The 57,671-nt window shown below is 67.0% G+C and carries 45 protein-coding genes (1 of these 45 running past the window's edge); 23 read left to right on the forward strand and 22 right to left on the reverse strand.

Annotated elements, in window-relative coordinates; translation table 11 throughout:
- Positions 1 to 275: 275 nt before the first annotated feature.
- Both DB30_RS20725 and DB30_RS20730 read right to left on the reverse strand, forming a co-directional pair.
- Complete coding sequence (locus tag DB30_RS20725; RefSeq protein ID WP_146659855.1) at positions 276 to 2,456, reverse strand: WD40 repeat domain-containing protein; 2,181 nt, start codon at positions 2,454 to 2,456, stop codon at positions 276 to 278.
- A gap of 253 nt (positions 2,457 to 2,709) precedes the next feature.
- The gene (locus DB30_RS20730; RefSeq protein WP_052551649.1) at positions 2,710 to 4,719 is read right to left on the reverse strand and encodes a c-type cytochrome; all 2,010 of its coding nucleotides are present in this window, start codon (positions 4,717 to 4,719) and stop codon (positions 2,710 to 2,712) included.
- Positions 4,720 to 4,995: 276 nt separating this feature from the next.
- On the opposite strand from DB30_RS20730, the gene DB30_RS20735 reads away from it, so the two are divergent.
- A complete protein-coding gene (locus tag DB30_RS20735) occupies positions 4,996 to 5,220 on the forward strand; it encodes a hypothetical protein (protein ID WP_146659859.1) in 225 nt (74 codons plus the stop codon).
- Here the strand turns inward: DB30_RS20735 and DB30_RS20740 are convergent.
- The 5 genes from DB30_RS20740 to DB30_RS20760 all read right to left on the reverse strand — a co-directional run bounded on the left by DB30_RS20740 (position 5,217) and on the right by DB30_RS20760 (position 11,321).
- Positions 5,217 to 6,137, reverse strand: coding sequence for a hypothetical protein (locus DB30_RS20740; protein ID WP_052551653.1), 921 nt, complete (start codon positions 6,135 to 6,137; stop codon positions 5,217 to 5,219). The two genes, DB30_RS20735 and DB30_RS20740, sit on opposite strands and share 4 nt — an antisense overlap.
- A complete protein-coding gene (locus DB30_RS20745; protein WP_052551655.1) occupies positions 6,134 to 7,156 on the reverse strand; it encodes a hypothetical protein in 1,023 nt (340 codons plus the stop codon). Before DB30_RS20745 ends, DB30_RS20740 begins: the two co-directional genes overlap by 4 nt.
- A gap of 122 nt (positions 7,157 to 7,278) precedes the next feature.
- Entirely contained in the window at positions 7,279 to 8,157 is an 879-nt protein-coding gene (locus tag DB30_RS20750; RefSeq protein ID WP_146659864.1) for a PAS domain-containing protein, read from the reverse strand.
- Positions 8,158 to 8,254: 97 nt separating this feature from the next.
- Positions 8,255 to 9,781 carry an AmpG family muropeptide MFS transporter gene (locus DB30_RS20755; protein WP_165703862.1) on the reverse strand — a complete coding sequence of 509 codons (1,527 nt, stop codon included), beginning with the start codon at positions 9,779 to 9,781 and terminating at the stop codon, positions 8,255 to 8,257.
- A 13-nt stretch (positions 9,782 to 9,794) separates the two neighbouring features.
- Complete coding sequence (locus DB30_RS20760) at positions 9,795 to 11,321, reverse strand: hypothetical protein (RefSeq protein WP_052551660.1); 1,527 nt, start codon at positions 11,319 to 11,321, stop codon at positions 9,795 to 9,797.
- Positions 11,322 to 11,687: 366 nt separating this feature from the next.
- On the opposite strand from DB30_RS20760, the gene DB30_RS20765 reads away from it, so the two are divergent.
- The 5 genes from DB30_RS20765 (at position 11,688) to DB30_RS20785 (ending at position 18,089) form a co-directional block, all read left to right on the forward strand.
- Positions 11,688 to 13,247, forward strand: coding sequence for an SLC13 family permease (locus DB30_RS20765; protein WP_052551662.1), 1,560 nt, complete (start codon positions 11,688 to 11,690; stop codon positions 13,245 to 13,247).
- Between the two features lie 221 nt (positions 13,248 to 13,468).
- The gene (locus tag DB30_RS20770; protein ID WP_146659868.1) at positions 13,469 to 15,205 is read left to right on the forward strand and encodes a thiamine pyrophosphate-binding protein; all 1,737 of its coding nucleotides are present in this window, start codon (positions 13,469 to 13,471) and stop codon (positions 15,203 to 15,205) included.
- Positions 15,206 to 15,257: 52 nt separating this feature from the next.
- The gene (locus DB30_RS20775; RefSeq protein ID WP_146659870.1) at positions 15,258 to 16,292 is read left to right on the forward strand and encodes a hypothetical protein; all 1,035 of its coding nucleotides are present in this window, start codon (positions 15,258 to 15,260) and stop codon (positions 16,290 to 16,292) included.
- On the forward strand, positions 16,289 to 17,065 hold the full coding sequence (locus tag DB30_RS20780) for a citrate/2-methylcitrate synthase (RefSeq protein WP_052551667.1): 777 nt from the start codon (positions 16,289 to 16,291) through the stop codon (positions 17,063 to 17,065). The genes DB30_RS20775 and DB30_RS20780 overlap by 4 nt, the downstream gene beginning before the upstream one ends.
- A gap of 205 nt (positions 17,066 to 17,270) precedes the next feature.
- Entirely contained in the window at positions 17,271 to 18,089 is an 819-nt protein-coding gene (locus DB30_RS20785; RefSeq protein ID WP_052551669.1) for an SDR family NAD(P)-dependent oxidoreductase, read from the forward strand.
- Between the two features lie 6 nt (positions 18,090 to 18,095).
- On the opposite strand, the gene DB30_RS20790 is transcribed toward DB30_RS20785, so the two are convergent.
- The 4 genes from DB30_RS20790 to DB30_RS20805 all read right to left on the reverse strand — a co-directional run bounded on the left by DB30_RS20790 (position 18,096) and on the right by DB30_RS20805 (position 25,926).
- The gene (locus tag DB30_RS20790) at positions 18,096 to 22,589 is read right to left on the reverse strand and encodes an ATP-binding protein (RefSeq protein WP_052551671.1); all 4,494 of its coding nucleotides are present in this window, start codon (positions 22,587 to 22,589) and stop codon (positions 18,096 to 18,098) included.
- A 30-nt stretch (positions 22,590 to 22,619) separates the two neighbouring features.
- Positions 22,620 to 23,453, reverse strand: a complete 834-nt coding sequence (locus DB30_RS20795; RefSeq protein WP_052551673.1) for a sensor histidine kinase — start codon at positions 23,451 to 23,453, stop codon at positions 22,620 to 22,622.
- Positions 23,454 to 23,662: 209 nt separating this feature from the next.
- Complete coding sequence (locus DB30_RS20800) at positions 23,663 to 24,772, reverse strand: NAD-dependent epimerase/dehydratase family protein (protein WP_052551675.1); 1,110 nt, start codon at positions 24,770 to 24,772, stop codon at positions 23,663 to 23,665.
- Positions 24,769 to 25,926, reverse strand: a complete 1,158-nt coding sequence (locus tag DB30_RS20805; protein ID WP_052551676.1) for a GNAT family N-acetyltransferase — start codon at positions 25,924 to 25,926, stop codon at positions 24,769 to 24,771. The genes DB30_RS20800 and DB30_RS20805 overlap by 4 nt, the downstream gene beginning before the upstream one ends.
- A gap of 452 nt (positions 25,927 to 26,378) precedes the next feature.
- Between DB30_RS20805 and DB30_RS20810 the strand changes: the two genes are divergently transcribed.
- The 11 genes from DB30_RS20810 to DB30_RS20860 all read left to right on the forward strand — a co-directional run bounded on the left by DB30_RS20810 (position 26,379) and on the right by DB30_RS20860 (position 38,202).
- Positions 26,379 to 27,959, forward strand: a complete 1,581-nt coding sequence (locus DB30_RS20810; RefSeq protein ID WP_052551678.1) for an aminotransferase class I/II-fold pyridoxal phosphate-dependent enzyme — start codon at positions 26,379 to 26,381, stop codon at positions 27,957 to 27,959.
- Entirely contained in the window at positions 27,956 to 28,999 is a 1,044-nt protein-coding gene (locus DB30_RS20815) for an ACP S-malonyltransferase (RefSeq protein WP_146659873.1), read from the forward strand. The genes DB30_RS20810 and DB30_RS20815 overlap by 4 nt, the downstream gene beginning before the upstream one ends.
- Complete coding sequence (locus tag DB30_RS20820; protein WP_052551680.1) at positions 28,984 to 29,532, forward strand: 3-hydroxyacyl-ACP dehydratase FabZ family protein; 549 nt, start codon at positions 28,984 to 28,986, stop codon at positions 29,530 to 29,532. The genes DB30_RS20815 and DB30_RS20820 overlap by 16 nt, the downstream gene beginning before the upstream one ends.
- A gap of 33 nt (positions 29,533 to 29,565) precedes the next feature.
- On the forward strand, positions 29,566 to 30,870 hold the full coding sequence (locus DB30_RS20825; RefSeq protein WP_240480289.1) for a beta-ketoacyl-[acyl-carrier-protein] synthase family protein: 1,305 nt from the start codon (positions 29,566 to 29,568) through the stop codon (positions 30,868 to 30,870).
- 8 nt (positions 30,871 to 30,878) lie between these two features.
- The gene (locus DB30_RS20830; RefSeq protein ID WP_052551684.1) at positions 30,879 to 31,640 is read left to right on the forward strand and encodes an SDR family oxidoreductase; all 762 of its coding nucleotides are present in this window, start codon (positions 30,879 to 30,881) and stop codon (positions 31,638 to 31,640) included.
- 216 nt (positions 31,641 to 31,856) lie between these two features.
- Positions 31,857 to 33,119: a hydroxymethylglutaryl-CoA synthase family protein gene (locus DB30_RS20835; RefSeq protein WP_146659875.1), complete on the forward strand. Its 1,263-nt coding sequence runs from the start codon at positions 31,857 to 31,859 to the stop codon at positions 33,117 to 33,119.
- Positions 33,119 to 33,943, forward strand: a complete 825-nt coding sequence (locus tag DB30_RS20840) for an enoyl-CoA hydratase/isomerase family protein (RefSeq protein WP_052551688.1) — start codon at positions 33,119 to 33,121, stop codon at positions 33,941 to 33,943. Before DB30_RS20835 ends, DB30_RS20840 begins: the two co-directional genes overlap by 1 nt.
- Positions 33,936 to 34,742: a polyketide synthase gene (locus DB30_RS20845; RefSeq protein WP_052551690.1), complete on the forward strand. Its 807-nt coding sequence runs from the start codon at positions 33,936 to 33,938 to the stop codon at positions 34,740 to 34,742. Before DB30_RS20840 ends, DB30_RS20845 begins: the two co-directional genes overlap by 8 nt.
- A gap of 14 nt (positions 34,743 to 34,756) precedes the next feature.
- A complete protein-coding gene (locus tag DB30_RS20850) occupies positions 34,757 to 36,475 on the forward strand; it encodes an SDR family NAD(P)-dependent oxidoreductase (protein ID WP_146659877.1) in 1,719 nt (572 codons plus the stop codon).
- Positions 36,476 to 36,684: 209 nt separating this feature from the next.
- Complete coding sequence (locus DB30_RS20855) at positions 36,685 to 36,948, forward strand: phosphopantetheine-binding protein (protein ID WP_052551694.1); 264 nt, start codon at positions 36,685 to 36,687, stop codon at positions 36,946 to 36,948.
- 108 nt (positions 36,949 to 37,056) lie between these two features.
- Positions 37,057 to 38,202, forward strand: coding sequence for a glycosyltransferase family 4 protein (locus DB30_RS20860; RefSeq protein WP_146659879.1), 1,146 nt, complete (start codon positions 37,057 to 37,059; stop codon positions 38,200 to 38,202).
- Between the two features lie 789 nt (positions 38,203 to 38,991).
- Here DB30_RS20860 and DB30_RS20865 read toward each other — a convergent pair.
- Together DB30_RS20865 and DB30_RS20870 are read right to left on the reverse strand one after the other, a co-directional pair.
- Positions 38,992 to 39,582, reverse strand: coding sequence for a hypothetical protein (locus DB30_RS20865; RefSeq protein WP_153258377.1), 591 nt, complete (start codon positions 39,580 to 39,582; stop codon positions 38,992 to 38,994).
- 154 nt (positions 39,583 to 39,736) lie between these two features.
- A complete protein-coding gene (locus DB30_RS20870) occupies positions 39,737 to 41,140 on the reverse strand; it encodes a tetratricopeptide repeat protein (RefSeq protein ID WP_052551697.1) in 1,404 nt (467 codons plus the stop codon).
- 171 nt (positions 41,141 to 41,311) lie between these two features.
- Here DB30_RS20870 and DB30_RS20875 point away from each other — a divergent pair, with 171 nt between their 5' ends.
- Positions 41,312 to 41,548, forward strand: coding sequence for a hypothetical protein (locus DB30_RS20875; RefSeq protein WP_052551699.1), 237 nt, complete (start codon positions 41,312 to 41,314; stop codon positions 41,546 to 41,548).
- Between the two features lie 9 nt (positions 41,549 to 41,557).
- Here DB30_RS20875 and DB30_RS20880 read toward each other — a convergent pair whose 3' ends face one another.
- Positions 41,558 to 42,307, reverse strand: a complete 750-nt coding sequence (locus tag DB30_RS20880) for a hypothetical protein (RefSeq protein ID WP_052551701.1) — start codon at positions 42,305 to 42,307, stop codon at positions 41,558 to 41,560.
- A gap of 168 nt (positions 42,308 to 42,475) precedes the next feature.
- Between DB30_RS20880 and DB30_RS20885 the strand changes: the two genes are divergently transcribed.
- Positions 42,476 to 44,755, forward strand: a complete 2,280-nt coding sequence (locus tag DB30_RS20885; RefSeq protein ID WP_052551703.1) for an RCC1 domain-containing protein — start codon at positions 42,476 to 42,478, stop codon at positions 44,753 to 44,755.
- The gene (locus tag DB30_RS20890; RefSeq protein ID WP_052551705.1) at positions 44,752 to 45,294 is read left to right on the forward strand and encodes a hypothetical protein; all 543 of its coding nucleotides are present in this window, start codon (positions 44,752 to 44,754) and stop codon (positions 45,292 to 45,294) included. Before DB30_RS20885 ends, DB30_RS20890 begins: the two co-directional genes overlap by 4 nt.
- 36 nt (positions 45,295 to 45,330) lie before the next feature.
- Here DB30_RS20890 and DB30_RS20895 read toward each other — a convergent pair whose 3' ends face one another.
- Complete coding sequence (locus tag DB30_RS20895) at positions 45,331 to 45,870, reverse strand: universal stress protein (protein ID WP_052551707.1); 540 nt, start codon at positions 45,868 to 45,870, stop codon at positions 45,331 to 45,333.
- A 290-nt stretch (positions 45,871 to 46,160) separates the two neighbouring features.
- Here DB30_RS20895 and DB30_RS20900 point away from each other — a divergent pair, with 290 nt between their 5' ends.
- Complete coding sequence (locus DB30_RS20900; RefSeq protein WP_052551709.1) at positions 46,161 to 47,288, forward strand: SGNH/GDSL hydrolase family protein; 1,128 nt, start codon at positions 46,161 to 46,163, stop codon at positions 47,286 to 47,288.
- Between the two features lie 122 nt (positions 47,289 to 47,410).
- Here the strand turns inward: DB30_RS20900 and DB30_RS20905 are convergent, their stop codons facing one another.
- Positions 47,411 to 47,953, reverse strand: coding sequence for a hypothetical protein (locus tag DB30_RS20905; protein WP_052551711.1), 543 nt, complete (start codon positions 47,951 to 47,953; stop codon positions 47,411 to 47,413).
- Positions 47,954 to 48,168: 215 nt separating this feature from the next.
- Between DB30_RS20905 and DB30_RS20910 the strand changes: the two genes are divergently transcribed.
- Positions 48,169 to 49,419 carry a rhomboid family intramembrane serine protease gene (locus tag DB30_RS20910; RefSeq protein ID WP_052551714.1) on the forward strand — a complete coding sequence of 417 codons (1,251 nt, stop codon included), beginning with the start codon at positions 48,169 to 48,171 and terminating at the stop codon, positions 49,417 to 49,419.
- Between the two features lie 593 nt (positions 49,420 to 50,012).
- Here the strand turns inward: DB30_RS20910 and DB30_RS20915 are convergent.
- From DB30_RS20915 to DB30_RS20940, 6 genes are all read right to left on the reverse strand, one after another.
- Positions 50,013 to 50,300 (reverse strand): oxidative damage protection protein, encoded by a 288-nt coding sequence (locus tag DB30_RS20915; protein ID WP_052551716.1) that lies wholly within the window; start codon positions 50,298 to 50,300, stop codon positions 50,013 to 50,015.
- Positions 50,301 to 50,412: 112 nt separating this feature from the next.
- Entirely contained in the window at positions 50,413 to 52,011 is a 1,599-nt protein-coding gene (locus DB30_RS20920; protein ID WP_240480290.1) for a glycine--tRNA ligase, read from the reverse strand.
- Between the two features lie 220 nt (positions 52,012 to 52,231).
- Complete coding sequence (locus DB30_RS20925) at positions 52,232 to 52,933, reverse strand: SecDF P1 head subdomain-containing protein (protein ID WP_146659883.1); 702 nt, start codon at positions 52,931 to 52,933, stop codon at positions 52,232 to 52,234.
- A gap of 31 nt (positions 52,934 to 52,964) precedes the next feature.
- A complete protein-coding gene (locus DB30_RS20930; RefSeq protein WP_146659885.1) occupies positions 52,965 to 54,176 on the reverse strand; it encodes an LNS2 domain-containing protein in 1,212 nt (403 codons plus the stop codon).
- Between the two features lie 267 nt (positions 54,177 to 54,443).
- Entirely contained in the window at positions 54,444 to 55,904 is a 1,461-nt protein-coding gene (locus tag DB30_RS20935) for an oxidoreductase (protein WP_052551722.1), read from the reverse strand.
- Positions 55,905 to 56,542: 638 nt separating this feature from the next.
- Positions 56,543 to 57,265, reverse strand: coding sequence for a DUF4178 domain-containing protein (locus DB30_RS20940; protein ID WP_052551725.1), 723 nt, complete (start codon positions 57,263 to 57,265; stop codon positions 56,543 to 56,545).
- A gap of 208 nt (positions 57,266 to 57,473) precedes the next feature.
- Between DB30_RS20940 and DB30_RS20945 the strand changes: the two genes are divergently transcribed.
- A protein-coding gene (locus DB30_RS20945) for a thiamine pyrophosphate-dependent enzyme (protein WP_052551727.1) crosses the window boundary here: on the forward strand, positions 57,474 to 57,671 show its 5' end (the start). 741 nt of this gene lie beyond the right edge of the window; 198 of the gene's 939 nt are visible here — the first part of the coding sequence; the start codon lies at positions 57,474 to 57,476; its stop codon lies beyond the right edge, outside the window.

Genomic DNA, 57,671 nt, shown 5'->3' on the forward strand with positions numbered 1-57,671 from the left:
CCAAGACGCCCCTCGATCCCGAGCGTGTAGCCGCCGTCTCGAACGACGAGAAGCGCACAGAAGACCCGTGAGGGTCGCTCCGGGCACAATAAGAGGGCGTTGCGAGTGCCCCACCGAAGCCACAGCCCAACCTCGCCGACAGCGATCCATGACAACGCAAATTAGCGTCTTGAGCCCTCCGTGCCCGGAGGGACCCTCACGGGTCGTGCGCGCTGCCCGATCAGCACATCGACCCCCGCAGACCCAAAGGACGCTAGTGCTCACCCGTGACCGGACTAGGGGATCTCGCAGACGCTGAGCTGGTTGGAGAAGCCCTGCACCACGGGCGGCGTGCGCCGGACCTCGAAGCCCAGTCCGCAGCGGGCGGTCTGGGCGGTGCCATCTTCGGCGTTCAGCACGACTCCACCACCGAGCATGGCGGGGATCGCCAGGGCCTCGCTGGCGTCGGACCACGACATGCCGTTGACCGCGGGGATCGGCTGGGCCCACGCCGGTTGCAGGCTGCGCGTGTCATAGACCGTGACCACCTGACCGGGGTCGCGCTGCTGCACGATCGCAATCCGCCGACCCTCGCGGCTGGGGACGATCATGCTCACGAACCCGGCCGGCAGCTGCAGCTCGTCGCTGGCGTCGCCCCGCTCGAGGTGCAGGGTGGGGCGTGCCCCGGTCGTACGCACCCAGTAGATGGTCTTGTCGGCACCAACCGCGAATTGCTCGGGCGTGCCAAAGCTCAGGGTCTCGCCGGTCGCCAGGGCGGCCTCGGTGTCGAGCCCGGGCCGGAGCTGCGCCAGCGTGAAATTGCGGAGCTTGCCGGCGCCGTCGATCGTCCACGCGCCCCAGCTGGCGAGCGCGGCGTCGCGGGGCGCGAGCAGCCCAGCGAGGTTGGCGCTCGCGTGGGTGAGGTAGCGGCCGTCAAACCGGCCGTCGCTGACCTCCACGACGCTCGGGTTTTGCCAGAGGTTGGTGCGGACGAACAGCACGCCGTCACCTGTGCCGTTGCGCCCGAAGTCCGCGGTCTGGATGTTGTTGCCGAGATCCGCGGCGCTGGTGACCGTGCCATCGCGCCAGCGCACGAGCTGAGCTCCGCCCGCCCAGTCCAGCATCAAGAGTCGCTCTTCGTCGAGGAACTCGACGAAGCGCTGGCCGTGGCCGCGGGTCCCGGGGACCTCGACCACCACCCGATCGCCATCGCTGGCCCGCTCAACGGCGACGCGATCGCTCAGCGCCCACGCGACGGTCTGGGCCGAGGGCGACAGCCCGGCATCGGTCACGCTGATCTGCTCGTAGCCAAGGTAGGTGAGATCGTCGCTGTCGAGGTCGTGGACCGCGAGCCAGTTGCTCGCAGGCGCGACCCGCAGACCGGCGACGAAGGTCGCGGCCAGGTGATTGATCGTGGGGCTGCTGCGCAGGCCGGTCAGCTCGACGTCGCGGTCTTGCAGATCCACCACGTGGCCGAGCCCGGTGCCGTCGTCGACTAGCACCCGACCGCGAGGCAACAGCCCGAAGCGCGGCTGGACACCGTTGGGGATCTGGCTGTTGACCGAGACTTGCCGGCCGTCTTCGAGCTGCATGGCGATGACCATCCAGGTCGCGCCGCCAAGCCGCTGGCGCTGGATGAACACGGCCGACCGGCCATCGGGGGACACGCTGGGGTTGTCGACCGTGGGTGGGGAGTCCAGGTGCACGGTCTGGCGCTGGCCCGCGAGCGCGAGCTTGGCGTCGGTGATCGACAGCGGGAGCAGCTCGACGGCGAATCGGCCCTCGCCCCGATCAAACTCGCCAGCGGTGAGCGCCACGACCTGCGGGCCGCCTTCGGCCTGCGGCGCCACGCGCAGCGAGGCCGCTCGCAGTCCGGCCTGATCCAGGCGCGACAGCTCGGCGCCGTGGGGATCGAGCAGCCGCAGCACATGGTCACCGCCGACCGCGACCAGCTGCTTGCCGCCGGGCATCACCACGATGTCCGTGAGTGGATCCGTGGGGCTCAGGCTTGCGAGCGGCTGCATCTTGCCAGACTCGTCGACGCCAACGATCCGCCCGCCGCCGGCCGCGTCGAGCAGCGCGAGCGTCCATCCGCCTGCGCCATCGGAGGCCAGCGCCATGGAGCGGGGATCCCGAATCGGAACGACCAAGGGCTCGCGCGAGCCGTCGAGCGCGGGCCACAGGCGCACGCCGCCGCTCGCGTCTCGGCTCAGCGCGGCGCCGCCGAGCGGGTCGACGGCGATCATCGTGATCGCGGCGCCGTGCGGGACGCCGACGCTGGCGAACACGATTGGATCACCCGTTGGCTCGGGCAGGGCCGCGGCGGGATCCGTGTCAGCGGAGACCTCATCGCCGGGGTGCCGGCTGGCGCGGTCGGGCTTGCAGCCACCGAGCAGCGCCGCGGCGGTCAGGGCCAGGCAGGCCGGGCCAGCGAGCCGAGCCAAGCGTGCGCGTGTGCGGACATTCGTCGAGATCATGGGGGGTTCTCTACGGGTGAAGGCTTCTCGCCCGCTTGCGGACGCTTTCGTAGACTGGTTCACCCAGGGCTTCTCGCCCGCTAGCGTACTGCTAGGAGCTGCGACACTGCCATTGGGCCTCAGTGCCGTGCATAACCCGGAACGAACTTAGGGTGTGTGGCACTAGCGGACGCTTTCGTAGACTGGTTCACCCACGGCAGCGAGCAGGCGCCCGAGTGTACCGGACAGAAGTCTCGCCCGAGCTGAGCACTACTCAGAGGCTCTCGAGGTAGGCGATCAGATCACCGAGCTGCCGCTCGTTGAGGTGCGCCGTCTGGCCCATGTCGTGGATGCTGCCCTTGTCGGTCAGCAGCGCCCGCAGCGTTCGTGCGCTGCCGTCATGGTAGTAGGGGGCGGTGTGCGCCAGGCCGATCAGCGACGGCGTGTCGACGCTGCCGATGTTGGCGGCGAGATCGTGCAGCTGCCCGTCGGCGAACGTGGGCCCGTCGTGACAGGCCGAGCAGGCTGCTTCGGCGCTCTCGAACACCGCCTTGCCCCGGGCGATCGTCTTGGCGTCGTCGGTTGAAGGTGGCACCGGCTGCGGCAGGCTCTCCAGGAAGGCCTGCAGATCCCGAACGTCGGTGTGCGACAGCCCCGAACCCCCAAGCCGACCGACCGTGTTGCTCAAGCTGGTCTGCAGGTCCTTGTCCTTGCCGTCCCACTTGAACGGATGCGAGCCGGCGACGCGACCGGCGAGCAACGGGGTCTGCAGGTTGTGACCTTCGATCCGCCATGACAGCCCGTCGGTCCGGCCTTCGGCGTGGCAGCTGGCGCAGGCCATGACCCCGCCCGTGGAGATGCGGTGATCTTGCCCGCGGCGGAACAGCTCGGCGCCGCGCTGGGCCGACGCCGACCGTGAGCTGGGCCCAAGCGACGCGCCAAGCGGCGTGGCCGAGGGCGCGCCCAAGCTCTCGACCGTTGCCAGATCCATATGGACCAGCGAGCGATCCAGCTCGCAGTGAACGAACAGCTTGGTCCCGTCGACCGCGAGCCCATCGGGCCCGCACGCCCCGCTGGCGGACTGGGCGACGCTGATCCAGCTCAGGTGGATCGACGCTTGCGAGACCTGGGCGACGGCCATGATCTGATCGTTGCCGTAGCCGGCCAAGTACAGCGTGTCGGACCCGGCGTCGTAGGCGAGCGCGCGAGGCTGGTGGACCCCGATCTCGGCGAACGCGAGGCTGGGGGCGAAGCTGTTCTCGGCGTCGATCATGGCCACGCGGTGGGTGATCGGCGCCGTGAACCCGCCGCCGCCGCCGTACGAGCCGGTGTCCTCGAACCCGTTGGAGGGCAGGTGCGGCGTGCTCAGCTGATGGGGCGCGATCGCGAGATCGTTGCCGATATAGCCAACCGCGTAGGTGTTGCGAGCGAAGCGAAGCCCAACGTCCTTGACGTCGGCGAGCGAAGGATCCCCACCGTTGAAGCGTGGCGCGTCGAAGTTGGCCGGCGCACCGTTGATGAACTCACCCGAGAATGGATCCGTGCCGACGCGCTGGGCCGGATCCAGGGTCACATAGTTGGCGCTTGGGCTGGTCCCCAGATCGACGCTGGCGATCGCGCCCGTGGTCAGGAACCCAACGATCGCGTGCTTGCCATCTGCCGAGACCGCGACCCCGCGGGGCTCGGCCGCCAGCTCGAGCCGCCAGCGTGGGTGCATGGTTTGGGTGTCGAGCGCGACCAGCTCGTGGTTGGCGACCGAGGTGATGTAGATCGTCGCGCCGTCGGGGCTGAGCGCGAGGCCATGGGGCTCGCGGATCGCAGCGCTGTCGAGCACCGTGAAGCTGCGCGCGCCGGCCTGGATCCGGACCACTTTGTTGGCTTGGCGGTCTGCGACGTAGACCAGCTCGTGCTTGGGATCCGAGACCAGCTCGCCCGCGCCAACGCCAAAATCCAGGCTGGCGAGCTGCTCACCCGAACGAGTGGTCCGGACCAGCTTGCCGGAGTCGCGGTCGAGGACGAGGACGCCGTGAGCGTCGAGAGCCAAGGTGCCGCCATGGCTGCCGGCGTGGGGCGTGACCGTGGGCGCCGTGGTCCCACCGAGCGGCATGTCATCCAACCGAAACTGCGCAGCAGCGAATCCAAACCCTTCGTGGTCCATGATGGGCTCCTCGAACATCATCTCGTCGAGCTGGGCCTCCTGCATGGGGATCCGGCGACCCTCGGCCTCGTCGGGGTGGCTCAGACCCAGCCCAAACGCGAGCGCGGTGAGGGAGAGGAGCGACACCGAAACCAAGGGCTTGCGCAGACTCATCGAGGGCCCTTGACGCCCGGACCGCCGGTTTGTTTTCATTCGTTGGTGCAAACCTGCACCAAGAATTTGCGAGTTTTACGGGCCCCTTACCGTTAGAGAGCGAAATCGCGCAACGCGCCTGCTTCTCACCCCACTGCGCGAGCAGCGGAGGTGGGCTGGGCTGGACCGGGCTGGGCTGGGTGGGGTTGGGTTGAACTGCGCAAGTTCGTTCGCGGTGACCCCCGCGGGCGCATCGGGCACGATCCGGCCGTGGCAGACAAGGACGACCAGGTGGCATCGAGCGAGGGCCCGCTCGCGTGGCTCAGCAAGCGCGCCGGCCTGGTGATCCTCGTCATCATTGGCGCGATCGTGGGGCTGCGCTTGATGTCCTCGTGGATCAAGTGGCTGCTGATCGCGATGGTCGTTGGCGCGCTGTTCTACCTGGTCAAGTCAGCGACCGGGTCCGAGCCCAAGTCGGGGACCAAGTCCGACTAGGGTTGATCCGGGGCCGCGCGCTGAAGCGCGATGTGGGTCCCGACGGCTGCGGCCGCGGGCACGCCCCACAAGATGTTGCCGCGGAACCCAACGAACATCTGCCCGCCAGCGGAGATCCGAAATTTTTCAGGGATCTCTTCGCGGGCGAGCGGCGAGTCGTACTGACCACCAACGATGATCGCACCCCAGCCGCCAATGTTGATCCCGATGTCGGCCGTGATCCCGACCGGTGAGCGCCGGGTGCTGGTCAGGCCGTTGTCCTCGCCGACGAGCTTGAAGCTCAGCGCCGAGCTGAACTCGAGCGCGGGCGACCACTTTTCGGTTCCAAACCAGTAGCGCAGCGCGAGGCCCATGTTGCCCCACAGATCCTGGTTGTCGCTCGCCACGATCGCGACCTTGGGCCCAAGGGTCAGGCGCGTGAATTTGTAGGTGCCGAGGGTCTGGACGTGGGCCGGGAAGTTGAGCCACAGGTCGTAGGCGACCCGGGCCGAGTTCCAGTCGAAGAAGGCGCCGTCGACCGAGATGTTGCCCTGCCGGGCGCGGTAGGCGTAGGCCGTGGTCGCGACGACCTCGACGCCGAATCCACAGGTGGGATCCGGGATCAGGCAGCGCCACTTGGGCTTGCGCGGCTCGATCCGAGGATCCTTGGCGACGCCGTAGCGCTCGCGAAGCCGATCCATGTCGGCTTCGGTGTAGTACGGCGGCCCGCTCGGGCCTTCGACGGGGGTCAGCGCCGGAGGGTCTTGCGCGGGCTCGACTGGAGCGGCCGCGGGGGTTGGCTGCGAAACGGGCTCGGGGGTCGCTACCGGCTCTGCGGGCGCAGCGTCCTGCGCGTCCGTTGGGTCGGGCGGGGCCGCATCCGTGGGCTGTGTGCCCGGCGCGAAGCTGATCCACAGGGGCAGCAGCAAGTTGATCACAGCGCCACCCCCCCGGCCACGAGGCCAAGCACGATCAGCGCGATCATGGGCGCGGTCGCGATCGCGTGGCCACGCATGCCCATGAACACGCGGGTGTCACCGTCGAAGAAGTCACCCGCGATGTACAGGCCGCCCCAGCCGCCAAACCCGAGGCCGAGCTCCGCTTGGGTGCCCCAGTAGCGGCCGGAGAAGTCGAGCACCGAGCTGTTCGCGGCGCCAAGCGTGAAGTCCACGTGCAGCGCGTTGCGCTTTTGCGAGAGCCACAGCTGGTTGATCAGCCCGACGCGGATGGTCTTGATCGCGTCGGTCTCGGCGACGCCGACGTTGGGATCTTCGGGGTCGCGGTTGGTCGCGGTGATCGAGCCGGACGCCAGCGACCAGCTGCCGACCGCCCCGACGCCCCACTTGTGCCAGCGCTTCTTGGCCAGCACGAGCGGGCGGAGCGTGAACCCGCCGCGGACCCGAAATTGGGTGTAGGGCACGTCGAAGCCGCGCGAGCTGGTGATCACGTTGAGGCCCACGCCAACGTCGGCGTCGGCGATCAGCGAGGCCCCGCACGCGCTGTCTTCGACGAAGCAAAACGTGCCGCCCGCGACAGAAGCGAACGGGTGCTCGCGATCGGGCCGGTGGGCGTCGCCGGGGAACCGCACCTCGCTGACTGGCTCGGCCTCGTAGAACGGGCCGAAGTCTTCGGGGACGATGAAGCCCTGCTCTGGCTTTGGCTTGGGCCTGACCGGCTCGTCGACGACGGGCGGCGGACCGGCCTCGTCGACGGGGTCTTCGGTGTAGGTTGGCAGTGGCGCGAGCGCTCCGAACCCACCCGACGACGGGTCGTTGGGATCTTGCGCTGTGTTTGGATCGACCTCGAGCTCGCCGAACTCGGACTCGGAGCCGGACTCGGACTCGGAGCCGGACTCGGAGCCAGACTCGGAGCCAGTAGGCTGGACTCTCGAGTCGGACTCGGCCGGAGTCTCCGGCGGCGCGAGCATGAGTGAGAGGCTGAGCAGTGGCGCGAGCAAGGTCGTTGTCCCTCGATCCGGCCGGAGTCTCCGGCCGAGCGGTCGGGGCAGGTTACAGGATCTTGCCCGGTCGCGGGGGCGATGGTGGTTCCAGCAGCTTGGGGAGGCCCTCGAGGCCCGATTTAGATCAGCGCGACGGCGAGCAACACGCCGCCCCCGGACTCCAGCGCCTGCGCGCTGGCTTGGTCGGCGCGCTCGACCGCGGCGCTGCCAGCTTCCTCGGCGCCGACCTGGGCCACGCCAAGGCCGACGCGGGCGAGGTCGATGCCCGCGAGCCGGGTCAACACCCGGGTGGCGACGATCTCCCCGCCGGCGAGCGGCGTATGCGGGAGCACGAACACCCAGCGGTGGGCCGTGCTCAGCTCGGGCGAGGACTCACGGCGAACACTCGCGCTGCCGAGCTCGTCGACGCCGCGCACACAGCCGACCAGGGTCTCGCCGATCCTCTTCGCCAAGTCCTCGTGGTGCTCGAGGTCTATCGGCATCTCGATCTGCAGCGAGATGCACGACACGTCGTGCTTGTAGCGTCGGCTTCGCATCACCGCTTCTTCGAGCCGCCCGATGAGCTCGGGCATCGAGCGGATCCGCGAGCGCTGCGGCTGGCGTTGGCGCTCCGCGAGCTGGGCTTCGAGGTCGTCGATCTCGCGGCTGAGGCGGACTTGCCCGCGGCGCAGCCGAGCCTCGCCGCTGCGATCGACGAGCACCAACACGCCGCCAGCAACACCACCGGTGTTCAAGACATACGCAGCGGCGAGCTCGCGGCCGACCCCGTCGGCGCCAACGTGACGAAACACGGGCGACTGCTCGTTGACCGCGGCCCCTAGTCGATCGAGCGCGGGGAGCTCTGCGAACACTGCGGACGGAGCCTGCCCGGCGAGCTGCTGCGGCGCGCCAGTCAGGGCCAAGAAGCCAGGCGATGCCGCCTCGATCGTGCCGTCGCCACGGACCACACAACACCCGCCCCCGGTCGCGTCGATTAGCCTGTGCAGCTCTGCGCTCATGCGCCCAAGCGTAGCCTAGACGAGCAAGTAAATGTTCACCGACAGCAGCGAACTGGTCCCGGATCAGAGCCCGCGCGAACTCGCCCCACGCCTCAGCTCACTCGCCGGTCGCCCGGCCTGTGTCGAGGTGCGGCACGAAGAAGATCAGCACCATCATGGGGACCGTGGCCAGGAACGTGAACCCGAAGTAGGTCGCAAACCCGAGCGCGTCGGCCAAGAACCCGCTGAGCACCCCGGCGACCGTGAAGCTCACGCTCATCAGCGCGCTGACGATCGCAAAGTGGCCGGCCTTGTGGCGAGGGTCGCAGGTCCGCATCAAGTAGACCATGAACGCCGCGGTCCCCAGCCCCGAGCCGAAGTTCTCGGCGCCGAGCAGCGCGGTCACGACCGTGTCCGACACCGCGCTGGGATCGGGGCTCATCGCCAGGGCCATGTACAGCAGGTTGAGCAGGTTCTGCGCGAGCACCAGCGGCCAGATCCACTTGCGCAGCCCGTCGCGGGCGATCAGGCGACCACCGAGGATCGTCCCCGCCAACATCGCCAGGGTCCCGACGCCGCCCTGCATGGCCGCGTAGGACTCGAGCTCGAGCCCAACGACGTCGTCGAAGAACGGCCAGCTCATCTTGAGCAGGAACGACTCGCCGGTCCGAAACAACAGCACGAAGGCCAGCATCACGCCGATCTTCGGCTGGTCGAGGAAGCTGACGAAGGTGCTGGCGTAGCTCGACAGCCCGCGCTCGCTCGCCGCGTTCATGCGCCGACGCAGGCGCGGGAGCGCGGCGAGCAGCGTCAGCAAGCTCGCCAGCAGCGCGATGCCGATCCAGCTGCCAACGCTGATCTTGGCCAGCCACGCGGGCGCGACGTCGAGCTCGCGCCACGCCCGCAGCAACGAGCTCCCCGTCCCCCACCAGCGCTCGACCGCGAACAGCAGCGCGGCGATGATCAAGAACGGCAGCGTGCGCCAGCTCGCGAGCTTGGCCAGGGTCGTCCACGGTCGCTGCGGGGTCTCGGTCTTCGGCAGCAGCCACGCGTGGATCCCCAGCAACAGCGCCATCAGCAGGGCCGCCCCAAGCAACCCCGTGGTCCATCCAAGCAGCGCACACACGGCGATCAGCGGGCCCTTGACCAGCAGCGCGGCGACCTTGTAGGCGGCCGCTCGATAGCCGACGAAGGTCGACTGGTCCCGCTCGGACAAGATCTCGAGGTAGAAGCCGTCGATCGCGATGTCGTGCGTCGCCGACAGCATGGCCAGCAACACGAACCCGGCGGCGAGCGCAACCAACGAAGCCGAGCCGGCCGCCGCGAGCAGCCCGAGCAGCACGATCACGATCGTGATCGCAACTTCACTGGCAAGCAGCCAGCGGCGCTTGGTCTCGTAGTCGTCAACGAAGGGCCCCCACAAAAATTTGAGGTTCCACGGCAGGTGAAACAGCGAGGTCAGGCCGACGACTTGCAGCGACGCGCCGAGCTCCTTGAACAGGATGTCGGCCAGGTTGTTGACGATCGAGTAGGGGTAGCCCTCGGCGAAGTAGGTCGTCGACACCCACGCGTGCGCCCGCCGCAGGCCGGTTGGCGCGGGCGTGGGCGTTTGTGCTGGTGCTGAACCTGTGCGCTCGTCGGTCACGCCCTCGCAGGGGCTACCACGAAGCCGGACCAGCTCGTAGTTTCCGACGCAGCGCGGCGGGTCCGGCCCCGATCCCCGCCCGGATCCCCGCGACGACAGCGGCGACACCCAGCACCAGCGCGGCGGCGGCGGCTCCCAGCGCCGGCCGATCAAAGGCCGGCGTCTCGTGCCACGCGAGGAACGGACGCCAGACCAAGAATGCCGAGGCCAGGGCCAGCGCGACCAGGGCCCCGTGGACCAGCGGGCTCGCGCGGGCCCACGCCAGACCCAGGCCAAGGGCCGCGAACGGGAGCAGGGGGATCAAGTAGCGGTGGTCCTCGGTGTTGCCGCCCCACGGGGTGCGGTGCAGGGCCAGCACGACGACCCACGGCACGAAGCCCAGCAGCGCGCGCGCGGCCGTGATCTGCGTTCGTGACGACGCGTCGTTCGAGTCGCGCTCGCGCCAGGCGATGACCGGCAGCGCGAGCAGCCCGACCAAGGTGATCGGTGACTGAGCGAGCAGGCCCGCGCCGCGGCCAAGGCCCCACAGCGTCCACACGCCGTCGAAAAAATTGCCCGAGAAGGTCGTGCCGCGCTCGCGGGCGAACTCGAAGTTCTGCTGGTGATCGTAGCCAACCTCGAACACGCCCCCGAACGCCGCGTGGTGGTAGGCGAGGGTCGCGACCACGATCGGGATCGTGCCAACCAGCACGGCCGGCCACGCGCGGACCTGAATCGCCAGCAAGCTCGCCGGGACAATCGCGAGCAGCAGCAAGTAGTCACACGAGATCGCCCACGCGCCGGCGAGCCCGGTCAACGCCGCGACGGCTGCGAGGGTTCGACGCGAGCGGGCCTGGTCGCGCGCCGTGGCGAGCACGACGACCCCGAGCAAGAAGCCAGCGACCGCCGTCGCGGCGCTCACGTGGGAGAACAGCGCGCTCGAGTACGGACCCCACGCCGAGGCCAGACCCAGGCACGCCAGCGCGAACAGTCGCGGGCCAAGCCCAGCCGCTGGCGCGCCGAAGCGGCGCAGCGAGGCCGCGAGCAGCAACAGCCCCACCACCCCAACGAGCGCCGCGTGGATCGAGATCGCCAGCGAGGTGCCGATCAGCTGCGCGAGGCGAGGCCCGGCGACGGCACCTCCGGCCGTTCGCTTCGCGTAGGTTGCGATGTAGGGCCCGGCGGCGGGCAGGGGGTCGACGTCACGTTTGGCCTGCACCTGTCGCATGGCCCGCTCGAACATCGGCGGGTCGAGGCGGTCGCCGATCCACACCCCAGGCAGGGCCGCGAACGCGGTGCCGGGGGGGCGGTCGGAGTAGGCGTGACCACCTCGTTGTGCGAGGTCGACCTCGAGGGTCAGGCCGCGATCAGGATCGATCTGCGTGTGCCCGCGCAGGACCAGCGCCCGCGCCAAGGCCAGGTGGGATCCATCGTTGCTGCTGAGCAAGCCCGAGCTGTTGGCCAGCCACACGAACACCACCAGCGCGAGCAAGGCTGGCAGGGACGACCGCCGCAGCAGGTCGCGCCAGTCGCTGTCGAGATCTCGTCGTTCCGGGTGCATCAGAGCTGGGGGTTCAGCTCGGGCGAGTGGACGGGTCCACGATCGACGGCGAACTCGCCCCAGTATGCCTGCGAGAGAGCGTCCGCGAGCGGGCGAGAAGCCCTCGCCCGAGCTGAAAACAATCGAGCGTCTTCATCCTAGCGGACTGGCGTGACCTGCGGACCCTCGCGCGGCTCGAAATTCGACCGCCACGCGCAGATTTTTTTTCGGAAAAACGAGCGCGGAGGCGTGACCGACCGTCGCGGATCGACCCAGGCGGGCCCGTCGCAAACCTCCACAGTCACTGTTCGGGCGCGGCGCAGCCCGCTGGCCAACAAAGCGCGAAGTCGCCTGTGGGGGTTGGAAAAAAACCGATATCGTTCGGGCGTGATCGAGGGAGCTGACGCGCGCGCCGTCGCGACTGCGAGCAGCGAAGCCGAGGCTTGCTTCGATCGAACCCGCGCGAAGGTGGGGTTGGTGCTCGCGCCGCTGGCGCTGATCGGTCTGCTGCTACTGCCGATGCCCGGCCTGAGCCCGGCCGCACATCGAGTCACCGCGATCGCCGGGATGACCGTGGTGCTGTGGATCTCCGAAGCGATCCCGCTTGCGATCTCTGCTCTGCTCGCGCCCACGCTCGCGGTGGTGTTGGACGTGGCCCCGGCTCAACAGGTGTTCGCACCGTTCGCGCACCCCCTCATTTTTCTATTTATTGGCGGCTTCATGTTGGCGCAGGCGCTGTCCGTGCACGGCTTCGATCGGCGCGCGGCGTTGTGGTTGATGACGCGGAAATTCGTGCGGGGCTCCCCCGCGCGCTCGATGATCGTCGTTGCGCTGACGGCGTTCGGGTTCTCGATGTGGATCAACAACACGGCGACGACGGCGATGATGATCCCGATCGCCGTTGGCCTGTGTACGAGCATTCGCAAGCTGTGCCCGCCCGATCCCGAGACCCTCGCCAAGCAGCGTCGCTTCGAAGAAGGGATGCTGATTACGCTGGCCTGCGCGGCCTCGATTGGGGGCCTGTGCACCCCGATCGGCACGGCCGCCAACATGATCGCGGTCGCCGAGCTCGATCATTTTGTGGGGATCCGTATCGATTTTCTGCAATGGATGACCTACGCCGTGCCAGTCAGCGTCGTGTCGCTGCTCGCGATGCTGGTTCTGGCCCGACGGCGGTGGCCGCCAGCGCTCGACTACGTCGAAGGCTTGACCGACTCGGTCCAGCGCGAGCTCGACGCGTTGGGCCCGATGAGCTGCGCCGAGCGCCGGGCAGTCTGCGTGTTTGGCGTGGCCCTGATCGGGTGGTTGGCGCCGTCGTTGCTCAGGCTCTCACTTGGTGAAGATGCGCTGGCGACGGCGTGGGCCCAGCGGGCTTTGCCCGAAGGTGTCGTCGCCATGATTGCCGCCACTTTGCTGTTTGTGATCCCGGCGGAGCCACGCACGCGAGATGGTGACAGGCCCGCCCTGATGACCTGGACGCGCGCAGCGACGATCGACTGGGGAACTGTGTTCCTGCTCGGTGGTGGGCTGGCGCTGGGTGGATTGGCGACAGACACTGGGCTCGCCCGCGCGATCGGAACTGCGGTCGACGCGTGGCTCGGCGAGAGCGCACCCCCGCTCTTGGTGTTGCTCGTGGTGACAGCACTCGTCATCTACATGACCGAGTTGGTCAGCAACACCGCGACTGTCAGCATGCTGTTGCCGATCATCATCCCGCTTGGTGTGCAAGCTGGCGGTGATCCTGTTGCTTTGGTGCTGACCGCGACCTTCGCTGCAAGCTTCGCGTTCATGCTCCCAGTGTCGACGCCGCCCAATGCGATCGCGTATGGCACGGGTTTGGTGCGACTGCCAACGATGGTCAGCTTCGGCGCGCGGCTCAACCTCGTGGGACTGCTCGTGCTGATTGCGGCCGGGGCGTGGTTGCTGCCGGCGATCCGCTCGCTGTGAGCGCTCGAATTCGATCTGCGCGCCCTCGCGAAGGCTCCGATGAACACACACCTACGCCCAGGGCCTACATACCAATATGTGTTCAATACAGCTGTGGCGATTTGCCCCACGCGAACAGTTGCTGGTCATTCCCAACAGAAAGCGATAGCATCCCGTTATCCGGTGCTGAGCGGCAACTGTGGCCGTACAGTCGCTTGGTCGCGTAAGGACGGAGAGATCCGATGAGTATCAATTCCTCCCACAAATTCGTGCCGCGAGCGGTACCCGCCCAACGGGAGACCCGTGTCGCCGACCAGATCGCCGAAGTGCTGCTTCGCCACCGGATTGACCGCGTGTTCGGAATTCCCGGAGGCACCATTTCCCCCGTATTCGACGCCCTGTATGGCGCTGGCATCGAAATGGTGACCTGCCAACACGAGACCATGGCCGTGTACGCGGCGGCCGGATACGCAAGGGCGACGGGCAGTCCTGGAGTGGTTGCAGTGACATCGGGGCCGGGCGCTCTCAATGCGCTCACTGGCCTCGCATCCGCAGGTCGCGACGAGCTCCCGGTGATGGTGCTCTCTGGTGAGTCGGACATGGGAAATTTCGGGCGCTCACCGCTGCAAGATGGCAGCGCATCGGGCCTCGACTTGATGACGATGGTCCGGCCGCTGACGAAATTCGCGGAGTTGGCGTTGCGACCCGAGCGGGCCCCGACGATCGTCGATCAGGGTCTGTCGGTCATCAGTCAACAACCGCACGGCGCCGCGTTCGTCAGCCTGCCTGTCAACCTCACGCACTCGTCGGTGCTGCCCTCGCGCATGCCCGCGCTGATCAGCCGCGGGCTCGAGCCAGATCTCGCAACCTGCCGACAGATCGCAAACATGCTCGGCGGTACGGCCGACAGCGCGACCCGTCCGGCGATCATGCTGGGCATTGGCGCCAAGCGGGCCGGGGTCGGCCAGCTCGTGCTCGAGATCGCCGAGACTCTGCGGATTCCGGTGTTCACCGATATCGAGGGCAAGGGCGTGTTCCCGGAGAGCCACCCGCTGTCGCTCGGTGTGTTTGGTGTTGGCAATCGTGGCAACGCGCATGCGTACATGTCCGAGCCTGTCGACCTGTTGCTCACGATTGGCTGCCGCTTCGATGACACGACCACCGCCGGCTACGCCGAGGTGCTGCGCCCCGAGTACGGCCAGATGATCCAATTGGATCACGACCCGCACCGCATGGGTCGGTCCTACGCGCCGGACCTCGCAATGTGTGCCGACCTCGGTCGCACCCTGCAGCTGATTCAAGAATTGCTGCCCACTCCGGCGCCGCAGTTGATCCTGCAGCGCGACCGCGGGGCGCGAATGTTCCGGCCGCGCCCGGAAGCGCCGGCAACCTTCGACAGCAAGGCCCCCCACGATCCCCGCATCATCGCGCCCGCGCTCAAAGAGGTCATTGGTCCCGACGCGGCCTATTGCTGCGACATCGGCAACCACATGCTGTTCACCGCGCAGAACCTCGCGGTCGAGCGGCCCGACGCGTTCTGGGTCTCGCTGGGGCTCGGCGGCATGGGCTCGGGCATTGGCACCGCGATCGGCATGCAGCTGGCCTATGGCCACCTCAGCCAGGTCGTGTGTGTGTGTGGCGACGGCAGCATGATGATGTGCGGCAACGAGCTGGCCACCTGTGCGCGCTACGGGATCCCGCTGATCGTCATCGTGTTCAATGACCGTCACCTCGGCATGGTCGACCAGGGCTTCCGTAGCCTCTACGGTCGGTCGCCCAACTTCCAGAACCCCGACATCGACTTCTCGTCCTACGGTCGCTCGCTCGGTCTCAACGCCGAGCGCCTGCATGACCTCGCGGATCTGCGCGGGATCATCGAGCAGTACCAGGGCAAGCCGCTGCTCATCGACGTGCCGATCGACCCGAACATCAGCACCTCCAACCCTCGGGTCGACATCCTCAGCAGCCAGCACGACTAAGCCGGGGCTCGGTCGTGTTCAGGCTGGAACTCGGTCGCGCTTCGGCATGACAATGGCCATTGCCAAGAAAAGGGACGGCGCCAAGCAGAAGGCGGCGCCGAAGCAGCAGGCGGCTCCACAGCGGGCGGCCAAGAAGCGGGCTGTGCCGAAGCAGGCAGCCAAGCAGCAGGCCGGTCCGAAGCCGGCTCAAACGAAGAAGCCCACTGCGAAGAAGGCGTCCAAGAAGCGGCCTGTGCCGAACAAGCCTGCTCCGAACAAGGCTGCTCCGAAAAAAGCTGCTCTGAAAAAAGCTGCTCCGAAAAAAGCTGCTCCGAAACAAGCTGCTCCGAAACAAGCTGCTCCGAAACAAGCTGCTCCGAGCTCGAAGCAGACCGCTCCCAAACAGTACGAGGATGGTCCGACCCAGCTTCTGCCGGCCCCGGACAGGCTCACTGGACATGTCGTTGATTGGAACGACGGTGGTGCGATCCACGGCATCGGCGTACTCGACGATCTCGCGCTGCACTACGCTCCACATGAAGTCCTGTTGCTGGGACTGCTCGGCGTCGAGCCGTCAGCCACCGATGGATCTGCGTTTGGCGTCGCGCTCACCTGGATCTCGGCGTGTCACGTTGGTGCTGCTCCCACGCACGCGGCCGTGCTTGCCCGTGTCTCCGGGGCGCCGACCTCAGGCATCGTTGGGACTGCGGCGCTGGTCGCCGCCCGGGAAGCGGAACACGTCTTGACGAAACATCAGTCGCTGCTCGACTGGCTTGACGCGCCCACTTCGCGGTTCGCGGCGTGGGAGCAGCGAGGCCCGTGTTGGCGGCAGCGGCTGGTCGACGCGAGCGGGCTGGATCTTCCTGCTCTCGATGTTGCGCGCGATGAAGTGTCGGCGGCGCTCGTCGTGTTTCACGCGCTGGGCTTGCGATCGGAGGCCCAGTTGACCGGCGCGTGGACGTGGGCGCGCATGATCGGCTCGCTCGCCGAGTCGCTCGCCGTGCAGGGGTTGGACATGCGAACCTACCCACTGCGCCTGCCGCACTATGACTATGTCGAGGGTGGTCTCGACGATGACACAGCTCCGGCGGGGAGGCCCGAGCCATGAAGCGACTCACGACGCGTGTGGCAAAGGCCGGGTGGGGTGACCATCGCTTTCAGGGCTACGCCGTATACGGGGAGCTCCTGGGTCGTGTGACCCTGAGCCAAGTGCTCGCGCTGTGCATGGGGGTCACATTGGACGCCGAGCAGCGCGAGGTCCTCGATGAAATTTTTGTCAGCTGCTTGTTGGCTGACCCTCACATTTGGCCGTTGAAGCTGACCCGAGTCGCGGGGGCTCACGGGGGCTCGACGATGACGGGCCTCACCGCGGGTCTCCTTGCTCTGGAGGGTAAACTGACCGGAATTGGGCCGGCGGATTCGATGGTGACGTGGCTTCACCACCTCGTGCAGCTAGAGCCCCGCGCGGCGCTCCGCGAGATTGATCAAGCCGTTGACTCGCGTCAGCGACTGCCCGGATTCGGAGTGGTGGCGCGAAAGGTCGACGAACGAGCCGAGGCGATCGGCCGCTGCCTCGTCGCTCGCGGGCGCGATGAACTCCCGCACTGGGCGATGATGACGCAGATCGCCAATCGCACGAGCAAGCGTGGGATTCAGCCGAATTTGGCGAGCGCGTTCGCAGCGGCCACGCTCGATCTAGGCTTTCCCCCAGGGCGTGTCGCGCCGCTGCTCGCAATGGCGTTGTTGCCATGCTTCATCTCCAACGCGGTGGAGGGCGCCGAGCAACAGCCAGAGATCTTGCAGGACGTGCCGGTCGACGAACTCGAGTATCAGGGTGCACCGAGGCGACGTAGCCTGCGAGCTGCTGCGCTGCGTGTGTGATGTGTCTTCAGCTCGGGCAAGGGCTTTTGGCCCGCTTGCAGGTAGCGCAGTGGTTTCGAGCGCGTGAAGCCCACGTGTGTCAACTGGCCGTATGTGGCACCGCGAAATTAGTTTTCACAATTGAGAGTTCGGGTTAGTCTTTCAGCGTGTCTGCGATTGGATACCTGCCCTGCTCCGGTTGTCGAGTTTGACTGTGGGTACTGGTATGCGAAGTCTGAAACACAAGGTCGTCGTTCTCACGGGTGCGAGCTCGGGGATTGGTCGGGCGACCGCGCTCGCGCTCGCAGCCAAGGGGGCCAAACTACACTTGGTGGCGCGACGGCAGCGGCTGTTGGAGAGCGTCTGCGTCGAAGCGCGAGCGCTGGGTTGCTCAGCGACGCCGCATGCACTTGATGTCCGCGACACTGACGCCTATAGCCTGATGGCTGACCAAGTTCACGCCGAACATGGTCGAGTTGACGTCTTGATCAACAACGCGGGGGTCGGCGTGACCAAGTCGTTCATGGAGACGAGCGCCGACGATTGGGAGTGGATCTTTGATACAAACCTGCATGCTGTCGTCCACGGGATTCGCATGTTCCTTCCCACCATGATTTCGCAGGGCGACGGAACGATTGTGAACGTCGCGTCCCTCGCGGGTGTGATGGCGAACACCCTGGCAGCCTACTCGGCGTCCAAGTTTGCTGTGGTAGGGATGTCGGAATCGCTATTGCTAGAGTATGGGAGCAAGGGGTTGAAGGTCGTGGTCGTCTGTCCCGGCGTCATCGATACCGAGATCGCTACTGCATCGATCGTTGCGAATCGGGCAAACAGCGCAAGTGGGCCATCTCTGCAGAAGCTGCTTGCCGCCTACGGGGCGCCACCGGAATTGGTCGCCCGCGACATTGTGAAGGCACTCCATCGCCCGCGCTTCATGGTCCCGACACCCATGCACGCGACAGTCTTGCGCGGGATTCACCGAATGGTGCCAGAGTTGGCCCGTATGCTGATACGTCGCCTCAGTCAAGAAGCGGATGGCGGTTGAGGGTGCTCAGCGAAGGATGTCCTCGAGCTCCGTCTCGGAGAAGGGCACCCGTAGGGTTTGATGCTCGTAGCTCATCGGTTCGGCGCCATGTTTGACGAGCTCCACGATCCGGAGGTTCAGCAATGGCTCGAGCACCGCAACCGGCTCGATCGACATGCCGTCCGCAAGCAGCAGCACAGAGTCTTCGAGCTTTGTCGAGTTGAACTGTTCGGGCTCAAACACGCTGCAGCTCGCGCCGACTTCCATGAGCGCCGATGCGAGCGCATCCCGGACATCAGCGTCAGGATGGACGATCACCGCGCGCAGGGGAGGTGACGCCGTGGGCGCGGGCTGCTGCTCGAGGGGGATGCGAGCCTGCAGCACGACCTGCTTTCGGTCTACGTTTGCGTTGAGGAAACCCTTGACGGTCTGGACCAACCGCTCGCAGGTCGGGAACGAATTTAGAACAGGTACGCGAGAGGCTGGGCTTGGCGCCGAGACTCGAATTGTCAGATATCGCCCTGGCGGGGGGCTGGGCGACTCGCCTGGCCCAGCAAATGGCTTGCTCGCCACGAGTTCATGGGACTCGGTTTCGTCGACTCCAAGCGTGGCAGTGATCGTGCTGTCGGACCCGACCGCGTCGTGACATGCGAGCAGGAGGTTGATCAACACAACCTGAAGGTCTGCGGACGCGATTGGAACGGAGAGCGTTGGTTCAACGCAGCGAAGCTCTAGGGTATCGCCGCCGAGCGATCCGCTCACAGCGTCGCGCACTGGTGTCAGCAGCTGCCCCAAGACCGTGTGTGGTGACGAACTCGAGCCGAGGTCCCATGCTTCGAGGACATCAGTCTGTGCCTCGAGGGTTGGCGCGGCGGCCCGACGGCGTCGCGGCTGCTTTTGAACCGCCGACGTGAGCATGCCAGCTGCGGGAATGTCGTACTGAGAGTCGTCGAGGTTGAGGCGGGAGTCGGCTTCGAGACCAAGCGCGTGGGTCTCTTCCTCGATCTCCGTGAAGTCGCTCAATAGAACCTGGTCCTGCAAGCCCAGCCGACGACCGAGGTTGCGGGCGACGCGGTCGTGCTCCGCGGCGGCGAGGACGTTCTCGCCCTTGAGCAAGCGTGAGAGCCCGAGGTGGGCCTGCCGCGCGATGTAGAGGTTCTCGTGAACGTCGAAGTCCGCGACGATCTTGGCGGCGAGAGCTCGTGCGGTCTCGTTGTTCCCGGCGAGCAGCGCCAACTTGAATTCGACCATTGCTCCGTGCGCTCGCAGTCGCAGTGATTGCTTGGCAGCGGCTCGAGACTTTCGAATGGCTAGACGGAAGACCTTCTCATCCTCGTTGGTCGCGGGAGGCCATTCGAGATAGATCAACACCGTCACGATGTGGATCTCGGCGCAATACTCCGGGACGCCTGGCAACTCGCCGAGGATCGCTTTTGCAGCGACGACCTGAGCCATGGCGATTTTTCGAGATTTGGACTCGAGGGCGGCGTAAGCCAAGTGGACGCGCGCCATCAGCCGCTCGACTCCGGCCATGTCGGCCTCATCGAGTTGATCGGCGAGGGATGCGAGTCGGGCCTCGAGATCTGTCCGCCCTTGGCGCGCGAGCACGTGAAGCCTCAGCGCCTCGAGCGTCGCGGTGCCAACGAATTTTCCGTTGCGTCGCGCGGTGGCCACAGCTTCGTCAAACCAGCCAAGGACCATCTCGGCAGGTTCTCGATCCCGTCCGAACAGCCCCTTGAACGTGATCGACAGGATCGAAATGGACACATCTCCGGTCTCGCGGAACGCCGCGATCGCGTCGTCGAGCATGTCCTGACCCTCCTCGTAGCGATCCGCTGGGAGCAGGCTGACGTGAGCCCACATGTGCTTGACCCAGCCTTGGGCCCACGGATCGTTTGCCTTGACGGAGATCTCGAACGCGAGCGCAAACAGTTCGTTGGCATGCTTGAACCGACCGACCGCGGCCCACATCGCAGCTTCGCTGCTGTGCACCATTGACGCTGGGCCGATGTCGAGGCCCTTCGCAATCCAGTGCCCACGTGCGAGGTACATGGGCACCCCGGCTGCGTCGTCGACGAGGCTCATGATCGCCATCCACGGGTAGAGGCGGCACAGCCCCTCGCGGACCTCGATGTTCATGTTCTTTGGTGGGCCAAACCAGGACCGCAACATGGCGCCAAACAGCGCCGCGATCTTGCCAAATGAACTTGTTGGCGTTGGTTCGGAAACGACCTCGAGGGCCATGTTGCCAAGCTGCCGGGCCTCGATGGTTGCGGCCTTCGAGAACAGAAACGCCACCGCCTTGGCGCCCATCTGCACGGCTCGTGGCCCGTCGCTGGTCGCGATGATCGCGGTATACAGCGAGACCGCCGTGTCGAGGTCGTCGCTCAGCAGGCAAATATCGGCGAGCCCTTCGGCGGCCTGGCTGCGCTGCTCGGTGTCACGGCTGTGCTCGAGCGCGCGCTCGAGGTGCCAGCGGGCGCGCTCGAGGTCGTAGACGGCGAGCCGCTCGCGGCCGGCGTCGACGTGGAGACGCGAGAGTCGGTCGAAGGCTTCGGGGCTGGTGTTGCCGCTGGGATCGAGGGCGAGATCGCGGTGGTAGGCGATCTGTGCGACGGGAGCGTTTCGTGCGGCGACGAGGTTTGCGACGGCAGCGTGGGCGGCCCGGAGCTCGGCTTCGGTGGACGACGCGAGGACCAGCTCGCGGATCGTGTCGTGCGGGAAGCGGACGGCGTCTTGGATACCCTGCGTCGTGTTGGCCAAGATCCCGCGCTTGACGAGGTCCGCCAGCCCGGCGTCGGCGTTGGCGATGTCGAGCTCATGGATGCTCTCGATGTCGACCTCGGTGCCCATCACGGCGACGCGCAGCGCGAGCTCGCGGACCCCCGACTCGGCGGCGGCGAGGACAACACCAAAGACGTCCTCGACCTCGAACCCACCATCGAGCTCGTCACGCAGAGACTTGCGTGCGCGCCAGCTACCGTCTTCGGGGCTTCGTACGAGCTGTCCGCGATCGATCCATGCGCGGAGGTTGGTCCACGCGACGAGCGGGAGCCCGGCGCTCATCGACCACAGCGTCTGGCCAAGGCTCTCGGCCTCGACGACTGATCCGGGCAAGGTTTGGGTGAGGAGATCAGAGATCTCCGGCTCCGTGAGCGGCTTGAGCTCGACCGACTCGAATTCGAAGTCGGGCACGAAGCCGCCGCTCTTGGTGCGCAGGCCCATGACCAAGAGGGTGTGATGGGCGGGGCGCCGCTGTGCGAGGATCTTGAGCACGATCGCGGAGCTGCCGTCGGTGGTCTCGAGGTTGTCGAGCACCAGCACCAGCGGCCGCTTGGAGGTGCCAATTGACCGGAGCAGATCCGCGATGACGGCGGTATGCCGGCTGAAGTCCTCGCCGAGCTCGAGGCGCGGGAGTTCTTCGACGTTGCGCAGCACCTCGCCGAGCGAGGGGGCGCTGCGGGTCACGATTGCGCCGAGGTGCCGGGTCGCGCGGTTGATCCGGCGCCGGATGTCATCGCGCTCGTCGGCGTTGAGCCGCGCGAGCGCCTGGGGGAGCTGCTCGAGGGCGTTGAGCAGGCCGCCGCGGCTGTCGGCGCTCTGCTGTTGCCACGCGCCGGTGAGCACGATCGCGTCGTCGGCCCGGGCCCGAGCGCTGACGAATTCGCCCATCAAGCGCGACTTGCCGATGCCGCGAGGGCCCTTGATGATCAGCGCGGTGGGCTGGGCGATCTGAGCCTGGTCGAACCCGCGCCGGAGCTCCGTGAAGGCGAGCGAGCGGCCGATGAAAGGCGGATCCGCGGGCAGATCCGTCGTTGGGTCAGGCTGCAGCAGACCGCTCGCCGAGGCGAGCGATCGCAGGCGTTCGGTGAGCTCGACGGCTGTGCTCGGGGCCTGGTCGAGCGCGGCGCTCGTGGACGCGTCGCCAAGCTCGCGGATAAACTCGGCGAGCGCGTCCACATCGAGCTTTGGGTCAGGCTGGCCGACGTGACCAAGGAGGTGCGTGAACGAGTCGAGGAAGAAGCGGTCGTCCTCGGTTCGGACCATCTCGCGCTGGAACCGAACGCCGTGGACGTCAACCGCGTGTAGCTTCGTCAACAAACTGGCGCACTCGGACGCGAGCACGAGCGCCTTGCCGCCCTCGAGTGTCGAGGTCGCGGGCGCGAGAGTGGCGGCGCCACCCACAGCGGGCTCGCACACCAACACCAACCACGCCTTGGTCCGACCGACCGCGCTGACCCGTGGCTGAAACTGGCTTTCGACGCCACACGCCCGAATGAGCCGCGCATCTTCATTGGGGCCGAGCGGAAGCGGAACCAGGTGGAGGTTCAGCCTGCGCGTGAGCGGATCGCCGAGGGTCTTGTGGAGATCCTTGACGGCGACGACGACTGTGTCGCCAAGCTCGCGCCGCTGGCCGATCACGTGGAAGCGATCCCAGAGGATCACCGCCTGCTGGAAGCTGCTCGCGTCGATCTCGGCGAGACGGCCGAGATCCGTGAGTGCGCTGTGTCCGGTCGCCATGATTTGCCAGCTCCGCGAGGACTGTGCCGATCAGGCGCGAGGAACTCCGAAGGTGAAGCGGGTGCCTTGGCCGATGATCGACTGGAGCTGGAGCTTTCCGCCCCAGCCCTCGACCAGTCGGCGGCAGGTCGGAAGTCCGACGCCCGAACCCTTGGTCTTGGTCGTGAAAAACAGGTCGAAGATCTTGGTCTGAAGTTCGGGGGAGATCCCTGGTCCGTTGTCGGCGACCTGGACGAAAACGTCGTCGGTAGCGACCCAGGCCGAGATCGTGATGCGGCCGTCGGGGCCGTCGGGGATCACATCGATGGCGTTGTTGATGAGGTTGGCGAGCACGCGCAGCAACGCGCCACGGGGCGCGAGCACGTCGGTGCGAGGTGGATCCTCTAGCCGCAGGCGGCCCTTGGAGACGCGCCGGTGCATGCGGTGCGTGGTCTTGAGTAGGTCGGGCAAGTCGACGACGGTGCCGGCTCCCCCGCCGCGTTGAACGGCGACGCCATCACGTGTGATGTTGGCCATCGTGACCGCGACCAGGCGCAGCTCGTCGATGCTTCGCAGGACCCCGCTCACCTTCTCGGGGTCGGACGCGGTCGCGGCCATGCCCAGCAACCCGTGACGCGAGTGATCGATGTGCGCGATGAGGACCTGCAGGAGCGAGCGAAGATCGTGCATGGCCCCGGCCGCGAGCGTGGCCGTTGAGGCACGATCGAGCTGCTCCGCCAACAGCTCCACGAACGTGGTCGACTCCTTCTCTTCCTCCTTGATCTGTCGCCCAAGCGAATCGAGGAAGCCCAACAGAGAACGACCAAACTCGTCCGGATCACCGGACTCTTCATAGAGTCGTTCGAGTTCGGTGGTGAGGTTCATGCCGCCCTGTGTGTGGGCTGGATCGTCATCCAGTGCGGGACCAGATCCGTTTGCGTTGGTACTTTAGTCCAGCAGTTGGTCAGCCGACCAGGCCCAGACGACCAGTGCACTGTACAAAAGAACGAGAGCCGAGCGCCACCAAGCCATCGTCACGACAGATCTCACACTGTTGGATCAACCACTGCGCTGACACCGAGGTTGGGGATCGGTCACAACAGTTGGTTGTCGCGCAGCCACCGGACCGTGTCCTCGAGCCCTGCTTCGAGCCCAAACTCAGGCGACCAGTCGAGGTCAGCCCGGGCTCGGGCATCGTCGCACCACCAACCGCTCGACAGGCTCGCGCGGGCCTTGTCGCGGGTCAGCGCGGGCACCTGCCCCCGCAGTCGTCCAAGCCCCTGATTGAGCAGGCCGACCGAGCGGACCGCGAACCCGGGAAGCGGGATGGTCACCGCGCGACGCCCGAGCGCCGCGGCTGCGATCTGCCCGAACTCCGCGACGCTCGAGCGCTGTCCATCGGTCAAGTAATACAGGCCGGCGCCGCGTGGGTCATGGGTGTCACCGAGCACTTCGGGGTCGCCACCCCCCCCTGCGTGGACGTGGCCAGCGGTGCCTTCGCGCGGGATCGGCGTGCCGCGCTCTCCCACCAGCGCGATACCGGTAGCGAGATCTCGCCCGTGGATCGCTGACATCCAGGTTGGACGCAGGCCAGGCTGGGCGACGACCCGCATCGCCGCGGACTTGATCATGTGCAGCACGTCTTCGTCGCGCGGGCCGTAGACCAGGGGCGGCCGCACGATCACCAGCTCCACGTCGCCGCGTCGGGCCGAGGCGACCGCGAGCTGCTCGCCGGCGAGCTTCGAGTCGCCGTAGTCCGTGACGTCGCGCTCGTGCCGGTGATGTTCGCGACGGGGGCTGCTTGGGTGCGAGGGGCCGGCGGCCATCAACGAGGAGACATGCACGACCCGGCGCGGACCTTGACCGTGGGCCCTGGCCTGCGCGATCGCGGCGAACAAATTGCCCACGCCTTCGACGTTGGCCCGATCGAAGCCAACGCGGTCGAACGCCGCGGTCGCGCCCGCGAGGTGGTAGACGAGATCGACGTTGGCGACCGCCTGGGCCATCGAGTCGACGTCGTCGAGGCTGGCGTAGGCCAGCTCGAAGGGCGCGCCACCGGCCCCGAGCTCGAGCTTGTCGAGCCGCGAGCTGCGACGAACCATCGCGCGCACGTCATGGCCGCGCTCGCGCAGGACTTCGCACAGGTGGCTGCCGATGAACCCGCTGGCGCCAGTGACCAGCGCGGTGTGTCGCGGCGCGCTCATGTTGGCTCCCCCCCAAACACGTCTTCGTAGATCCGGTAGTGAGCGACGGGCTCGCAGCCAAAGTTGCTGATCGCGCGGTTGACCAGCTCGTTGTCTTCGAGGGTCCAGCCGATCTCGCCGCCCCACCACCCGAGCGCGCGGCAGCGCTCGGCCATCTCGAGGAACAAGATCGAGTCGAGCCCGCGGCGGCGGTAACCCTCGCGAATGCCAAGCAAGATCAGCCGCCCCGAGTCGACGGTGTTGGCGATCTCGAGATCCCAGGCCAGCCGCAGCACCCCAAACGGAAACAGCTTGCCGTCGAGCTTCTTGAGCACCGGGTTGACGTTCATGATGGTCAACGCGAACGCGACCGGCTCGCCGTCAACCTCGGCGATCAGCGGCAGCGAGGGGTGCAAGACCAGCTTGAGATCCTTGGCGATGTGGCGGAACTCCTTCTCGCCGACCGGCACGAACCCCCAGTTCTTCTCCCACGCGCCGTTGTAGATCTCGAGCGCGCGGCTGACCTCTGTGTCCCAGTCGTCGAAGCTCATCGCCCGGACCTGCACGTTCTCGCGCTGCCGCATCTTCTTGGCGATGCGGACCACCCGAGGGGGGATCGGCGTGCTCAGCGAGATGGCCCACTGGATCAGATCCTTGGCCCGGCGCAGGCCTCGACCGGTCAGCAGCGAGTCGTACCAGGGCGGGTTGTAGGGCATGTTGATGCCGGGATCCCGATCAAACGAGTCGAGCAGGACGCCGCACACGTAGTTGGTCGAGAAGTCCATCGGCCCGATCATGCGGTCGAGCCCACGCCGCTCGAGCCACGCGCGCGCGCGGCTCAGCAACGCCGACGCAACCTCGGGATCGTCGGGCGACTCGAACATCCCGAAGTAGCCGGTCTTGTCGCCGTGGAACGAGCGCCAGTCCCGATCTTCGATCGCCGCGATCCGCCCCACGTCACGTCCGTGCTTGCGCGCGATCCACAGTGACACGTCGGCGTGGTCGAGGAACGGGTTCTTGCGCGGGTTGAGGTAGTCCCGGCGGTCCATCAACAGCGGCGGTACCCAGTGATCGTTTGGATAGAGCTCGCGGTGGATGTGCCAGGGCACGCGAATGAAGCGCTCGACCAACTTGCGATCGGTCAGCGGGACTTCGACGATCTCGAGCGTGGACATCGGCAGCGGGCAAATACCATGAGGGACCTCGTTGGGGCTGCCGAGGTAGATGGGGGCGACGTGAATGGGCTTCGCGTGTCCCTGGGTGCGCGCGGGATGACCAAAAAGGCTAGTTGAATCAGATATTTATCGACGTGCGTGGCGCGGGTCGCTCGACATCGATCTGGAAGCGGCGCATGAAGGTTGGCGCGAACGGGCGGACGCAGCGGTCGCGAAAGATGATCCATGTTCACGTCGCAACACTCACGCGAGGCATGTCGGGGCGGGCTGTACCTGCGTGGGCTCAGTCTGCAAGATGCCGCCACCACTCGGGCAGCGTTGCAGGCTGCAACGTTCACGGCTGACACCGCCAACGCCCGCCAGACCCCGCCAAACGGCGCGCTCGGGTTTTTCCGTGACAGGCCCACGCCTTTGACGGTACTGAGCCCCCCCTTCACTCCCCCGTTCCAAGCATGAGCAGCGAAGCCCAGTACAGCCTCGCGGACTTCTACTTCACCGACACCGAGGATCCCTTGGTGCCGCCGCCGGAATTCGGCGACTGGCACAAGGCTGGATCCTGGGCGTTCGCGCTGTTTGAGCCCGAGATGCAAGGTGCCGTCGAGCCGGTGATGAAAATCAACCGGGGCGGCAAGTCACGCACCGTCGTCAACCTCTCTTCCTATAACTACTTGGGCCTGGCCGCGCACCCCGAGGTGATCGAGGCCGGCAAGCGGGCGCTGTCCAAGTACGGCACCGGCGCGTGCGGGTCCCCGATGCTCTCGGGCATGACAGATCTGCACCGCGAGCTCGAGGCCGAGCTGATCAAATTCACAGGCCACGAAGACGTGATGCTGTTCAACAGCGGCTTCGGTGGCGGGCTTGGCACCCTGACCGGGGTGCTGCGCAAGGGCGACCTCGCGCTGCTCGATGACAAGTGTCACCTGTGCCTGATCGACGGGGTCAAGCTCGCCAAGGCGAAGCTGCAGTTCTTCTCGCACAACGATCCGCAGTCGCTCGACGACCTGCTCACCAAGACCAGCAGCACCCGCCGCCGGTTGATCGTGATCGAGGGCATCTACTCGATGGACGGCGACACCGCCAAGCTGCCGCAGATCATCGAGATCGCCAACCGCCACGGCGTTGGCATCATGATCGACGAGGCCCACTCGATCCTCGCGCTCGGCGAGCACGGGCGTGGCTGCGTCGAGCACTACGGTCTGCCGCCCAGCGCGGTCGGCCTGCAGTACGCGACCTTCTCCAAGTCGTTCGCGCACGCGGGCAGCTTCGTGGCGGGCAACCGTGACCTGATCCGGTACCTGCGGTTCTACGTCAACGGCTACGCGTTCTCGTGCGCGCTGCCGCCGGTCGTCGTTGGCGGGCTGCTCAAGGCGCTCGAGCTCGCGACCCGTGACAACGCCCTGCGCGAGAAGCTGTGGGCCAACGTCAACTACTTCCGCGACGGCGCGGAGTCGCTCGGGCTCAACCTTGGCGACAGCGACTCGCAGGTGTTCCCGATCATCATCGGGGGCGATCGCCAGATGCTGTACGAGCAGTGCCGCGCGATGAACGACGCGGGCTTGTTCCTCGCGCCGGTCGACTACCCCTCGGTGTCGGAAGACTCGCTGCGCTATCGGGTCGCCGTGACCGCGGCCCACGAGACCGTCGACCTCGATCGCTCCTTGCAGATCCTCGAGGACACGGTGGTCAAGGCCATGCGCGAAGCCGGCACGCTCGGCGCCAACACGGCCGCCGCCGAGGCCGCCAAGGCCCGCCGTGAAGGCCGCGCAGCCGCGGCCGCCGACAGCAGCATGGCTGACTGGCAGACCATGGCGAAGTTCTTGTTGAGACAGGCCAGCGCGATCGCGAACTCGTCGAACAAACGAGCTCGTGTCGCGCAGCTATCTTCGATGGCCTACGACCACTTTGTCGAGCGCGCGCACGACCCAAGCTCAGCCTACGACCGGCTGCTGCGGGCGGTTGGTGAGCTGGACCTGCGCGACGGCGTCAGCTCGCTGATGAACGCCCGCAGCAAGTTGCGCAAGGATCGCCGATGATGCCCCTCGATCTGTCAGGTGCTGCTTCCGAGCTCGACCCCAGCGTGCGCGCCGAGCCGCCGCTGGTGTTCATGTTCCCCGGCCAGAGCTCGCGCTACCCGGGCATGCTGGATCGCCTCGTCGAGCTGCATCGGCCCAACGCGGATCTGCTCGCGTGGGCCTCGGACCTGCTCGGCCGTGACCTTGGCGCCCAGTACCACGCGGACGCTGGCGAGAACGCGTTCGCCCGCAACGTCGACGTGCAGGTTGGGGTGTTCCTCGCCAACCACATGTTCATGGCAACCCTCGACGCCGCTGGGATCGAGGCCGAGCTGTCGCTTGGCCTGAGCCTGGGCGAGTGGAACCACCTCGTGCACATCGGGGCGGTCTCGTTCGCGGACGGGCTGCGGGCGGTCGACCATCGCGGTCGCTGCTACGACGAGGGCCCGCGCGGGTGGATGGCGGCGATCCAGCCGATCTCCGACGAGGACCTCGCGGCGGTGGTCAGCAGCGCGGCCAAGCTCGGGGTGCTCGAGGTCGTCAACCTCAACTCGCCGCAGCAGCACGTGGTCGCGGGTGAGCGGGCCGCGGTCGAGGCCGCGGTCGAGCACGCCGAAGACGAGTTCTACGCGCAGCCGCAGATCATCGAGCGCAACGTGCCCATGCACTCGTCGCTGTTTCGGGTCGTCGGCGAGCGGTTCCGCGAGCACCTCGAGCAGCTCGAGTTCGCGGCCCCGCGCCTGCCGTATCTGCCCAACCGGCTCGGCGAGCTGCTCGACAACCCCAGCCGCGCGCAGCTGATCGACCTGCTCTCGACCCACGTCCACGAGCCGGTGTTGTGGCGGCGGTCGCTCGACCACATCGTCGCCCAGCACCCAGACGCCGTGTTCGTCGAGGTCGGGCCGATGTCGGTGCTGCACAACCTCATGCACCGCAAGTGGCTGCGCAACCGCAAGTTCCGCACCGACAGCCGCGAGCAGCTCGCGGATCACTTCGCGAGCGTGGTCGCCAAGCTCGGTGTCGACGAGCGAAAGGGTCCGAGGGCTTGCACACCAAGCTGATCAAGTCCGGCCGCCGACGCTCGCTGTTCACCGAGGCGCCGACCACCCAGACGGTCGAGCTTGGGCGCGTGCAGCTCGAGCGGATGCTGCCCCACCGTGATCCGATGCTGCTGCTCGACGGGATCACCCGGGTCGATCTCGCGCAGGGGCTGGTCGAAGGCCGCCGCCGCGTGGTCGTTGAAGACCCGGTCTTCGTCGGCCACTTCCCCGGTGATCCGGTCTACCCCGGCGTGCTCTTGCTCGAGATGGTCGGGCAGCTGGGCATCTGTCTGCAGCACCTGCTGGACCGGTTCACGGTCGGTGCGCCGATCAACATCGCAGCGGACGATCAACCCCGCGCCCTGCGCTTGCTCAAAGTCGAGCACGCGCTGTTCCAGGGGGCGGTGCGGCCTGGTGACGAGCTCACCCTGGTCGCCAAGTCGGTCGAGAACAGCGACTATGTGTCTGTTTGCGTCGGCCAGGCGCTGCTCGGTGAGCAGGTGCTGGCGCTCGCAATCTACGAGGTCTTCATGCTCGACGAAGACGCGAGCTAGACCCATCCCCCACGAACTTGCAGGAGCTGAGCCTTGAGTCCCCAACAAAAGCGCATCGTCGTCACCGGAATGGGCATCAACACCCCGATCGGCGACACCCTCGACGACTTCTACACCAACCTGATCGCCGGCAAGTCGGCGATCACCAATTGGAAGTGGCTCGAGAATGACGCCGTGTACTCGAAAGTTGGGGGTGACCTCAGCGAGTACGATTCCAAGGCCAAGCTCGCCTCGCTCAAGAAGGCGCTGGTTCCCTCGACCTACAAGCGGCTGCGGCAGCTGCTCAAGAAGGCGCCGTTCTCAACCGGGATCTCGGCGCTGGTCTCGGCCGATGCGTGGATCGACGCGGGCTTGTCGGGCAAAGAAGACACCCTGGACCCGACCCGTCGGGCCACGCTCGTTGGCGGCCACAACCTCAACGAGCGCTACTTCACGACCAACTACGAGACCTTCCTCGACGAGCCGGACTACATCGACTCGCTCGCGGCGCTGCTGATGCTGGACACGGATCACGCTGGCACCGTCAGCGAGGTGCTTGGCAGCCAGGGCGCGGCCTACACGATGGGTGGCGCGTGCGCGAGCGCCAACATGGCGCTGCGCAGCTGCATCGACGAGATCCGCCACCACGACCACGACCTCGCGCTGTGCGTCGGTCCGGTCCTGGACTTCTCGCAGATGGGCCCGCACGCGATGGCGATGATGGGCGCGATCACCTTCCAGAGCTTCAACGACACGCCCGAGCTGGCGAGCCGGCCCTACGACATCCGGCGTGAGGGCTTCGTCCCCTCGCACGGGGCCGCGTGCTTGGTGCTCGAGGAGCTTGGCCACGCGCTCGAGCGCGGCGCCAGGATCTACGGCGAGGTGCTTGGCTGCACGGCGACCTCGGATGGCTGCCACCTGCCGTCGCCCTCGACCGAGGGCCAAGCCCGCACGGTCACCCGGTTGCTGCGGCGCTGTGGGATCACCCCCGAGCAGGTCGACTTCGTGTGCGCCCACGCAACCTCGACGCCGCTCGGGGATCTGTCAGAGGTCAACGCGCTCAAGAGCGTGTTTGGGGACCACGCCTACAAGCTCAAGATCAACGCGCCAAAGTCCATGCTCGGCCACACCTGCTGGTCGGCGCCCGCGGTCGAGACCGTCGCTGGGCTGCTTCAGATGAAGCACGGCAAGCTGCACCCCTCGATCAACGTCGAGCAGATGGATCCCGAGATCGACCTCGACGTGTGCGCCAACGAGGCCGTTGACCACCAGATCGAGATCATGCTCAAGAACTCGTTCGGGTTCGGCGGGCTCAACTGCTGCGCGCTGTTCAGCCGCTTCAACGCCAACTCCGTCTGAGATAGCCCATGTACTACTTCGTCACCGGGGGTTCACGCGGCATCGGGGCCGGCATCGTCGAGTTTGCTGCTCGTCGGGGTCACCACGTTGCGTTCACTTACGTCTCGAACGCCGAGGCGGCCGAGCGCTCCAAGCAGGCGGCCGAAGCCGCCGCCAAGCAGGCCGGTCACGAGGGGGTCCAGATCCGCCACTACCAGCTCGACGTCAAGGACGTCGAGCGGGTCGAGGCCGTCGCGGATCAAGTGCTCGAGGACTTCGAGACGATGGAGGTCATCGTCAACTGCGCCGGGGTCAACCGCGACAACCTGATGGTCGCGATGTCCAACGAGGAGTGGCGCGAGGTCCTCGCAACCAACCTCGACGGGCCGTTCTACGTGTGTCGGCAGTTCCTGCAGACGCTGATGGCCAACCGGTTCGGGCGGATCATCAACATCTCGTCGATCCAGCACGAGGGCGGCAGCGGCCAAGCCAACTACGCGGCCGCCAAGGCTGGCCTGCACGGCCTGACCAAGACCCTGGCCAAGGAGTACGGCCGCCGCGGGATCACGGCCAACGTCGTCGTCCCAGGCTTCTTCGACACGGACATGACCCGCGAGACGATGCCGCAGGCCAACAAGGACTACTGGAAGCAGTACTGCCCGATGCCGAAGGGCCGGATGGGCAAGGTCGACGAGCTGGCCGGGGTCGTGGACTTTCTCGCCAGTGAGGCCGGCGCCTTCGTCAACGGCGAGGTCATCAACGTAACCGGCGGCCTCGGTTGGACCGTCTAGCTATGACCCCGATGTCTATGACCCCGATGTCTATGACCCCCACAGACGACTTCGCACTTCGCCGACTGCAGCCGCTTCGCGTCTGGTCGCTTCGCTCCTCGGGGGCGTTTGTGTACGGGGGCATCATTGGCCCCCTAGGAGGGGGCTCTGCTCGGCTCGTGAGTCCGTTGCGGGGCGCGGCATGAGCAACGGATCAATCTTGGAGGAGCTGTGTCTATGACGAACGGGAACAGGGTTGGTATCGAGAAGATCTTTGCCTACCCGTGCAGCATGACCTTGGACATGGTCGCGCTGGCGGAGGCGCGGGGCGTCGAGGCGTCGCACCCGATCGAGGACCTCTGGGTCGAGGCGCGCAGCCTCAACCCGGTCTGGGAAGATCCGGTCACGATGGCCGTCAACGCGGCGCGCGGGCTGCTCGAGGGCGAGGACCCCGAGCAGATCGAGCTGGTCGTGGTTGGGACCGAGTCCAGCGTGGACTTTGGCAAGCCGATCTCCAGCTGGGTCCAGCGGCTCGCGGGGATCGGCCACAACTGTCGCAACTACGAGACCAAGCACGCGTGCTACGGCGGCACCGGTGGCTTGATGTCGGCGGCGCACTGGGTCGCGTCGGGGTTCAACCGCGGCAAGAAGGCGCTGGTGGTGTGCACGGATCAGAGCCGCATGCACCTCGAGAAGCCGTGGGAATTCGTGCTTGGGGCCGGGGCTACAGCAATGCTGATCTCCGACAAGCCCGACCTGCTCGAGTTCGAGCTCGACAAGAACGGCTACTGGACCAACGAGATCAGCGACACCTATCGGCCAAGCTCGCGCGATGAGGTTGGCCACGCCGACACCAGCTTGTTCGGCTATCTCGAGGCCGTTGAAGGCGCCAGCGAGCACTTCATGGAGGTCTCGGGCGAGCAGGACTACGACGCCAACTTCGCGCGCCACGTCTATCACGTGCCGTTTGGCGCGATGACCTACCGGGCTCACCGCGCGGTCGTGCGCCGGTTTGTCCCGGGCTTGGCCAAGAAGCAGATCCAGGGGCACTTCGAGCGCAAGAGCAAGGGCGGGCTCAAGTACAACCGCAGGCTCGGCGGCACCTACACCTCGGCGACCTTCTTGGCGCTGATGGGCACGATCTCGGCCGCCGCCGAGAGCGGTGATCCGCTGCAGGCCGGTCAGCGGATCAGCGTGTTCTCGTACGGCTCCGGCTCGTGCTCGGAGTTCTACCCGGTCCGCGTGGGCCCGCGGGCCACCGAGATCATCGCCAACGCGGGCCTCGACGCCCGCCTCGACGCGCGCCAGACGGTGACCGTGCCCGAGTACGAGGCGATCGAGCGGACCCGGGCCAGCTACGTCGAGACCCCCACCTACGACACCGACAAGCACGGGCCCGATGGCGCCTGGGCCAAGCACTGGTCCGCGGCCTACGAAGGCAAGGGCCTGTGCGTGCTCGACGGCCTTCACGAGTGGGAGCGGCGCTACAGGCTGAGCTGATGCGGGTCCGTTGCGAGCCCAAGGACAGCCCGGTGTGGCGCGTCCATCTCGAGCCGGGCGACAAACCCGAGGTCGTGTTCGATGGCGCTGGCCTCACGCAGCTCGACGCCGTGCTGCAGGCCGCCGAGACGTCCAAGCGCTGCCGCGTGATCGTGATCGAGAGCAGCCCCGGCGTGTTCTGTCGCGGCATGGATCTGGAATTCCTCGTCGCCCACGCTGGCGAGGATCAGTCCGAGAAGCTGCGGGGCTACGCCCACTGCATGGAGCGGCTGCGCAGCTCGACCAAGGCGGTGATCTGCATCGTCGACGGCGAGACGATGGGCGGCGGTGTTGGCTTGGTCGCCGCCTCTGATCTGGTGATCGCCAGCGCGCGCGCCAGCTTTGCCCTGCCCGAGTGCGTGCTCGGCCTGATCCCCGCGATGGTGCTGCCGCTGCTGTGCGAGCGGATGCCGGTTCAAAAGGCCCGGTGGATGGCCCTGTCGAGCCGCAGCGTCAAGGCCGAAGAGGCCCTGACCCTCGGCTTGGTCGACGAGCTGGTCGAGGGCCCGATCCAACTCGAGCAAGCGCTGCGACGCACGCTCAAGCGCCTGCTTCGGGCCAGCCCACGCGCGGTCGCCCGGCTCAAGCGCTACTCCACGGAGATCGCCACGCTCAGCCGCGCCGACGGGCTCGACCACGGCGCCCAACAGACCGCCACGGATCTGCTCGACCTCGAGACCATCGCCGCGATCCGGGGCTTCATGGCCGGCGAGTCGCCGCGGTGGTTCGAGCGCTATCGGCCTGGCAGCGGGCCAGCTGGCAGCGGAGGAGCTGGACATGACTGAGCGCATCACCCTGAGCATCGAAGACGGCCTCGCCGAGCTGTGGCTGCGCGATGAGCCGGGCAACAACGCGTTCTCCCGCGAGTTCGTGGCCGAGCTGCTCGCGGCCATGGACACGCTCTCGCGCGACACCCAGGCCAAGGTCTGCGTGGTCCGTGGGCTGCCCGAGCTGTTCTCGGCTGGCGGCGATCGCAACGTGCTGCTGGATCTCGCCGAGGGCCGGCTCGCGCCCTACGACCTCGAGCTGACCCGCAACCTGATCGAGCTGCCGATCCCCACGATCGCCGCGATGGAGGGCAGCGCCGTCGGTGGTGGGCTGATCTTCGGGCTCGCCTGCGACATGGTCGTGATGGCCCGCGAGAGCCGCTACGGCACCAACTTCATGGACCTCGGGTTCACCCCGGGGATGGGCACGACCGGGCTCTTGCAGTTCGCGGTTGGCGAGTACCTCGCGGCCGAGATGATGTTTGGCTGCCAGTACTTCAAGGGCAGCCACTTCGAGCACCGCGCCAACATCAACGCCGTGGTCGACCGCGCCAAGGTCCTGGGCCACGCGCGCAAGCTGGCGCTGCGCCTGACTGACAAGCCCCGGTTTGCGATCGAGCTGCTCAAGCGCCAGCTCGCGCTCCCGCGCCGGCTGGCGTTCGAGCGCGCGCGCACGGCCGAGTCGATGATGCACCAGGTGTGCTTCGCCGCGCCCGAGACCCAAGCGCGGATCCGCGAGAATTATCATCAGGTGGCGGACGCTGCCGACCCATCCTCCAGTGGCCCGCGAGCGGGCCAAAAACCTGGCCCGAGCTGAGAACAGATTTGAAGATGCTCTACGACTTCCAAGACAAGGTCGTGCTGATCACTGGCGGCACCAAGGGGATCGGCCGCGCCTGCGCCCTCGCGTTCGCGCGGCTGGGCGCCAAGTGCTGGCTGACCCACCGCTGGGGCTCGGCCGACGAGCAAGAGCTGTTCGCCGCGTTCACCGAGGTCGGCGGCCACGCCCCCCAGATCGTCGAAGCCGACGCCTCCAAGAAGGGCGACACCAAGGCGCTGATCAGCAAGATGCGCGAGGCCGGGGTCGAGCGCGTCGACGTGTTCATCAACAACGTGGCGATGGTCGTGCGCGGCGATGGGTTTGACGCCCACGGCAAGCGGGCGTTGATCAAGAGCCTCGAGTACAGCGCCTGGCCGTTCGTCGACTACCTCAACAAGATCAACGCCGCGTTTGGGTCCTATCCCGCGTACGCGCTGGCGATGAGCTCGGACGGGCCGGATCAGCACTACCCGCACTACGACTACGTCGCGGTCGCCAAGGCCGTGCTCGAGACCTTCGTGCGCTACATGTCCACGCACCTGCGCGAGCACGACGTCAAGGTCAACGCCCTGCGCACCCGCCAGGTCCCCACCGAGAGCTACGCGCAGATCTTTGGCGAGCAGAACACCGGGATCGCCGAGCGCTTCGCCGAGTTCGCCGTGACGCCCGAAGAGGTCGCCGCGACCGCGCTCGCGATGTGCAGCGGACTGTTCGACAGCTACTCGGGCCAGGTCCTGCAGCTCGATCGTGGCGCCGCGTTCGTCGACAACATCATGACCATGGGTCAGCGCTTGCTCGCGGGCGCCGATCCCAGCGAGGCCCTGACCGTGTCGGATCCCCCGCCCAAGCCCGTCCACGCGACGGTCGGGGATCTCGTCGCGGCGCCGGACCAGGCCAAGGATCAGCCGCACTCCGTGGCGGCGACCTTGCGCCGGGCGCTCGAGGGCAAGGCGGTCCTGATCACCGGCGGCACCAAGGGGATCGGTCTGGCCTGCGGCCTTGCCTACGGTCGCCAGGGCGCGCGGACTTACCTGACGCATCGCTGGGGCTCGGCCGACGAGGGCGCGATCCGGGCCAGCTTCGAGCAGGCCGGCGCGCCGCCGCCCGTGATCCTCGAGGCCGACGTCAGCCAGGACGAAGACACCGAAGCGCTGATGCAGCGGATCAAGGACGACGTCGGCGCGCTCGAGGTGCTGATCACCAACGTCAGCTTTGCCCACGTCAGCCAGACCCACGACGACCTGAGCTTCAAGGGGCTCAAGCGCTCGCTCGAGTACAGCTCGTGGCCCTTCATTGGCTACATGCAGCACGCCAAGGCGATCCTGGGCCGGCTGCCACGCTACGCGATCGGCATGTCTTCGCGCGGCCCCGAGTACTTCTTGCCGGGCTACGACTTCGTCGCTGCCTCGAAGGCTGTCATGGAGACTTTTTGCCGTTACCTCACGAGTGATCTGCTCGAGGAGGACATCCGCATCAACGTGCTTCGCGCGAACCCCGTCGAGACAGAGTCGCTAGAGTCCACGTTCGGGCCTGAATTCGCCCCATTTTGCAAGAAATGGTACGCGGACGGCTTCTTCATCCAGCCCGAAGAAGTCGCGGATGCCGCTGTCGCGCTGTCGAGTGGCCTGATGGACGGCGTTCGGGGCCAGGTGCTGTTGCTGGACAGGGGCTTCGGTTTTTCGGACAACGTGGTCCGTCTGTTCACCGAGCGCGAGCGCTTCGGTCTCTGAGACACCCCACCCGCCGCGATGCCCATCCACCTGATCATGCCTGACCGTGCCGACCATGGTCACCGCTGTCAGACGCCGGGATATCAGCGGGGACATCAACGAATTCTTGGATCGAATTTCCGATCGCCAGGCGCGTTGACCGCGCTGGATGAGCTAGCCTGCGACGCCCTGACTGGGGCGTCCAACGAGAACGAGAACGAGGAGAACCAATGACCCGCGAACATGTGCTCGAGGTCGTCACGCGCCACTTGGTGGACACCATCGAAGAGCTCGAGGGAGTCGAGATCGACCCTGTGAAGTCGATGAAGGATCTCGGGGCCAACAGCCTCGACATCGTCGAGGTCGTGTCGTGCAGCATGCGTGAGCTCAAGGTGAAGGTGCCGCGCTCCGAGCTGAACCAGCTCAACAACATCAACGAGCTCGTCGAGCTCTTGCACAAGAGCGTGCAAGAGAAAGAAGCAGCGGCCGACTAGCACCGCACACCCGAAGTCCGCGTCGAAGATCGCATCACGATCGCACCACGGGCTTCTCGGTGCGCACTTCCAAGACGAGCCCCGGCTCGTCTTCGCTTTTGGTTCGCGATGCGGGCAGCTATCGTCGTCGGCAACTACGTCAACGTGGTCGACGGCGTTGCGCTGACCTACCAGCGCCTGGTCCGAGCCCGCGCTCAGGCCGGGGATCAGCTGATGGTGTTGGCTCCGGGTGGACGAACTCTGCCCGCGCCTGCGTCCGCGAGCTTTGTCCCGGTCCCGTCGATCCCGGTCCCCGTGCAGCCGGAGTATCGGCTCGCGCTCGGGATCCCGCGTGCGACCCAACGCGCGCTCGAGCGCTTTGAGCCGGAGCTGATCCACGTTGGCAGCCCGGACTTGGCGGGCGTGGCCGCGCTGGATTTTGCGGCTGCCCACGGGATCCCGGCGGTCGGCTCGTATCACAGCGAGATCGCTCGCTACCTACGCTTCTTGCCGCTGCCGGGGATCTCGGCGGTCGGTCCGTTGCTCGAGCGGGGCGTGTGGGCGTTTGTCCGGCGCTTCTACAATCGCTGCCGGCATGTCTACGCCCCGAGCGAGTCGATGCGCGCGGCTCTGCGTGCGCGCGGGATCGAGTCGGAGCTGCGCGTGTGGGGACGGGGCGTGGACACCGAGGCCTTCGATCCGGCGCTGCGCGACATCAGCTGGCGGCGCGGACTTGGGATCCCGGATCACGTGCCGCTGATCTTGTTCGTGGCGCGGCTGCGCTGGGAGAAGGGGCTGGCGAACTTGGCTGCGGTGTTGGATGGGCTGGCGCGGACTCCTGTGGCGTTCCATAGCGCGATCGCGGGGGCTGGGCCGGCTCGGGCGGCGTTGGAGCGGCGTTGCGTGGACACGCACTTCTTGGGGGAGCTTCGTCAGCCCGAGCTGGGGCGGGCTTATGCGAGCGCGGATCTGTTCTTTTATCCGAGCACGACTGAGACCTTTGGCAACGTGACGCTCGAGGCTATGGCTTCTGGGTTGGCTACGGTTTGTGCGGATGCGATCGGGAGTGATGAGCTGGTGGTGCCGGGGGTGACTGGGGAATTGGTTCGGGCTGGGGATGTGGGGGGGGCTGTCGAGGTTGTGGGTGGGTTGTTGCGGGAGACTGGGCGGCGGGTGGGGATGGGGCGGGGGGCTCGGGGGCGGGCGATGGGGTTTTGTTGGGGGCGATCTTTTTCTGTTCTGGAGGGGCATTGGAGGGAGGCTTTGTTGGGGTGATTGGTTGGTTGTTTGCGGGGGTGTGATTGGCCGATGGGGGACCGCGCACGGGCTGCAGACGGCCTCAACCCGGCTAGGTCTACTCCAGTCTCGTGACCCCGCTTCCTCTCGTGTCTTCTCATTGGCCCGACGTTGCTTCTCTTCGTTAATCTCCACGTGCGTAGATACGCCGGGTTGAGGCCGTCTGCGGCCTTGTGTGCGCTCTACGTTTTTGGGGGCTGGCTCCGCTCTGGGACGGAGGGTCGCCTCACTTTGGAGTCGGCGTTTGCGGAGGCCTTCGAGGGGCGGTGGTCGCCTCACTTTGGAGGAGGCGTTTGCGGAGGCCTTCGAGGGGTGGCGACAGCCTCACTTTGGAGGAGGCTTTTGCGGAGGCCTTCGAGGGGTGGCGACAGCCTCACTTTGGAGGAGGTTTTTGCGGAGGCCTTCGAGGGACGGGCAGCCTCACTTTGGAGGAGGCTTTTGCGGAGGCCTTCGAGGGACGGGCAGCCTCACTTTGGAGGAGGCTTTTGCGGAGGCCTTCGAGGGACGGGCAGCCTCACTTTGGAGGAGGCTTTTGCGGAGGCCTTCGAGGGGTGGCGGTCGCCCCCCTTTGGAGGTCGCGTTTGCGGAGGCCTTCGAGGGGTGGCGACAGCCTCACTTTGGATGAGGCGTTTGCGGAGGCCTTCGAGGGGCGGGCAGCCTCACTTTGGATGAGGCGTTTGCGGAGGCCTTCGAGGAGCGGCGGTCGCCTCACTTTGGATGAGGCGTTTGCGGAGGCCTTCGAGGGGCGGGCAGCCTCACTTTGGAGAGCTAGTTGGGCTCAGAGTCGGCTTCGCTGTCGGAGCCGGCTTCGCTGTCGGAGTCGGCTTCGTCACTCGAGTCGGCTTCGTCACTCGAGTCGGCTTCGTCACTCGCGTCGGCTTCGTCACTCGAGTCGGCTTCGTCACTCGCGTCGGCTTCGTCACTCGCGTCGGCTTCGTCACTCGAGTCGGCTTCGCTGGCCGAGTCGGCTTGGCTTGCGGCGGCGGCTTCGTCTGCTTCGCTGCCGGCTTCGCCTAGCATCATTTCTGCGGTGCTCATGATCACGACGGGGGCCGGTATGCCGCTGCTGCTGATCCCGGGCTGGAGGTGCTCGGAGCCGACCTTTGCCTGTTCGTTGAGGCGCTCTAGATCGACGAACTCGCCGTAGCAGCCGCGGGCGGGCTCGCCTTCGCCGATGACCTCGATCACGCGGCCGACCTCGAACGCTTTTTGCTCTTCGCCGAACGTCAGCTTCAGCAAGCTGCGGACTGGCGGGGGCTGCTCGAGCGCGAGGAAGGTCCGGTCGCCGAGCTCACGTAGCTGCGCGGACTCGGACAAGTTGGCTTGGCGTAGATCGACACGTACGGCTGTCTCGGACATGGGCTCCTCGGGCGCCGACTGTATCATCTAAGGGCCCCACGTAGGCCTTGGACTGCGGCCGCTGGCGCGTCGGGTTGCTCGCTCGTCGGGGACGTGGGCCGCGGTCGCATGTGCGGGCTCCTGGAGGGGGCTCGCGGGGGGGAGCGGGGCTGAGCTAGCCGGCCGATGCTTCTGCGAGCCGATCCAAGAACGCTCGCGGATCTGCCTTGGCGGGGATCGGCACCCAGGTCTCGTCGAACTCCATGCCGGCCGTGGCGGCGTGGCCGCGCGCGGAGTCGTAGTCGCCCAAGCGGACCTCGAGCGCGGCGGCGTAGAAGTAGCGCAGGCCCCGGCGGAAGGGATCCTCTTCGAGGTCGATCTCGAACAGCAGGGCGTCACGGGTGATCTGGGCGATCTGGATCTCGTCCTGGTTGGCGATGATCACAAGCGACTCGAGATCATCGACGATCTGCAGGGCCAGCAGCTCGTCGAGCTCTTGGTCCTGCAAGGTGAGGCCGCGGATCAGCTGGGTCAGCCGCTCGGATGCCGAAATCGCGCCGTTGCGCTCGCGCTCGACCTCGGCGACGCCCAACATGGCGCCGGTGTGGTTGGGCAGCAGCTTCACGGCGAGCTCGAAGTGCTTCGCGGCGGCGTCAAAGCGCTTGGCCAGCAGCGCGATCTCGCCGCGCAGGGCCGAGACCTGGGCACGCTGGGATAGATCCCCGAGCTCGGCGTAGCGGGTTGCGGCCTCCGAAGCTAGGCGCTCGGCCTCTTCGAGCTCGCCCTGCTCGTAGGCGATCGCGGCCAGCATGTAGCCCACCGAGGGGTCATCGAAGCCGCCCTCGAGCGCCCGCTGCAAGAACGGCCTGGCGGCGGCGCCCGAGTAGGTCTGCATCTGCACGCCAGCCCACATGTACGCGAGGTCCGGGGGCAGGTGCTGCTCGGCCGCCAACGCTGCGAGGTCGCTGTTCATGATCAGCGAGGCACGCTTGCCGACCTCGGGGTTGGGCGGGCACGAGGCGGCAAATCCGGTCACGCGGACCCGGGCGATCCGGGCTTGGGTGGCCAGCGCGGGCGAGCTCTTGCCAGCTTCGATCGCGTCGTCGAGGTTGGTGAGCAGGGCCTCGACCGAGAGATCGCCGGGCGCGACCTTGGTGCTTGGATCGTAGTCGACGCTGCGCTGGTGCGGGCCCGGATCGTCGGGCAGTCGCCAGGCCACGCCGCGGATGCAGGTGGTGAAGTACATCGCGGCGACGTCGGCCCGCGCGATGGCGATCCAGTGCCGGCCCGAGCTGCTCGCGGCCGCGGCCAGCAGCTTGTCGGCGCTGAACGCCTTGCCCTCGCGCAGCAGCTCGCGCGCTTGCTGCATGGCCTCGAGCGCGGGTCCGTCGGTGTGGGCCTTGGCGACCTCGATCAGCGGCGTCAGATCCTGCCACGCGGGCCAGCTGCCCATCGGGACCTCGGCCTGTTGGCCCATGCCCGCGCGCACGCAGCCCGTGCCCACGCCGCTCAGGCCAGCGCAGCTGAGCAGCGCGGCGAGGCCAACGCGGGCGAACCGGGACAGACGCGAAGAATGCATACTCGAGCGCGAGCGTACGGCAGCGTGCACAGACCTCCAAGTACCCAAGCACCGCGTCGAAGCGCACCCGGCGACGCTTGGTCAAGCGCGGGACTTCGGTTAGCGTGGGCACGAGCCCGCATGCCACGTCCTCGCCAAGCCCTCCTCGTTTGCGCACTGCTAGGTGCCAGCGTGCTCCTCACCGCCTGCGGCAAGAAGCCGACCGAAGCCCAGTGCGACGAGTTCGCGGATCACTTCGTGAAGCTGCTCGAAGAGTCGCGCGAGAAGCCCGACTCGCGGATCAAGAAGCTCGCCAACGATCAGCGCGACAAGGTCATCGAGGCCTGCGTGAGCGAAGGCAGCGTCGCCGAGGTCGAGTGCGTGATGGCCCAGACCTCGATCGCGGCCGTCGAAGCGAATTGTAAATAGAACTCAGCCTCACGCTCGGGCGCGCTCGTCTCCGGCGATCATGCTCAGCATCCGGCGCATGCCGCCGCGGAGCGCTTTGGGCATGCGCTTGCGGGCTTGGTGCAGCATCGGGACGACCAGGTGATCTCCGATCGCGTCGGCGGCTGCGACGAGGCCCTCGGGTAGCGGCTTGAAGTGGAGATCCAGATGGTCGCCCTCGGTCTCGATCCCGTCGAGGGTCATCAGCGAGGTCATCAGGCCCAGCGCGTGCCGGACCAGGGGATCCTTGGCGAGCTTGGGCACGCGCAGCAGATCCAGGACGACCCGGTTTCCGTGCGAGTCCACGATCATGTCGGGCATGTCGGGCAGGTGCTGCACGAGGTCACCCGGGCGCGATAGATCCAAGGAGCGCGTGACCAGCAGGGCGGAGATCTGGCTCTTGCCGGTGTCGATGGGGATCATCGACACGTCTTCGAGGCGCAGCTCGAGGCGCATCTCGTCGCCGGTGAGCTGGATCCGATCGATGTAGAGCACCGCGCCAGCTCGCACGCGCGTGCGCATGAGATCGATCGTCGCCGCCATGCGCAGACCCGGCGGGACCGCGCCGATCTCGACGTCCTCGACCGCGTCGGAGTCGGCCATCTGAACGGCCAACCAACGAAATGCGGCGAGCGGTACGCCAAAGCGCATGCCGATCGCGTTGCGGAGCACGCGGCTGAGCTCTTCGGGGTGGCTCCGAAGATAGTGCCGCGCAGCAGACAAGACTTCGCCCGGTCGCATTGGGGGCAGCATACGCAAGCTGTGGCCCCGCGTCTGCCAGCTAGAACCGTTTTCGGTGCGGGCGCGCGGGTGAAAGTACCTGCACAGCCTCGCCCGAGCCGAAACCAGTCGCGGCGCGGATCGGCGGTGTGCAGAGTCGCCCTCGCAAACCAGCTATCCTGCGAGCGAATGACCACACCCGGCGACCATCGTGGATTCAACAGGCGCTTGCTGGCCGCGGCGGGCCTCATGGCTGCGCTCACACTCGCGCCTGTGTTGGCCTGTGAAATTTCGTCGGGCCGTCACAGCCAGCAACCCGACGCAGACGGCGGGACGAAGGGCGGGGACAAGGGATCGCGCGGGACCCTCACCCCCAGCGCGCTCGCGGCTGGAACCGGACACGCTTGCGTGCTGCGCGAGTCCGGGGGGGTGAGCTGCTGGGGGGCCAACGGAGCCGGGCAGCTCGGCGATGGGACCACCGTCGACCGCAGCAAACCCGTGACCGTGCAGGGCCTCGGCGACGCCAAGCAGCTCGCGCTGGGTCGCTCGCACAGCTGCGCGCTGCGGGTCTCGGGCGCGGTGTCTTGCTGGGGCGACAACCAGCGCGGGCAGCTGGGCTCGGGCAACGAGATCTCGGCGACCCGGCCAAGCCAAGTGCGTGGGCTGAGCGACGCGAAGTTGATCGCGGCCGGCGAAGATCACACCTGCGCGCTGCGGCTCAACGGTGCCGTGGTGTGTTGGGGCAACAACAGCGACGGCCAGCTCGGCAACCTCACGCGCAAGACGTGGACCGAGCCTGCGCAGATCCGCGGGCTCGTCGACGCGATCGGGCTCGTCGCTGGGGATCGCCACACTTGCGTGCTGCGCAAGACCGGCGGGGCGATCTGCTGGGGCGCCAACGACAAGGGCCAGCTTGGCGACGGCACGACCACCGGTCACGATCGGCCCTCGGCGGTCACGGACATGTCCGGGCTGATCGGGCTCGCGGCCGGGGGGGCGCGGACCTGCGGGTTCACGGCGCAGTCGGTGTACTGCTGGGGGGAAGACGACGGCAGGCCTTCGCCGCGCCCGCGCAAGGTCGCGGACGGCAGCCAAAACGATGGGATCGCCGAGCTCGAGCTGGGCCCCGCGCACGCTTGCCTGCGCCACGACAGCGGGACGGCGCGGTGTTGGGGGCAAAACCGCGACGGCCGCGTCGGCGACGGGAGCTTCGAGTCCAAGGGTCGCGCGACCTCGATCAAGCTCGGCCCGGTCCGCGATCTCGCCCTTGGTGATCGCTTCAGCTGCGCCCTGCGAGCCGACAACAAGGTCGCGTGTTGGGGCGACGACGCCGGCGGTGCGCTTGGCCAAGGCGACGATGGCAACGAAGGCGGAGCCGCGCGCACCGGGGTCCAGCGCGTCGTCAACCTCGATGACGCGACCGCGCTCGTCAGCGGCGATGGGTTCTCGTGTGCGACCCGCAAGACCGGCGCGGTGCTGTGCTGGGGCCGCAACGATCTCGGTCAACTTGGCGACGGCAGCGGTGACGGCTCGCGCGCGATGCCAGCACCCGTCGCCAACATCACCGACGCCGTCGCGCTCACGGCTGGGCCAGCCCAAGCGTGCGTCGTCCGCAAGTCCGGCGGCGTGGTGTGTTGGGGAGCCAACGACATGGGCCAGCTCGGGCGCTCGCCCGGGGCCCCAATCGTCAAACCAAGCGCGATCCCCAAGCTCGACGACGCGGCCGCGGTCACGCTGGGCGACGGCCACGGCTGCGCGCTGCGACGCTCGGGATCCGTCTACTGCTGGGGCAGCGACGCCGAGGGGCAGCTCGGCGATGGGGCCGGGACCCGCGGCGGCACCGTGGTCCAGCTGTCCGACGCGGTCGCGCTGAGCAGCGGTCGTGCGCACACCTGCGCGCTGCGGCGAACCGGCGAGGTCATGTGCTGGGGCGCCAACAACCAAGGACAGATCGGAAACGGGGCCGGGGCTGCGCAGCTCAAGACCCCCGTGCAGGCGCCCGTCACGGTCGCCAACCTCAACGACGCCAGCGAGATCGCCATGGGCCCCGAGCATGGCTGCGTTCGCAGGCGCGACGGCAAGGCGGCGTGCTGGGGTCGCAACGACGCGGGGCAGCTCGGCAGCGGAACCGAGAGCTCGGTCTGGACCAGCCGCGTCCCCGTTCAGGGGCTCGCTGCTGTGTCGACGATCGCGGTCGGTTCGGGTCACGCGTGCGCGGTCGCGGGCGGGCGGATCTCGTGCTGGGGCGACAACGGCTCGGGTCAGGGCGGCTACGTGGGTGGCGCGGCGACCACCCCTCGGCCCGGCGTTCAGGGCCTGGATGTCGCCAGCTTCGCGCTTGGTCGGGATCACACCTGCGCGCGGCTGCGCAGCGGTGAGGTCGCGTGTTGGGGCAGCAACGAGCACGGCCAGCTCGGCGACGGCGGGCGCATGGTCTCGGCGATCCCCCTCGAGGTCTCGGGCCTGTGAGCGGGGACGAAGGCGCGTTCGCGATGGGTGACGAGCTCGCGTTCGAGCACGTCGGCACCATGGCGTGCAGCGAAGCCGTGCTGATCTGCGACGTCGAGTACTTCCCAGCCAACTTCGCTGGCATGCGCCGCGGCCCGATCGCGCTGGATCTCGAGCTCGAGATCCAGCCGGGGACCTGGCAAGTGTTGATCGCCCACGAGCGCGACGCGGATCAGACCCCGCGCTTCGTGCTGCTCAGCTTGGACGCCGAGCTCGACGAGCCCACGCCCCTCGATCACGCCGAGGCCGTCGGCCTGCTGCGCGTCGACTCGGGTCGGATCACCGCGATCGACCCAGCCCTGCGCGACGACCCGATCATCCAGACAGCCGTGCTCGAGGCCCCGCGCGAGCAGGTCCCGTGCATGCTCCGGGCGCTGGACGCCGAGCCCACGTCCGACCCGCGCGGGGTGCTGCTCGACATCGACGCTGGCGGCGTGTGTGAGCTCTACGCCCCGCCCGGTCGCCCCTGTCGGAGCCTGCTCATCATGATCCCGGGCTGAAACGTTCGCTGCCCACGCCCAAGCTGAACACAGCTCTTACTCGGGCGGCGTCGCAGGTACGACCAGCACTGGGCAGGGCGACTGCCGGATCACCCGGTCGGCCGTGCTGCCCAGGAAAAACCGCGCGACTCGACTGCGACCGCTGGCCGGGATCACGAGCAGCTGCGCATCGAAGCGCTCGGCCTCGTCGAGGATCACCTGCAGCGCGACGCCGGGACGAACCACGAAGCTCGTCTCGATACCCGCGGCGTAGTGCTTGGCCATCGCCTCGAGCACCTTGAGCGAGGCCACGCGCGCCGCCTCGTGGACGGCGTTGATGTCACCGACGCCGACGATCCCCAAGCCGCCCGAGTAGACCCGCGCGCTCTCGTAGGTTGGCGTTGCGTGGACGAGGCACAGCACGCCGGCGTCGTCGACGATCCCGGCGGCGAGCTCGAGCGCCTTGGTGCTCGCTGGCGCGACGCCAACGGTGACGCCGCCGTCGATCTCGACTTCGAACCCCGAGTGCAGCGCAGCGTGGGTGTCTTGTGTGAAGTCGATGGGGATCAAGATCCGCCGAAAGGGCGAGGTGCTCATACGCACAGCCTACAGCGAGACGGCGTTGACCGCGATTCCCAAATGCACTTGCAAACACCGTTATCGAGGCTCGTGACGGCAATTTTCACGGGGCGCGGGATCACCGTGAGACCGCCGTCGTGATCGTGATCGCCGCAGACTGTCCAAAGGCCAGTTGGCACCGGACGCCGTGTTGTAGATTTGCCGCTGTTGCTCACTGGCTTCCCCAGACCATGAATTTCCCGACCCAGAACTCCCTTGCTGCAGTGTGTTTGACCGCCGGACTCGCCCTCGCAGGTTGTGTTGACGACATGGCCCCCGTCGGAGGCGATACCGGCGAGACCGACTCCACGACCGGCGACGGTGACGGCGACGGCGACGGCGACGGCGGGGACGGCGACGGTGATCCCGGAGACGGGGATGGTGACGGCGACGGCGACGGTGATCCCGGAGACGGAGATGGGGATGGTGACGGCGACGGCGACGGAGACGGCGACGGGGATGGCGACCCGGTGGTCGACTGCGTCGCCGCGCAGTTCGTCGGCGGGATGCCGCCCAGCCCGGGCTACAGCGACCTTGGCTTGACCATTGGCTCGCACTGCCAGGGCACCAATCACCAGGACATCCAAAACATCGAGCGGGTCGTGTTCATTGGTGACTCGGTCACGGTCGGGAGCCCGCCAACGCCGACCCAGGACTTCTACCGCTCGGTGCTCGCCGAGGAGCTCTCGTTCTTGTTTGGCATCGACGCGCCCAACCTGCTGTGGATGACCGCCGATCCAATCAACGGCACCTCGCTGGTCGAGGAAGACGGCGACTTTGCCTCGTGCGCCGAGTGGGGGGCGCGGACCGACGACTACCTCGCCGGCGGGATGCAGCTCGACGACTGCTTTGGCGGCGACGACTTCAACAAGACCACGCTGGTCGTGACGACGATGGGCGGCAACGACGTCGCCGCGATCGCCAAGGACTCGATCGAAGGTGTGACCGAAGACGCGCTGTGGGAGGACGTCGAGCAGATGCTCGATTGGCAGCGGCAGATGGTCCACTGGCTCGTCGACGACCCCAACAAGTTCCCCAATGGCGTGTATGTGGTCTACGCCAACGTCTACGAGTTCACCGACGCAACCACGGATCTATTGTCATGCCCCGCGGCCGGGCTCGCTGGGTTTGACGCCAACCCCGAAGATCCCGACCAGCTGATCGAGTTCATGACCTACATCAACACCGAGTACGCGAAGCTGGCGCTCGAGACCGGGACCGACATGGTGTTCATGTTCGAAGGCTTCTGCGGTCATGGCTTTCACGCCGATGATCCGAACTCCGCGTGCTACCGCGGGCCAGACCAAGAGACCTGGTTTGACCTGACCTGCATCCACCCCACGCCCACAGGCCACCACGAGCTCGCCGACATGTTCCTCAACGTGATCGACGAGTGACCCCTTAGACCCCCACAGCCGCCTTCGCGCTTTCTTTAGACCCCCACATAGACCTTGGCCCTTCGCCGACTGCAGCCGCAGTCGGCGAAGGGCCAAGGTCTATGTGGGGGTCTAAGGAAGCCCTAATCGGACTCTACGAAGCCGGGATCGAGCTCGAACTCGAAGTCGACGATCACTGGCGGCCCATCGTAGGTCGGGTAGGGCGCGCTGGCGGCTGCTTCACGCAGGCAGTCTTGCAGCTCCGTCGACTTGGCGTGGGCTTCGGGCATGGTCGCGTTGACACCAAACGGGCGCGAGGTCTCGGGGTTGAGCTTGACGGCCATCGAGACGTCGCCAAGCAGCTGCGCCTCGTCGCCGCGGCGGTCTTTTTCGGCCCACACGCACTCGTCGAGGGCGCCAAACTGGCCGAAGAATGCTTGCTGGATCTCGTATTGATCGGGCCGCTCGGATCCAAACTTGTCCATGTCGAGCGAGATGTCGGCGTTGGGATCGAACTGTGCCACGTTGGCAGTGACCGAGCCGGGCGCCGTGGCGCCGCCGATCTTCACGGTGACCTTGCGCTGCGAGCTCTTGCCGGTCGTGCCGGACTTCCCACAGGCCGCGAGCGCGAGCACGCATACGCAGGACAGGCAGACGAGGAGGTGGGGACGCGCGGTGGTGGACATGTGATCTCGAGTGGGGGACCGAACCAAGGTCGGGCCGGGCCCAGTATTTCTGGTTGGGGCCTGCAACGCCAGAATTGATTCTTCAGCGCGGCCCCAAGCTGTGACCGATCGCCCGAGTCGACCCGCGCGGGCCGGCGAAGATCATCGCGGGAACAACGTTGCCCACGCGTGCTCGGCAATCTCTGACGTAGCGCGTACACTCGCTCGACGTCGCTGTGAACGCACCTGTCCCAACCCGCGATCAGGTCGACGCGCAATGTCCAGCTTGCCGCCTGCATGCGCTGGTGCCGATGCTGCTGCGCAGGATCGAGCGTGACCGGTGGGCACAGGCTGAGCCCAACGAGGATCTGGGCAATGACGAAGTGGTGCAAATCGACGCGTGCCCGGTCTGCAATGGAGCGTGGTTCGACGTCGGTGAGCTCGATCTGCTCGCCGGTGAGGCGACCGATCTCGAGCACGCGCTCGACCCAAGCTCGCGCCCGAGCAAGCGCGGTTGCCCGCGGGGCTGCGGGATCATGCGCGAGCATGATCTGCCCGGGGTGATCCGCACGCCGGTCGACCACTGTCCAGCGTGCAAAGGCATCTGGCTCGACGGTCACGAGCGGCACAAGCTCGCCAAGTCGACGACCCGCGAAGGTCAGCAAGACGTCAAGAAACGTTTGGCCCGACGCGGCGCGATCTGGGCGGCGCAGCTGCTGGTCCAGCTCCCCGTCGAGGTCGAAAATCCGGTCAACACCACGCCTTGGGTGGTGATCACGATCTTGGTCGCGCTGTTCGGCAGCTTCGCGCTGCAGCTGATGGGGATCGTGGATCTTGGCAACTGCGCCCCGGGGCTCGCCGGCCTGCCGAGCGGCGCCATGTTTGGCGACCTGGCCGACGGCGCGACCTTTGCCGATCTGTGCTTCGCGCCGGTCGCAGGATCACTCAAGCACCAGTGGGGCAGGCTTGGGTTCGCGGCGCTCAGCGAAGGCAGCTGGTACACGCTGGCGACCCACTGGTTCTTGCACGGCGGGTGGGCGCACCTGCTGGGCAATTGCTACTTCCTCTATATCTTTGGTGACAACGTCGAGACCTTGTTTGGGCGGCTGCGCTTCGCGTTGTTCTTCTTGGGCGCGGCGATCGTTGGCGGGTTCGCGGAGGTGTTGCTGACTCAGAACACGATCGCGCCGATCATTGGGGCGTCTGGGGGGATCGCTGGGGTGATGGCGGCGTACTTGTGGTGCTTTCCGCGGAACAAGCTGTTCCAGGTGGTGCTGTTCGTGCAGCTGAAGTTGCCGGTTTGGGTGTACTTGTTTGTTTGGGTTGGGTTTCAGGCGGTGATGGGGGTGTTTGCGACGAGTGACGCTGGGGTGGCTTGGTTTTCGCACTTGTTTGGGTTTGCGTTTGGGGGAGGGGTGACGCCTTTGATCTTGTGGATGCGGCGGGGGGAGGTTGCTCGGAGTGTGCGGACTCCTGCGTTGGGTTAGACTGGTTGTTTGCGGGGGATGGGTTGGTTGTTTGCGGGGGGATCGTGTCCGATGGGGCAGCGCGCACGGGCTGCAGACGGTCCCAACCCGGCTAGGTCTACTCCAGTCTCGTGACCCCGCTTCCTCTCGTCTCGCCTCACTGGCCCGACCTCGCTTCTCTTCGTTAATCTCCACGTGCGTAGATACGCCGGGTTGGGACCGTCTGCGGCCTTTGTGCGCTCTACGTTGGCAGAGTTGATCTCCGCTGAGGACAGGCGGGGGTCCTCGCCTCGAGCGGGCGGAGATCATCGCGGATCATCGGTTTGGGCGGGCGGTTTGTCCGGGCGGAGATCATCGCGGGGCGGCGAAGATCATCGGTTTGGGCGGGCGGTTTGTCCGGGCGGAGATCATCGCGGGGTGGCGGGGCTCATCGCGCGGGACGGGCGGAGATCATCGCGGGGGGGGCGGGGATCATCGCTTTGGGCGGGCGGAAATCTCCGCGGGGGGGGTGGCGGAGATCATCGCGCTGGACGGGCGGGGATCGTCGCTTGGGAGGGCGGAGATCCTCGCGTTGGGGGACGGCGGCGACTGGGGGCGCTCGTTGAGCGCGGCTGTCAGCCTTCTTCGGGGGCTCGCCAGGCGGTGTCGGCTAGGTCGCCTTCTTCGAAGCCGAAGAACACCTTCATCTGGTTCTCGAGGAAGTCGCGGCCCTCTTTGGTCTGTAGATCCAGGCGGTAGGTGTTGATGTAGCGGGGGGACTCTTTGAGCCACATCTGCCAGGCCTTCATCGAGACGTTGTCGTAGACCTGCTTGCCGAACTCTGTGGGGAACGGGCGAAACGGGATGCCCGGTAGTTCGGCGTTCAACTTTTTGCAGTGGACCATGCGGGGCTGATTACTCATCGCTCGTTCCTGTCGCAGACTGTCTCAGCTTTGGCGAGGCTGCTCGCGGGCGCCTCAGCGTGCTGGAGCGCTGGACCTTAGCACAGGGGGATACTGGGCCCTACCCCGGTGGCTATTCGCGGCCCTCGCGGAGGGCCTCGCGCACGACGTCGACGGCGGCGGCGATCTTGATGCGATCTTGGCGGCGATCGTCGCGGTAGCGGATCGTGACGGTCTCGTCTTCGGCGGTCTGGCCGTCGATCGTGAGGCAGTAGGGCGTGCCGATCTCGTCGTGACGGGCGTAGCGCCGGCCGATCGCGTGCTGCATGTCGAGCTTGGCGCTGACGCCCTGCTTGAAGAATTCGTCGGCGACCTTGCGAGCGGTGTCGTCCATGCCGTCCTTGCGGACCAAAGGCAGGATCGCGCACTTGATCGGGGCCAGGCGTGGGTGCAGACGCAAGACGGTGCGGGCGCCCTTGCCTTCCTCGTCGCCGGGCTCTTCGGCGTAGGCGTTGCACAGCACGGCGAGCACGCCTCGGGTCGCGCCTGCGGCCGGCTCGACCACGTGGGGGACGTAGCGCCAGCCCTTCTTGCCGGTCTCGGGATCGATGGCCTCGGCGTCGTGATAGACCAACTTCTTGCCCGAGCCCTTGGCGTGGGCGGACAGATCGTAGTTGGTGCGCGAGGCGATGCCCTCGAGCTCGTCCCAGCCCCACGGGAATTGGTACTCGATGTCGAAGGTGCCGTCGGAGTAGTGGGCCAGCTCGGTTGGATCGTGCTCGCGGAAGGTCAGCTTCTCGGGGCTCAGCCCGATGCTCTGCCACCACTTCATGCGCTGGTCCTTCCAGTAGGCCAGCGCCTCGCGGCCCTTGCCGGGCTCGACGAAGTACTCCATCTCCATCTGCTCGAACTCGCACGAGCGGAAGATGAAGTGCTCGACGGTGACCTCGTTGCGGAAGCTCTTGCCCATCTGCGCGATCCCAAACGGGACCTTGGCGGCCATCGACTGCTGGATGTTCAAGAACTGCACGAACATGCCCTGCGCGGTCTCGGGCCGCAGGTACACGGCAGACTCCGAGATCACGGCGTCGACGGCAGCGCGCAGGGCCTTGGGATCGTCGCCACGCTCGACCCCGGCTTGAACCGCGGCGATGACCCCGGCGAGCGGATCGACGGCGCCCAGGCTGGTGCGGAACATGCCGTTGAAGTCGCGCTCGGCCGACAAGAACGGCGAGCCGCAGTTGCTGCACACGTAGCCGCGATCTCCGGCCTTGGCCCCGTGCAAGACCTTGCCCTTGCGCTCGAGCTCGATGCCCTGATCCGCGAGCTGCTCGCTCAGCTTCTCGAGCGCGGCCTTGGCCCGTCCCTTGTCGGCGAGCTCGATCGGTGCGTCTTCACCTGCGGCCTTGCGCGGGGCCTTGTCGGCCCGGAACCGCTCTTGGCAGACCTGGCAGTCGACCAGCGGATCCGTGAAGTTGGCGAGGTGTCCGCTGCTGCGCCAGACCTCGGGGTGCATCACGATCGACGCGTCGAGCCCGTAGATGTCTTCGCGGCTGTGGACCATGGCGGTCCACCACTCGTTCATCAGGTTGCGCTTGAGCTCGACGCCCATCGGCCCGTAGTCGTAGGCGCTGCGCAGGCCGCCGTAGATCTCGGAGCTCTGAAACACGAAGCCCCTGCGCTTGCACAGGGAGACGATCTTTTGCATGAGCTCGGGTTCTTCGGTCGCCATGGGCCGCGGTTAGTAGCATAGAGACCTGTGGGGGTCATCGCTGTTTTCAGCCACCACGGTCCGACGAGAAGCCGCGCTGCGCGTCCCATGGGCACAGGAAATGTGTTCAGAGCCCCCTTCAAGGGGGCCACACATACGACCGCGCACAAACAGCCCCGAGGAGCGAAGCGACCAGACCCGCCAGCGGCTGCAGTCGGCGAAGTCTAGAGTCTCTGTGGGGTCAAATATTGCCCGTGAGCCGCGCTAGCAGGGCGGGGGCGCTGATCTTGGGGTCCAGGTGGGGGCTGGTGACCAGGGCGATCGTGCCGTCGAGGATGGGTTCCATCACGACCGGGAGCATCAGGACTTCGTCGTCGATGACGATCGCGACCCGGCGGTCGATCTGCGCGGCGGTCAGGGCGGCGAGCTGCTGCCGCTGCGACTCGCCAAGCCGAAGGTGGACGCTTGGGGCTGGGTCGCCCGGCTCGAGCACGGCGCGGGCTTGGTCGTCGAGCGTGATGCCCCGCGCGGTGTCGACGAAGTACAGCCGCCACTTCACCCGCTCGTTGGGGCCGAATGGGTCGGGCTGCCAGACCGGGCGCAGCTCGGGTGTCCGCGGGTGCGCGCGCTCGTAGTTGGCGAGGGCGTTGGCCAGCGCCTCACGGGTCTCGGCTTCGATGATCGGCTCGGGGTGACGCAGGCCCTCGTGGCCCGTGCGGCCCTCGAGCCGGCCGTCGACGCCAGGCGGGCGGGCGATCGAGACCTCGGTCAGGAACGCGATCACCCACGGGTCACTGTCAACGACGGGGGCGATCGTCAGGGGCGCGCGGATCGGCGCAGGGGCGGCGTGCGCCTGGGCGCTGTCGGACGGCTTGCACCCGCCAAGCGAGGGCGGCAGCGCCAGCGCAGCGAGGATCGGCAAGACTCGGGGCCAGTCAGGCACGTTCGTGCATCACACGAGTCCATCGCACGAGTCAATCACACAAGTCCGCGAGCCCCTCGAACTCGGGCACGAGCTCGCCGTAGCTCTCGATCCGCCGGCCTCCCCACGGATCCGTGAATTGAAAGAACACCCGGTGATCCAGGGGCATGAGCCCGGCGTTGTCGTAGGCCTCGGCGTCGGAGTCGGTGTTGCCGAACACGTACGTGGGGATCAGCCCCTTGTTCATGAGCATCGCCAGCTCGCCAGATTTGTAGTCAACGGCCGCGCTGCCGAGCGCGCCCTCGAGGAACAGGCTGGTATGAATGATGCCCGGCGGGAACCCGCGCTCGGCGACGAACTCGCGCGAGCGCTCGACCAAGAACTCGGGCCGCGCGGTCAGGTACATCGCGTGATAGCCCTTGTCCTGCAGCGTGCTCAAGGCCGTGGCCGCGAACTCGTTGGCCATTGGCGTGACCCCAACGAGCAGGTCGAGGAATTCTTCGGACTCGAAGGTGGTGAGGGTGCCGTCGATGTCGCTGAGGAAGATCGGCGTGCCGGGCTCGACGACCTCGATGAAGCCGTCGGTGCTGCTCTGATCCCCGCGCACGACCATGTGGACCCGGTGCCGGCCAAGCTCGAGCTGCTTGTCGAGCGGGACCTCGAGGTAGACCCAGCCGCCGGTGTCCTCGACGCCCTCGACGGTGGCGTGGGAGCCCTCTTCGGTCGTCCAGGCCTCACCCATGAACTCCCACGGGCCGGCACAATTGCGCATCACGTACACGTCGACGCGCTCGTCCTTTAGATCTTTGTCGATCGTGCCGTAGGTGAACTTGCCCATCAGCCACTGGGTCTCGCCCGGCACGTAGAACATGTCGCGGATGCGGTGCTGGGGATCGCCAGCGAGCACGATCAAGTTGCTGTCGAGGTGCTCCCAGCTGAGCTCGGGCCCCGGGGCAGGCGGTGCCGCGTCGCAGGCCGGGGGCGCCTCGCACCACGGGCCGAAGCCCGCGTCGCCGTCGCCGTCGCCATCGCCATCGCCATCGCCATCGCCATCGCCATGGTCGCCGTCGCCGTCGCCGTCGCCGTCGCCGTCGCCGTCTCCATCGCCAGGGTCACCGTCGCCGGGATCACCGTCGCTGGAGTCGCCGTCGCCGCTGGTCTCGCCCGCTCCGCTGTTGGTCTCGGTTGGCGAGCCGTCCCCACAAGCGAGCAGCATCGAGCATGCACAGAAGGCCGCGAGTTGGGTCGAGCGCCACGAAGCCATATCTTGCAAACCTACCGGAGTTTGATCGGGACGCGAAACCACAAAAAAGCCCCGGGTGGGGCTTGCGCCTCACCCGGGTTCCCCGTTGTGCTCGCAACTCGGACCGAAGGTGGCTCGCGTTGCGCTCCCGTTATCCCCGAAGCGGATGGATACCCACTCGGTTCACTCGACCGGACTCCCATTCGGTCTCTCTGAACACATAGCACTACGCAGCATTCGGGCACGAGTTACCGCGATGAAAAAAATGTTCTCGGCTCGGGCGATGGCTCATGGAGCGAGCAGACGGCGCCGCCCGTCGTGGGTCAAGGTGACGTCGGGTGCGTCGAGTGCTTCGCGGTCCCACAGCTGGCAGGTCACCTGCTTGTGCTTGGTATCGAGCGCCTCGCAGTAATTGGTGAACTTGCAGCGGCGGATCTCGGGTCCAAGCCCCGTCCGCATCTTCAGCCACCAGTCGGGATCGGCCAGGCTCTGGCGCGCCGCGCCGATGATGTCGGCCTCGCTGTGTCGCAGGATCCGGTCGGCGATCTCGAACGAGTTGATGCCCCCCGCGGCGATGATCGGGGTCGTGTGTCCGCTCGCGTGGACCGCCGCGCGGATCGCTGCGGACAGCGGCACGTTTCGCGCGAACGGACCTCGCGCGTCCGAGTAGACAGTAGGCATACATTCATACCCGCTGCGCCCGGTGTAGGGGTACACGGCCTCGCCGACCTTGGGCGGCTTGGCGTCGTCGAATTTGCCGCCCTTGGAGATCGACAAGAAGTCCATGCCCGCGCGCGCGAACGCGACGCCGTAATGCTCGGCGTCGCTCAGGTCGCTGCCACCTTCAATCACCTCGTCGCCCAAGAACCGACAGCCGATTGCGTAGTCTGAGCCAACATGAGCGCGGACGGCCGCGTAGACCTCGAGCGGTAGGCGCAGCCGGCCCTCGCGCGATCCGCCGTAGCCGTCCTCGCGCGCGTTCGTGCGCGACAAGAAGCTGGCCATTGTATAGGCGTGAGCGTAGTGCAGCTCGATCCCGTCGAAGCCCGCCTCGCACGCGCGACCGGCCGCGGCGGCGAACAGGCCCGGGAGCACCTGCGGCAGCTCGCGGACATGCTCGAGCTGGGTGTCGGACACTTGCTCGCGGTAGCCAAAGCGCAGATCCCGGAGCTCGCGGGCACCGAGCACCGCCTCGTGAAGCGCGTCGTCGCCCTCGGCGAGGGCCGATCGCAGCGCCGCGTCGTCCGCTTCGTGCCAGCGCGCGTCGCCAAGGTGCGCCGCGAGCCGAGCTTTGTGGCCTGCGTCAATTCGCAGGAACCGGGCGAAGAATTTTTGCGCGGGCGGGCGGCGCTTGACCGTGAGAAAGTCGATGCACTGGATAAATAGCTTGGTCTCACCCTCGCTGGCCTCGCGCACCGCGCTGACGAGCTTGCGCAGACCCTCGACGAAGCGATCGTCACCGATGCGCAGCAGCGGGCCGGATGGGACGTCGCGAATGCCAGTGGCTTCGACCACCAGCGCGCCCGGCTTGCCCGCGGCGAAACGGCGGTACCAACCAATCACGTCGGGGGTGACAAAGCCGTCTTCCGTGGCGCGCCAAGGCACCATCGCCGGGACCCAGGTGCGGGTCGCGAGGGTGACGGGGCCCAGCTCGATCGGCTGAAAGAGCGGGCTCTTGGCCGCCTGCTCGGCGGTTGGCCATTGCGTCGGCGCGATCGCGTGACGAATGCGCTGTGGCGGAGTCCAGATTCCTCAGCCCTCCCTCGGCCGATTTGGCACTTTGCCATGCACGGCGGCTTTTCCCCCCCGCAGCCGGTTTGGCACTTTGCCATGCACGGCGGCTTTTCCCCCCCGCAGCCGGTTTGGCACTTTGCCATGCACGACCGCTGGCGCGGTCGGTCGCTCGCTGCGCTCGCTCGATGGGCTGGTTAATTTGTGCGCAGGGGTGTGAGTGGCCCCCCGGAGGGGGGCTCGGGTTGGCTGTGAGCCAGCGATTGTTGGCTGTGAGCGGGCGTTTGCTGGTTGCGCGCCTGGAACACAGGGGGCTGGTTGGAGGGGGGCTCGGGTTGGCTGTGAGCCAGCGATTGTTGGCTGTGAGCGGGCGTTTGCTGGTTGCGCGCCTGGAACACAGGGGGCTGGTTGGAGGGGGGCTCGGGTTGGCTGTGAGCCAGCGATTGTTGGCTGTGAGCGGGCGTTTGCTGGTTGCGCGCCTGGAACACAGGGGGCTGGTTGGAGGGGGGCTCGGGTTGGCTGTGAGCCAGCGATTGTTGGCTGTGAGCGGGCGTTTGCTGGTGGTGTGCTTGGAACACCGGGGGCTGGTTGCACTGTCCTGACGCTCTTGGCGCCCTGACCCAGCTGCCGCATCTGACCCATCTGACCCGTCGTGATCATGAGCCGGGGAGGAACGACACCGCGTGACGGGCCAGGGCGAGGCCCTCGCCCATGATGATCTGGGTGCCCCAGCGCTCGATCCATACGACATCGCGGGCGCCGGCCTTGTATATATAGGTTCCGACGCGCGAGCCCGCTGGGCGACCGTGGTTGCCGAGCGCGGCGACGCTGGCTTGGCCGCGGCGCGCGAGCGCGTAGACCCGGGGTTGATGGGGGTGGGGCTGGACGTTGCGGGCGGGCTCGCCAGCGAGGCCATGATCGAGCACGGGCTCGACGGCGAACCAATCTTCGGTTTCGCGCGAGCCGATCAACCAGCGCTTGCGCTCGCCGTCGGCCATGATCGCCACGACCGTGGTCGTGCCGCCTTCGCGCAAGCGCAGGATTCCTTCGATGACGAAGTCTCCCTCGACCTTGGCGTCGCTGGCCTCGATCAGGACCACGTCACCCACGCGCAGGCCTTCGATGTCGAGGTCCTCTGCGGCTCGCGGGGCGTTGCCCCCGGCCGCGACCATGCCCCGATCATTCTCGAGGGAGGCCTGCAGTCGCTCGGCGACCCGGGCTCGGACTTTCTTCACTGACACATTCTCCGATGGTGCGCCGCTGGCGGCTGCGAGCGCGAGCGGTCCTTCGCCCTGCTCGAGTGCGCGGCTGTTGTCACCCCAATCTCGCAGCCGGCGAGCCGCGAGCACGCCAACCCAGAAGGCGCCCGCGATGGTCATGGCGGCAAGTAGGCTTGGTACTGCGAACATGTCGGTATTCGCGCGGTGGACGTGAGCAGACCGTGGGAAGGCTCGTGCACACCACGTTGGGTGCGGCAAGCATACACCCGACTTGGGCCTGGTCGACGACTTGCCTTGACGGCGTTGCCGCTGCGTAGATACAAGCCCTTCGGCGCCGCGCCGCCCGCGAACGCCAGCGAGCACGTGCATGCAAGCAACTCCCTGGGAACCTGAAGGGGTCGAATCCCTGCTCGACTCGAACGGGGCGCTCGTCGACCCCTCGGCGATCAGCGGGATCGATCTACGCGGCTACTACAAAAAGCTCGTGGCCGCGCGGGTGCTCGATGTGAAGCTGCGCCGGCTCGAGCTTCCGATGTGGGCCTCGGCGGCCGGCGAAGAGGCGGTC

Source organism: Enhygromyxa salina (assembly GCF_000737335.2).
Classification (GTDB): Bacteria; Myxococcota_A; Polyangia; order Nannocystales; family Nannocystaceae; genus Plesiocystis; species Plesiocystis salina_C.

What these genes read in the sequence shown, in the direction of transcription:
- DB30_RS20725 (WP_146659855.1), bottom strand. Translation starts at nt 2,456, where the DNA reads ATGATCTCGACGAATGTCCGCACACGCGCACGCTTGGCTCGGCTCGCT.
- DB30_RS20750 (WP_146659864.1), bottom strand. Translation starts at nt 8,157, where the DNA reads ATGAGCGCAGAGCTGCACAGGCTAATCGACGCGACCGGGGGCGGGTGT.
- DB30_RS20760 (WP_052551660.1), bottom strand. Translation starts at nt 11,321, where the DNA reads ATGCACCCGGAACGACGAGATCTCGACAGCGACTGGCGCGACCTGCTG.
- DB30_RS20770 (WP_146659868.1), top strand. Translation starts at nt 13,469, where the DNA reads ATGAGTATCAATTCCTCCCACAAATTCGTGCCGCGAGCGGTACCCGCC.
- DB30_RS20775 (WP_146659870.1), top strand. Translation starts at nt 15,258, where the DNA reads ATGGCCATTGCCAAGAAAAGGGACGGCGCCAAGCAGAAGGCGGCGCCG.
- DB30_RS20780 (WP_052551667.1), top strand. Translation starts at nt 16,289, where the DNA reads ATGAAGCGACTCACGACGCGTGTGGCAAAGGCCGGGTGGGGTGACCAT.
- DB30_RS20785 (WP_052551669.1), top strand. Translation starts at nt 17,271, where the DNA reads ATGCGAAGTCTGAAACACAAGGTCGTCGTTCTCACGGGTGCGAGCTCG.
- DB30_RS20790 (WP_052551671.1), bottom strand. Translation starts at nt 22,589, where the DNA reads ATGGCGACCGGACACAGCGCACTCACGGATCTCGGCCGTCTCGCCGAG.
- DB30_RS20795 (WP_052551673.1), bottom strand. Translation starts at nt 23,453, where the DNA reads ATGAACCTCACCACCGAACTCGAACGACTCTATGAAGAGTCCGGTGAT.
- DB30_RS20800 (WP_052551675.1), bottom strand. Translation starts at nt 24,772, where the DNA reads ATGAGCGCGCCGCGACACACCGCGCTGGTCACTGGCGCCAGCGGGTTC.
- DB30_RS20805 (WP_052551676.1), bottom strand. Translation starts at nt 25,926, where the DNA reads ATGTCCACGCTCGAGATCGTCGAAGTCCCGCTGACCGATCGCAAGTTG.
- DB30_RS20810 (WP_052551678.1), top strand. Translation starts at nt 26,379, where the DNA reads ATGAGCAGCGAAGCCCAGTACAGCCTCGCGGACTTCTACTTCACCGAC.
- DB30_RS20815 (WP_146659873.1), top strand. Translation starts at nt 27,956, where the DNA reads ATGATGCCCCTCGATCTGTCAGGTGCTGCTTCCGAGCTCGACCCCAGC.
- DB30_RS20830 (WP_052551684.1), top strand. Translation starts at nt 30,879, where the DNA reads ATGTACTACTTCGTCACCGGGGGTTCACGCGGCATCGGGGCCGGCATC.
- DB30_RS20835 (WP_146659875.1), top strand. Translation starts at nt 31,857, where the DNA reads ATGACGAACGGGAACAGGGTTGGTATCGAGAAGATCTTTGCCTACCCG.
- DB30_RS20840 (WP_052551688.1), top strand. Translation starts at nt 33,119, where the DNA reads ATGCGGGTCCGTTGCGAGCCCAAGGACAGCCCGGTGTGGCGCGTCCAT.
- DB30_RS20845 (WP_052551690.1), top strand. Translation starts at nt 33,936, where the DNA reads ATGACTGAGCGCATCACCCTGAGCATCGAAGACGGCCTCGCCGAGCTG.
- DB30_RS20850 (WP_146659877.1), top strand. Translation starts at nt 34,757, where the DNA reads ATGCTCTACGACTTCCAAGACAAGGTCGTGCTGATCACTGGCGGCACC.
- DB30_RS20855 (WP_052551694.1), top strand. Translation starts at nt 36,685, where the DNA reads ATGACCCGCGAACATGTGCTCGAGGTCGTCACGCGCCACTTGGTGGAC.
- DB30_RS20860 (WP_146659879.1), top strand. Translation starts at nt 37,057, where the DNA reads ATGCGGGCAGCTATCGTCGTCGGCAACTACGTCAACGTGGTCGACGGC.
- DB30_RS20865 (WP_153258377.1), bottom strand. Translation starts at nt 39,582, where the DNA reads ATGTCCGAGACAGCCGTACGTGTCGATCTACGCCAAGCCAACTTGTCC.
- DB30_RS20870 (WP_052551697.1), bottom strand. Translation starts at nt 41,140, where the DNA reads ATGCATTCTTCGCGTCTGTCCCGGTTCGCCCGCGTTGGCCTCGCCGCG.
- DB30_RS20880 (WP_052551701.1), bottom strand. Translation starts at nt 42,307, where the DNA reads ATGCGACCGGGCGAAGTCTTGTCTGCTGCGCGGCACTATCTTCGGAGC.
- DB30_RS20885 (WP_052551703.1), top strand. Translation starts at nt 42,476, where the DNA reads ATGACCACACCCGGCGACCATCGTGGATTCAACAGGCGCTTGCTGGCC.
- DB30_RS20895 (WP_052551707.1), bottom strand. Translation starts at nt 45,870, where the DNA reads ATGAGCACCTCGCCCTTTCGGCGGATCTTGATCCCCATCGACTTCACA.
- DB30_RS20900 (WP_052551709.1), top strand. Translation starts at nt 46,161, where the DNA reads ATGGCCCCCGTCGGAGGCGATACCGGCGAGACCGACTCCACGACCGGC.
- DB30_RS20905 (WP_052551711.1), bottom strand. Translation starts at nt 47,953, where the DNA reads ATGTCCACCACCGCGCGTCCCCACCTCCTCGTCTGCCTGTCCTGCGTA.
- DB30_RS20915 (WP_052551716.1), bottom strand. Translation starts at nt 50,300, where the DNA reads ATGAGTAATCAGCCCCGCATGGTCCACTGCAAAAAGTTGAACGCCGAA.
- DB30_RS20920 (WP_240480290.1), bottom strand. Translation starts at nt 52,011, where the DNA reads ATGGCGACCGAAGAACCCGAGCTCATGCAAAAGATCGTCTCCCTGTGC.
- DB30_RS20930 (WP_146659885.1), bottom strand. Translation starts at nt 54,176, where the DNA reads ATGGCTTCGTGGCGCTCGACCCAACTCGCGGCCTTCTGTGCATGCTCG.
- DB30_RS20940 (WP_052551725.1), bottom strand. Translation starts at nt 57,265, where the DNA reads ATGACCATCGCGGGCGCCTTCTGGGTTGGCGTGCTCGCGGCTCGCCGG.